At 35.2% G+C, this 57,671-nt stretch carries 54 protein-coding genes, 8 tRNA genes, 3 riboswitches and 1 other annotated feature (2 of these 66 cut by a window edge); of the genes, 52 read left to right on the top strand and 10 right to left on the bottom strand.

Features of this window, described 5'->3' with window-relative positions; genetic code table 11:
- Positions 1-609: the 5' portion of a Cof-type HAD-IIB family hydrolase gene (locus tag T513_RS0100570; protein ID WP_031588507.1), read on the bottom strand. 186 nt of this gene lie to the left of the window's left edge; the window shows 609 of its 795 coding nt (coding positions 1-609); it begins with the start codon at positions 607-609; its stop codon lies off the left edge, out of view.
- A 196-nt stretch (positions 610-805) separates the two neighbouring features.
- Here T513_RS0100570 and T513_RS0100565 point away from each other — a divergent pair, with 196 nt between their 5' ends.
- On the top strand, positions 806-1,288 hold the full coding sequence (locus tag T513_RS0100565; RefSeq protein ID WP_031588506.1) for a pyridoxamine 5'-phosphate oxidase family protein: 483 nt from the start codon (positions 806-808) through the stop codon (positions 1,286-1,288).
- On the opposite strand, the gene T513_RS0100560 is transcribed toward T513_RS0100565, so the two are convergent.
- The 3 genes from T513_RS0100560 to rpsD all read right to left on the bottom strand — a co-directional run bounded on the left by T513_RS0100560 (position 1,285) and on the right by rpsD (position 3,608).
- Positions 1,285-2,400 carry a CpXC domain-containing protein gene (locus tag T513_RS0100560; protein ID WP_031588505.1) on the bottom strand — a complete coding sequence of 372 codons (1,116 nt, stop codon included), beginning with the start codon at positions 2,398-2,400 and terminating at the stop codon, positions 1,285-1,287. The two genes, T513_RS0100565 and T513_RS0100560, sit on opposite strands and share 4 nt — an antisense overlap.
- A 44-nt stretch (positions 2,401-2,444) precedes the next feature.
- Entirely contained in the window at positions 2,445-2,921 is a 477-nt protein-coding gene (locus T513_RS0100555; RefSeq protein WP_029070164.1) for an Ig-like domain-containing protein, read from the bottom strand.
- Between the two features lie 81 nt (positions 2,922-3,002).
- A complete protein-coding gene (gene rpsD, locus T513_RS0100550) occupies positions 3,003-3,608 on the bottom strand; it encodes a 30S ribosomal protein S4 (protein WP_029070163.1) in 606 nt (201 codons plus the stop codon).
- Between the two features lie 315 nt (positions 3,609-3,923).
- Between rpsD and T513_RS0100545 the strand changes: the two genes are divergently transcribed.
- From T513_RS0100545 to hpf, 14 genes are all read left to right on the top strand, one after another.
- A complete protein-coding gene (locus T513_RS0100545) occupies positions 3,924-5,681 on the top strand; it encodes a septation ring formation regulator EzrA (protein ID WP_031588504.1) in 1,758 nt (585 codons plus the stop codon).
- An 82-nt stretch (positions 5,682-5,763) separates the two neighbouring features.
- Positions 5,764-6,900: a cysteine desulfurase family protein gene (locus tag T513_RS0100540; RefSeq protein WP_031588503.1), complete on the top strand. Its 1,137-nt coding sequence runs from the start codon at positions 5,764-5,766 to the stop codon at positions 6,898-6,900.
- Between the two features lie 2 nt (positions 6,901-6,902).
- Entirely contained in the window at positions 6,903-8,108 is a 1,206-nt protein-coding gene (gene thiI, locus T513_RS0100535; protein ID WP_029072478.1) for a tRNA uracil 4-sulfurtransferase ThiI, read from the top strand.
- A gap of 119 nt (positions 8,109-8,227) precedes the next feature.
- Positions 8,228-8,303: transfer RNA gene (locus T513_RS0100530), tRNA-Val, on the top strand.
- A gap of 7 nt (positions 8,304-8,310) precedes the next feature.
- Positions 8,311-8,386 (top strand) — tRNA-Thr (locus T513_RS0100525).
- Between the two features lie 16 nt (positions 8,387-8,402).
- Positions 8,403-8,486, top strand: a tRNA-Tyr gene (locus T513_RS0100520).
- Positions 8,487-8,494: 8 nt separating this feature from the next.
- Positions 8,495-8,570: transfer RNA gene (locus T513_RS0100515), tRNA-Gln, on the top strand.
- Between the two features lie 33 nt (positions 8,571-8,603).
- A tRNA-Lys gene (locus T513_RS0100510) sits at positions 8,604-8,679 on the top strand.
- A gap of 8 nt (positions 8,680-8,687) precedes the next feature.
- A tRNA-Gly gene (locus T513_RS0100505) sits at positions 8,688-8,761 on the top strand.
- Between the two features lie 33 nt (positions 8,762-8,794).
- Positions 8,795-8,870: transfer RNA gene (locus T513_RS0100500), tRNA-Lys, on the top strand.
- 7 nt (positions 8,871-8,877) lie between these two features.
- Positions 8,878-8,951, top strand: a tRNA-Gly gene (locus T513_RS0100495).
- Positions 8,952-9,082: 131 nt separating this feature from the next.
- Entirely contained in the window at positions 9,083-9,310 is a 228-nt protein-coding gene (locus tag T513_RS0100490; RefSeq protein ID WP_029070159.1) for a NifU family protein, read from the top strand.
- Between the two features lie 57 nt (positions 9,311-9,367).
- Positions 9,368-9,467, top strand: a riboswitch (SAM riboswitch).
- 55 nt (positions 9,468-9,522) lie between these two features.
- Positions 9,523-10,662 carry a methionine adenosyltransferase gene (gene metK / locus T513_RS0100485; protein ID WP_029070158.1) on the top strand — a complete coding sequence of 380 codons (1,140 nt, stop codon included), beginning with the start codon at positions 9,523-9,525 and terminating at the stop codon, positions 10,660-10,662.
- 224 nt (positions 10,663-10,886) lie between these two features.
- The gene (gene hpf / locus T513_RS0100480; RefSeq protein ID WP_029070157.1) at positions 10,887-11,420 is read left to right on the top strand and encodes a ribosome hibernation-promoting factor, HPF/YfiA family; all 534 of its coding nucleotides are present in this window, start codon (positions 10,887-10,889) and stop codon (positions 11,418-11,420) included.
- A gap of 49 nt (positions 11,421-11,469) precedes the next feature.
- Here hpf and mnmL read toward each other — a convergent pair whose 3' ends face one another.
- Entirely contained in the window at positions 11,470-12,405 is a 936-nt protein-coding gene (gene mnmL, locus T513_RS0100475) for a tRNA modification radical SAM protein MnmL/YtqA (RefSeq protein ID WP_029070156.1), read from the bottom strand.
- A gap of 58 nt (positions 12,406-12,463) precedes the next feature.
- On the opposite strand from mnmL, the gene T513_RS0100470 reads away from it, so the two are divergent.
- The 13 genes from T513_RS0100470 to argF all read left to right on the top strand — a co-directional run bounded on the left by T513_RS0100470 (position 12,464) and on the right by argF (position 29,142).
- The gene (locus T513_RS0100470) at positions 12,464-14,065 is read left to right on the top strand and encodes an ATP-binding cassette domain-containing protein (RefSeq protein WP_155266044.1); all 1,602 of its coding nucleotides are present in this window, start codon (positions 12,464-12,466) and stop codon (positions 14,063-14,065) included.
- The gene (locus T513_RS0100465; RefSeq protein ID WP_031588501.1) at positions 14,065-15,834 is read left to right on the top strand and encodes an ABC transporter ATP-binding protein; all 1,770 of its coding nucleotides are present in this window, start codon (positions 14,065-14,067) and stop codon (positions 15,832-15,834) included. The genes T513_RS0100470 and T513_RS0100465 overlap by 1 nt, the downstream gene beginning before the upstream one ends.
- A gap of 44 nt (positions 15,835-15,878) precedes the next feature.
- Positions 15,879-16,075, top strand: a binding site (T-box leader).
- A gap of 33 nt (positions 16,076-16,108) precedes the next feature.
- On the top strand, positions 16,109-18,508 hold the full coding sequence (leuS, locus tag T513_RS0100455; protein ID WP_029070153.1) for a leucine--tRNA ligase: 2,400 nt from the start codon (positions 16,109-16,111) through the stop codon (positions 18,506-18,508).
- A 397-nt stretch (positions 18,509-18,905) separates the two neighbouring features.
- Positions 18,906-20,435, top strand: coding sequence for a fibronectin type III domain-containing protein (locus T513_RS0100445; protein WP_031588499.1), 1,530 nt, complete (start codon positions 18,906-18,908; stop codon positions 20,433-20,435).
- A 221-nt stretch (positions 20,436-20,656) separates the two neighbouring features.
- Positions 20,657-21,151 carry an SseB family protein gene (locus tag T513_RS11595; RefSeq protein WP_031588498.1) on the top strand — a complete coding sequence of 165 codons (495 nt, stop codon included), beginning with the start codon at positions 20,657-20,659 and terminating at the stop codon, positions 21,149-21,151.
- On the top strand, positions 21,144-21,707 hold the full coding sequence (locus T513_RS0100435; RefSeq protein WP_051654335.1) for an RNA 2'-phosphotransferase: 564 nt from the start codon (positions 21,144-21,146) through the stop codon (positions 21,705-21,707). The genes T513_RS11595 and T513_RS0100435 overlap by 8 nt, the downstream gene beginning before the upstream one ends.
- A complete protein-coding gene (locus T513_RS0100430; RefSeq protein WP_031588496.1) occupies positions 21,689-22,477 on the top strand; it encodes a tyrosine-protein phosphatase in 789 nt (262 codons plus the stop codon). The genes T513_RS0100435 and T513_RS0100430 overlap by 19 nt, the downstream gene beginning before the upstream one ends.
- Positions 22,478-22,918: 441 nt before the next feature.
- Complete coding sequence (locus tag T513_RS0100425; protein WP_031588495.1) at positions 22,919-24,397, top strand: L,D-transpeptidase; 1,479 nt, start codon at positions 22,919-22,921, stop codon at positions 24,395-24,397.
- A gap of 154 nt (positions 24,398-24,551) precedes the next feature.
- Positions 24,552-25,370 carry a putative manganese transporter gene (locus T513_RS0100420; RefSeq protein WP_031588494.1) on the top strand — a complete coding sequence of 273 codons (819 nt, stop codon included), beginning with the start codon at positions 24,552-24,554 and terminating at the stop codon, positions 25,368-25,370.
- Positions 25,371-25,442: 72 nt separating this feature from the next.
- A riboswitch (FMN riboswitch) is annotated at positions 25,443-25,555 on the top strand.
- Between the two features lie 68 nt (positions 25,556-25,623).
- Entirely contained in the window at positions 25,624-26,229 is a 606-nt protein-coding gene (locus tag T513_RS0100415) for an ECF transporter S component (protein ID WP_031588493.1), read from the top strand.
- 143 nt (positions 26,230-26,372) lie between these two features.
- Positions 26,373-27,701, top strand: a complete 1,329-nt coding sequence (locus tag T513_RS0100410) for an aspartate kinase (RefSeq protein WP_031588492.1) — start codon at positions 26,373-26,375, stop codon at positions 27,699-27,701.
- A 106-nt stretch (positions 27,702-27,807) separates the two neighbouring features.
- Positions 27,808-28,113 carry a hypothetical protein gene (locus T513_RS0100405; RefSeq protein ID WP_029070145.1) on the top strand — a complete coding sequence of 102 codons (306 nt, stop codon included), beginning with the start codon at positions 27,808-27,810 and terminating at the stop codon, positions 28,111-28,113.
- Positions 28,114-28,158: 45 nt separating this feature from the next.
- Complete coding sequence (gene argF, locus T513_RS0100400; RefSeq protein WP_035876410.1) at positions 28,159-29,142, top strand: ornithine carbamoyltransferase; 984 nt, start codon at positions 28,159-28,161, stop codon at positions 29,140-29,142.
- A 21-nt stretch (positions 29,143-29,163) separates the two neighbouring features.
- Here argF and yaaA read toward each other — a convergent pair whose 3' ends face one another.
- Positions 29,164-29,904 (bottom strand): peroxide stress protein YaaA, encoded by a 741-nt coding sequence (gene yaaA / locus T513_RS0100395; protein ID WP_031588490.1) that lies wholly within the window; start codon positions 29,902-29,904, stop codon positions 29,164-29,166.
- The gene (gene bcp, locus T513_RS0100390; RefSeq protein WP_029070142.1) at positions 29,901-30,356 is read right to left on the bottom strand and encodes a thioredoxin-dependent thiol peroxidase; all 456 of its coding nucleotides are present in this window, start codon (positions 30,354-30,356) and stop codon (positions 29,901-29,903) included. The genes yaaA and bcp overlap by 4 nt, the downstream gene beginning before the upstream one ends.
- 91 nt (positions 30,357-30,447) lie before the next feature.
- Between bcp and T513_RS11590 the strand changes: the two genes are divergently transcribed.
- Complete coding sequence (locus T513_RS11590; RefSeq protein ID WP_051654334.1) at positions 30,448-31,647, top strand: gamma-glutamylcyclotransferase family protein; 1,200 nt, start codon at positions 30,448-30,450, stop codon at positions 31,645-31,647.
- A 151-nt stretch (positions 31,648-31,798) separates the two neighbouring features.
- On the opposite strand, the gene T513_RS0100380 is transcribed toward T513_RS11590, so the two are convergent.
- The gene (locus T513_RS0100380) at positions 31,799-32,101 is read right to left on the bottom strand and encodes a hypothetical protein (RefSeq protein WP_029070141.1); all 303 of its coding nucleotides are present in this window, start codon (positions 32,099-32,101) and stop codon (positions 31,799-31,801) included.
- Between the two features lie 122 nt (positions 32,102-32,223).
- Here T513_RS0100380 and T513_RS0100375 point away from each other — a divergent pair, with 122 nt between their 5' ends.
- Both T513_RS0100375 and mnmM read left to right on the top strand, forming a co-directional pair.
- Positions 32,224-33,477, top strand: a complete 1,254-nt coding sequence (locus T513_RS0100375) for a M15 family metallopeptidase (RefSeq protein ID WP_031588487.1) — start codon at positions 32,224-32,226, stop codon at positions 33,475-33,477.
- Positions 33,478-33,516: 39 nt separating this feature from the next.
- Positions 33,517-34,035 carry a tRNA 5-(aminomethyl)-2-thiouridylate-methyltransferase MnmM gene (gene mnmM, locus T513_RS0100370; RefSeq protein ID WP_031588485.1) on the top strand — a complete coding sequence of 173 codons (519 nt, stop codon included), beginning with the start codon at positions 33,517-33,519 and terminating at the stop codon, positions 34,033-34,035.
- 26 nt (positions 34,036-34,061) lie between these two features.
- Here mnmM and brxF read toward each other — a convergent pair whose 3' ends face one another.
- Positions 34,062-34,481: a BREX-3 system P-loop-containing protein BrxF gene (gene brxF, locus T513_RS0100365; protein ID WP_031588483.1), complete on the bottom strand. Its 420-nt coding sequence runs from the start codon at positions 34,479-34,481 to the stop codon at positions 34,062-34,064.
- Between the two features lie 131 nt (positions 34,482-34,612).
- Here brxF and T513_RS0100360 point away from each other — a divergent pair, with 131 nt between their 5' ends.
- Positions 34,613-35,632 carry a M42 family metallopeptidase gene (locus tag T513_RS0100360; RefSeq protein WP_029070137.1) on the top strand — a complete coding sequence of 340 codons (1,020 nt, stop codon included), beginning with the start codon at positions 34,613-34,615 and terminating at the stop codon, positions 35,630-35,632.
- 32 nt (positions 35,633-35,664) lie between these two features.
- On the opposite strand, the gene T513_RS0100355 is transcribed toward T513_RS0100360, so the two are convergent.
- On the bottom strand, positions 35,665-35,874 hold the full coding sequence (locus tag T513_RS0100355; RefSeq protein WP_029070136.1) for a cold-shock protein: 210 nt from the start codon (positions 35,872-35,874) through the stop codon (positions 35,665-35,667).
- A gap of 317 nt (positions 35,875-36,191) precedes the next feature.
- Between T513_RS0100355 and T513_RS0100350 the strand changes: the two genes are divergently transcribed.
- The 20 genes from T513_RS0100350 to T513_RS0100255 all read left to right on the top strand — a co-directional run.
- Positions 36,192-37,409 carry an aminopeptidase gene (locus T513_RS0100350; RefSeq protein ID WP_029070135.1) on the top strand — a complete coding sequence of 406 codons (1,218 nt, stop codon included), beginning with the start codon at positions 36,192-36,194 and terminating at the stop codon, positions 37,407-37,409.
- A gap of 120 nt (positions 37,410-37,529) precedes the next feature.
- Positions 37,530-39,119, top strand: a complete 1,590-nt coding sequence (locus T513_RS0100345) for a peptide chain release factor 3 (protein WP_031588482.1) — start codon at positions 37,530-37,532, stop codon at positions 39,117-39,119.
- Positions 39,120-39,173: 54 nt separating this feature from the next.
- Positions 39,174-40,253, top strand: coding sequence for a glycerate kinase family protein (locus T513_RS0100340; RefSeq protein ID WP_031588481.1), 1,080 nt, complete (start codon positions 39,174-39,176; stop codon positions 40,251-40,253).
- Entirely contained in the window at positions 40,243-41,085 is an 843-nt protein-coding gene (locus T513_RS0100335; RefSeq protein ID WP_031588480.1) for an RluA family pseudouridine synthase, read from the top strand. Before T513_RS0100340 ends, T513_RS0100335 begins: the two co-directional genes overlap by 11 nt.
- Positions 41,086-41,256: 171 nt before the next feature.
- Entirely contained in the window at positions 41,257-41,814 is a 558-nt protein-coding gene (gene infC / locus T513_RS0100330) for a translation initiation factor IF-3 (protein ID WP_029070131.1), read from the top strand.
- 15 nt (positions 41,815-41,829) lie between these two features.
- Positions 41,830-42,018, top strand: coding sequence for a 50S ribosomal protein L35 (rpmI, locus tag T513_RS0100325; RefSeq protein WP_029070130.1), 189 nt, complete (start codon positions 41,830-41,832; stop codon positions 42,016-42,018).
- A gap of 19 nt (positions 42,019-42,037) precedes the next feature.
- Positions 42,038-42,397 (top strand): 50S ribosomal protein L20, encoded by a 360-nt coding sequence (rplT, locus tag T513_RS0100320; RefSeq protein WP_029070129.1) that lies wholly within the window; start codon positions 42,038-42,040, stop codon positions 42,395-42,397.
- 132 nt (positions 42,398-42,529) lie between these two features.
- The gene (locus T513_RS0100315) at positions 42,530-43,207 is read left to right on the top strand and encodes a LytTR family transcriptional regulator DNA-binding domain-containing protein (RefSeq protein ID WP_029070128.1); all 678 of its coding nucleotides are present in this window, start codon (positions 42,530-42,532) and stop codon (positions 43,205-43,207) included.
- A 42-nt stretch (positions 43,208-43,249) separates the two neighbouring features.
- Positions 43,250-43,330: riboswitch (ZMP/ZTP riboswitch) on the top strand.
- A 76-nt stretch (positions 43,331-43,406) separates the two neighbouring features.
- On the top strand, positions 43,407-45,077 hold the full coding sequence (locus tag T513_RS0100310) for a formate--tetrahydrofolate ligase (protein WP_029072433.1): 1,671 nt from the start codon (positions 43,407-43,409) through the stop codon (positions 45,075-45,077).
- A gap of 9 nt (positions 45,078-45,086) precedes the next feature.
- A complete protein-coding gene (purE, locus tag T513_RS0100305) occupies positions 45,087-45,572 on the top strand; it encodes a 5-(carboxyamino)imidazole ribonucleotide mutase (RefSeq protein WP_031588479.1) in 486 nt (161 codons plus the stop codon).
- Positions 45,573-45,587: 15 nt separating this feature from the next.
- Positions 45,588-46,298: a phosphoribosylaminoimidazolesuccinocarboxamide synthase gene (purC, locus tag T513_RS0100300; protein WP_029070125.1), complete on the top strand. Its 711-nt coding sequence runs from the start codon at positions 45,588-45,590 to the stop codon at positions 46,296-46,298.
- A gap of 12 nt (positions 46,299-46,310) precedes the next feature.
- Positions 46,311-47,336 (top strand): phosphoribosylformylglycinamidine cyclo-ligase, encoded by a 1,026-nt coding sequence (gene purM / locus T513_RS0100295; RefSeq protein WP_029070124.1) that lies wholly within the window; start codon positions 46,311-46,313, stop codon positions 47,334-47,336.
- Complete coding sequence (gene purN, locus T513_RS0100290; protein WP_029070123.1) at positions 47,330-47,920, top strand: phosphoribosylglycinamide formyltransferase; 591 nt, start codon at positions 47,330-47,332, stop codon at positions 47,918-47,920. Before purM ends, purN begins: the two co-directional genes overlap by 7 nt.
- The gene (locus T513_RS0100285) at positions 47,920-48,501 is read left to right on the top strand and encodes an IMP cyclohydrolase (RefSeq protein WP_029070122.1); all 582 of its coding nucleotides are present in this window, start codon (positions 47,920-47,922) and stop codon (positions 48,499-48,501) included. Before purN ends, T513_RS0100285 begins: the two co-directional genes overlap by 1 nt.
- A 9-nt stretch (positions 48,502-48,510) precedes the next feature.
- Positions 48,511-49,764: a phosphoribosylamine--glycine ligase gene (purD, locus tag T513_RS0100280; protein ID WP_029070121.1), complete on the top strand. Its 1,254-nt coding sequence runs from the start codon at positions 48,511-48,513 to the stop codon at positions 49,762-49,764.
- Between the two features lie 9 nt (positions 49,765-49,773).
- The gene (locus T513_RS0100275) at positions 49,774-53,505 is read left to right on the top strand and encodes a phosphoribosylformylglycinamidine synthase (RefSeq protein WP_031588478.1); all 3,732 of its coding nucleotides are present in this window, start codon (positions 49,774-49,776) and stop codon (positions 53,503-53,505) included.
- Positions 53,506-53,520: 15 nt separating this feature from the next.
- Positions 53,521-54,900: an adenylosuccinate lyase gene (purB, locus tag T513_RS0100270; RefSeq protein ID WP_031588477.1), complete on the top strand. Its 1,380-nt coding sequence runs from the start codon at positions 53,521-53,523 to the stop codon at positions 54,898-54,900.
- Between the two features lie 49 nt (positions 54,901-54,949).
- Positions 54,950-55,819, top strand: coding sequence for an NAD(P)-dependent oxidoreductase (locus T513_RS0100265; protein ID WP_031588476.1), 870 nt, complete (start codon positions 54,950-54,952; stop codon positions 55,817-55,819).
- Positions 55,806-56,063 (top strand): DUF1653 domain-containing protein, encoded by a 258-nt coding sequence (locus T513_RS0100260; RefSeq protein WP_031588474.1) that lies wholly within the window; start codon positions 55,806-55,808, stop codon positions 56,061-56,063. Before T513_RS0100265 ends, T513_RS0100260 begins: the two co-directional genes overlap by 14 nt.
- Positions 56,064-56,142: 79 nt before the next feature.
- Positions 56,143-57,671 carry the 5' portion of an ABC transporter ATP-binding protein gene (locus T513_RS0100255; RefSeq protein ID WP_031588472.1) on the top strand. 253 nt of this gene lie beyond the right edge of the window, so only the first 1,529 of its 1,782 coding nucleotides appear in the window; it begins with the start codon at positions 56,143-56,145; the stop codon falls past the right edge of the window.

The following is a 57,671-nucleotide window of genomic DNA, read 5'->3' as shown; positions in this document are numbered from 1 at the left end:
AACGCCAAGCTTCTCCTGTAGAAGCTTGATGCCATTTCCTTTATTTACACCAACTGGCTGAACATCTAGCCATTCATTACCAGCAGTTGTGGCAGTGACACCTTCATCTAGAAGGGAACGTATTTCATCTTCAAAGAGATGAATATCATTTTCTGGATCAAATAAAGTGATTTTCATGATCTTATCTTTGACTTCATCAAAGCTATCATAATATTGAAGATTGCGATAATAGTTCTTCGCAACATGTTCATATTTTTTGTCTTTCTTTAAAAGATGTGTACCATTAAGACCGGACATCATGACAACAAGATGTTCGTATCTTTCAAGTGCCTTTAAAGTATGACGTACTTGTACATCTGTTAATGTGTGATAAGCAAGAACTTTTGGGCCATGTGCAATATAGGCACCATTGTCAGCTACAAAGTAAATGTTTTCACTCATTGGAATAAATTGATGATAGATTCTTAAATATTGATTTCCACTTGCTAAAACAAAATAAATACCTTTATCTTGCATCTTGTAGAATTGACTTAAGAATTCATAATCAAACATTTTATTGTGATCAAGGAATGTTCCATCCATATCCGTTGCAATTAGTTTAATAGACATTTTACTCTCCTTAACAGCCTGTATTTAAGAGAAATATCTCTTAGTGCATATACAAGATAGTATGCTTATTTTTCAAATTATGCAAGGAAAACAGTTTGTGAATTTATGTTTTTGTCGAAAGGAAAACCCGAAAGTCTTGTAAGCGCTTTAAAAACAATATAGAATAGAAATAGATGAATTAAAGGGGATGGGAATTATGATAAGAAAAGATAGAAAAATGGAAGATATTGGAGAGATTCTTGCGACTTTGCAGGTATGTGATTCCTTGCATGTCGCTTTTTCTGATGGAGAATATCCCTATGTTCTTCCATTTTCCTATGGCGTAGATTATGAAGATGGTCATTTCGTATTCTATATTCATACTGATCAAAAAGGAAAGAAGATTGATCTAATTGAAAAGAATCCACATGTCAGCATTGAAGCTGATATTGTCTATGACTATTATCAAGTAGGAGGAAAGTATATTTCCTGTTCATACGCTTCAGTGCTTGGCAAGGGGACCATTGAGACAATAGAAAAGGATGAATATGAACATGCGATGGATCTCATTGTACTTCATTATGGCTATGAAGGATTTGGTTATGATAAGGAACTGATCAAAACTTTTACGATCTATAAGATCACCTTGGATAGCTATAGTGGAAGATGTCATTATAAAATAGATGAACAATCATTCTAGGATAATGATGTATTGAGATGATCTTTTAAGACATCCAAGAAAGAATGATTGGCAAAGAAGATTGAATCCATCTGTGGATTAAATAAGAAACCATCACATTTAAAGATAGTAAGATAAAGCAAAGTAATAAGTTTTGTCTTAATAATTCTAGAAGCTAATGGAAAGCATTCATGAATGCTTTCTTTTTTTGTGAAAACAGGAAGACAGGTTTCTGGACTGATAGTCATATAGTAAGGCTTATTGTTTTCAAAGGGAATGTAAACATACAGATCACACATTAGTGAAATCAGTTCATCGAAGTTCTCTTGATAATCATGGACATGTTTTAATGATCTGAGGAACTCTTCATCATAATCATCAGTCAATATTTGCTTGATCTTTATTGAAGAAGAGATATTGAAGACATCTTCTTCTTTAAAAGAAAGAATAATCCCTGAATGAAGAGAGCCGTTCTTTTCAAATAAGGCAATATCACCTACTGAAGCATCAAGAAAACAAGGAAGAATAGCACTGATTATCTGACTGTTAAAACTGATATTGGCTGTTGTAATTCTTCTTGTAGAGAGTTTTTCAATATAATGTTTATCAACTGCAAGTGGTGTATCGTACTTGATCAGCTTATGAATGAGGGGGTTATTGACCATCTTTTCATAATGAGTTTTACTTAACAAGTAAGATTCAACTGGGTCTACACTCATGTTTATAAGGGTGTCAACGGGTTCATCATTGTAGAAGAGAACAGGGTTTTTATGCATCATGAAGCGAAGTGAATGCTTATAGGCTTCTATGGCGATATCATTGTAATTGTTTTTTAGGATTAATTGTTTTTCTACAAAAGAAGAAAGAGTGGCTGTTAAGCGAACACTTGAGATGTCTTCTTGATTGAGGTAATCAATGATAAATGAAAGATGATAGCCTTCCGGATCAAAGGCAATCAGATGTTTTTTATAATAGATGATCGTAGGTGTTTCAATGATTCTTTTATGTTTACACATAGGACATGTGTAGGTGAAATGCTCTTCATTGATAAGTAGTTCATGATAGAGAAGAGGGCGAGTTAATTCTTCTTTATGTCCACATATTGGACAGGTGATAAACGTATGTGTTTTCATATTATCTACCTCCTATCCACATTCTAGCATAAAAAAACTGCTGGCTATTTTAAAACCAGCAGGGTTATTTTTTTTGTACGTTGTGTATAGTGGTTATCTTGAACAGTAATCGTAATTGTTGTTTTACCAGGAGAAATAGAAGTGATATTTCCTTTCTTGTCAACAGTTGCGATTGAACGGTTAGAAGAAGTGTATTTGACTTCATCAATTTTCAAGTTAGAGGATTGAGGCTTAACATCATAAGAAATCTGATGGGAAGTTCCTACCTTCATGCTGATGGTAGAAACAGGAACAGAAATGCTTTTGATGACTGGGCCTTGCTTGATGCAGGCAAACTGATAAACGCCGCATAGAACGATGAACCAGATGACGATTAAGGCACCTCTTACATACTTGTTTATTTTTTTATTCAAATAGATTAATGCAAACGGAACAAGAGGGAATAACAGGATACCAGTGATGACCCACCATTTTGAAATGCCACTCTTGTATTCTTCAATTGCTTCGTTTTTATCAGACATTAAATCACCTCATTAAACATATTATATATAAAAACAGTTTTGTTGAAAAGAAAAAGTGCATCTAAGATGCACTTTAAAGAATTATCCAAGTCTGTTGTAGTATTCTACGATTAGCTGTTCGTTGATTTCCTGATTTAATTCAGATCTTTCAGGTAATCTAGTGAACTTACCAGTTTTGTTTTCTTTATCTACTTCTACGAAACCAGGTGCAGTGATCTGAGCTTCTAAAGCATTTTTGATGATATCTAAGTTAAGAGATTTTTCTCTAACTGCTACAACATCACCAGGTTTAACTTCACATGAAGGGATATCAGTCTTTTTACCATTTAATGTGATATGACCATGGTTAACTAACTGTCTAGCCTGTCTTCTTGTTGAAGCATAACCCATTCTGTATACAACGTTATCTAATCTTGATTCAAGTAAGCATAAGAAGTTTACACCAGTTACGCCTTCCATCTTGTTAGCTCTGTTGTAAGTGTTGTGGAACTGTTTTTCGTTCACACCATACATATGTCTTACTTTCTGCTTTTCAGCTAACTGTAAGCCATATTCAGTAGACTTATGTCTCTTCTGACCATGCTGTCCTGGAGCATAAGGTCTCTTGTTTAATTCTTTTCCATTTTCAAGTATAGAGAAACCAAGTCTTCTAGATTTCTTCCATACAGGTCCTGTATAACGTGCCATTGACGTTACCTCCTTATTGTTTTATTCGCATAAAACAATAGAGATCATAGTTTATTATACGTATGTTTCCATTAAGCATTTCTTTGCGGGAATACTTTGCAACCTTACGGTGAAAACGTAGCTGTATAACTTCTATGTACCGCTATCATTTATTGCAATAAGTATTATACATGTAAAAATGGGAAAGTCAATGAATAATAGAGAAAAAATTGCGTGTGATGTGACTTGAATAATAGAAAAACTTAAAGAGAAATGGATGAAAACACTTTTATAATATGATAGAATAGAAAAGAAATAGAAAAGGAGCATTAAACTATGGAACAATTGACTTCTTATTTAAATAAAATAATAGCGCTAATTGGCATTAGAAATCTTATTATTATCGGAGTGATTCTATTGCTCTTGATTATTGCGCTTCTTATATATAGATCATTAAAACTAAAAGTATATAGACAAGAAATTGTCGAAATTGAAAATCAGATGAACGGCATTAAGACATTGCCAATCCAATATCGTCTTGGACGAGTACAAAGTATTGCGAAGAACATGAAAGAAGTTGCTGAGCAATATGAAGAATTTGCAAAAGAACATAATAGAATTGTAGATTTTCAGCAAAATGAATTAGGTGTACTTGTCAATGAAGTAGACGAACAGCTTTTCTATGGCAAGCTAAGAGGAGCTAAGAAGAAATTAGCAAAGCTTCGCCAGATGAATGCGACTTATGAAAAAGATTCAAAAGAGCTTCTTAAGAAGATTGAAAAAGTGACTGAAATCGAAAATATTCAAAGAATTGAAATTATTCGTGTCAAAGAGAAATACAGAGAAGTGACTAATCAATATGATGAATCACGTTCTAAAATTGAATCATTTGTACCTAAAGTTAATGTTATCTTCAATAGTATTGATGAAGATTTCGTTAAGCTAGAAGGAATGATGAACAATCAGTTATTTGAAGATGCAAAAGCTTTCACTAAACAGATTGAAGGACGTATTGAAGCCTTATCGGCTGATTTAAAAGACCTTCCTTCCTATGTTTCAGTTGTCAGCAAGCTTCTTCCAGGAAAAGTAGAAAAGGTTGCTCATTTAATTGAAGATCTTCAAGAAGACGTCTTTGCATTAGAACAGCTTAACGCTGAAGATCGCTATGATGAGATTGAAGAAGAACTAGAAGAATCCGTTGATCTTGTTAAAGCAGTTGAAATCAAGGAAGCAGGAGAAAAGCTTGAAGTCTTGACTGATCATATTGAATCATTGGTTATTGATTTAAGTAAAGAGAAGACTTCTTATAAGACATTTAAGGAAAGATGGTCAATTCTTTCTAAAGAGATTGAACGTATCGATCAGGATTATGAAACAAGCATGCGTGCTTATCGTGAAATGGAAAAGAAGTATGTGATTGATTTAGAGGCTATGCCAATTGCGAGCACATATGAAGAATTTACAGGCATGCTTAAGGAATATAAGCAGCTTAATGATAAATTAGGTTCTGGTGATTTTGCTTATTCTGATACATTGGAAGCAGTAGAAAACATGATTGCTTCTATGGCTGCTCATGATGCACAGATCAAGTCTTTCAACTCACAAAAAGAAAAGCTTGAGATTGTTGAAAAGAAAGCAGAAGATGAATTAGAGAATATCAATATTGTATTATTGGAAATCAAGTCTGAAATCAAGAATAATCATTTGCCAATGATCAATGATTCTTATAAGGACTATATTCAGGATTCCTATAGAAAAGCTGAAGAAATCAAGGAATTTAAAGAGAGCAAGCCAGTTAAGCTTGAAGAGCTTTCTAAGAAAGTAGATGGGGCAAGAGATGTCATCTATAAACTTTATGACAATGTTCATAATCTTATCATTACTGCTGAAATGGTTGAAGAAGCCATTGTCTTTGGTAACAGATTCCGTTCAACTTATATGGAAGTCAACACTGAACTAACTAAAGCAGAAGTGCTATTTAGAAATGGTGAATATACGAAAGCATTAGCGACTGCGGTTGATATCATTGAAAAGATTGAACCGGGAAGCTATGAAAAAATGATAAAAAAACAAGAAGAAGTTGCGGCTAATTAAGAACCCTACACTGTTAGGGTTCTTTTTCTTGTAAGAAAGAAAAAATAGTGTAAAATAGGTGTGATTGGAAAGAGGGAAAGATATGATTTATTTAGATTATGTAGCAACAACACCATTGAATGATGAAATCTATAAGACGTATCAAAAACTTCTAGGGAAGTATTTTGCCAATTCGGACAGTGCGTATTCTTTAGGTTATGAAGTCAATGGGCTATTAGAAAAATCAAGAGAACATATCGCTAAGATGCTTCATGTCAAAAATGATGAAATCATTTTTACTTCATGTGCATCTGAAGCGAACAATACAGCCATTAAGGGTGTATGTTTTCAATATGCCAACAGAGGTAAACATATTATTACAACAAGTTTTGAACATTCCAGTGTAGCAAATACATTCAAGCAGCTAGAGGAAGTGTTTGGCTTTGAAGTAGATTATATTCCAGTAGATCAAGAGGGACATCTCGATATCTCTCAAATAGAAGATATGATCAGGGAAGATACAATTCTTGTATCAACAATGTATGTCAATAATGAAGTAGGTACAATCAATCCTATTAAAGACATTTCACGTATAATAAGAAAAAAGAATCCCAAGACAAAGTATCATGTAGATATGGTTCAGGCATTAGGAAAGCTGCCAATTGATCTTTCAGTATGTGATCTTGCATCATTTTCAGCACATAAGATCTATGGATTAAAGGGAAGCGGTCTTCTCTATAAGAAAGACAATACAGCCATCGTTCCACTTATTTCTGCCGGACAGCAGGAATTTGGATTAAGAGGCGGGACATCGAATGCGTGTACTTATATCGTACTAGCAAAAACGATGAGACTTGCACTTGAGAAACAGGAAGAACATCTTGCTTATGTAAAAGAATTAAATCATTATTTAAGAGAACAGCTTAGCAAAAGAGAAGCTGTTGTGATCAATTCGCCAGAAGATGCTTCGCCATTTATATTGAATATATCTGTTCCTCATTACAAGCCTGAAGTTCTTGTGCATGATCTAGAAACAAGTGATATCTATATTTCAACCAAGAGTGCCTGTGCATCAAGAAAGACAGAAGTAGCTCACACTTTAGCAGCTATGCATGTGGATCATGACATTGCGATTAGTGCATTGCGTATCTCTTTATCGCATTTAACGACAAAAGAAGAATTAAATACATTTATTGAAGCTCTTGATCTTTCGCTATCAAGAGTAAAGAAACAGAGGTAATTATGGAAGCAAATCATATTATTGTCCGTTTTGGAGAATTAACAACAAAAGGAAAAAACAGAAAACTATTTACAAGAAAGCTTTTAAAGAACACGAAAGAAATCTTGCATGATTTTACATCGTTATCATATGAGTTGACATATGACCATATCTTTATCCTATTAAATGGAGAAGATCCAGAAAAAGTCAGTGCAAAATTAAAGACAGTCTTTGGGATCCATTCGTTTAGTTTATGTTATAAGGTAGAACATGACTTGCAGAAAGTAAAAGAAGCAGCCTGCAAGATTGTCGATGAAGCAGAAGGGACTACTTTTAAGATCAATACAAAAAGAAGCGATAAAGAGTTCCCGATGACATCTCCTGAAATGAATAGAGCTATTGCTGGGTATATCTTTAACATGACAAAAAAAGAAAACCTAAAAGTAGATGTTCATAATCCAGATATTCTTGTAAAAGTAGAATTTAGAAAAGATGCTGCTTACGTTATGGATAATGTCGTAATGGGAGCGGGAGGATATCCTGTAGGAATCGGTGGAAAAGCATTATTGATGCTTTCAGGTGGTATTGACTCACCAGTTGCAGGTTATTTAATGATGAAGAGAGGAATCGATATTGAATGTATCCACTATGCCTCTCCACCTTATACAAATGATTTGGCAAGAGAGAAAGTATTAGATCTACTTAATGTCTTAAAAGAATCAGCTCATGGTAAGATTACAGTACATATTATCCCATTTACAAAATTACAGCTTTCTGTCTATGATCATTGTGAAGAATCTTATGCGATGACAGTCATGAGACGTATGATGTATCGTATTGCGGAAGGTGTTGCAAGAAAACGCCATTGTAAAGCTATTGTCAATGGTGAAAGCGTAGGACAGGTAGCAAGCCAGACTTTAGATTCTATGCTAACAATCAACAGTGTTATCACTACACCGGTTATTAGACCAGTAGCCTGCATGGATAAATTAGAAATTATCGATGTTGCAGAAAGAATTGGCACATATGATATTTCTATTCGTCCACATGAAGATTGTTGTACAATCTTTACACCTAAAAAACCAGCTACAAAACCTAAGACATACAAGTGTGAAGAGTTCGAATCACAGTGGGATTATGCAACTCAGGTACAGGAATGTATCGATCAGATGGAAACAATTGTAGTGGATGCGAATTATAAAAATGATGATGAAATGGACTTATTTTAAATCACCGCAAAAAGCGGTGATTTTCTTTTATAGAAGGGGAAAAAGAAAATAAAAGTTTTTTTAAAAATTATGTTGACTTCATATAAGTGAAATGCTATTATGTATGAGCATTCGACAGCGGGGGCTTAGCTCAGTTGGGAGAGCATCTGCCTTACAAGCAGAGGGTCAGCGGTTCGAGCCCGTTAGCCCCCACCATTTATAAGCCGGCTTAGCTCAATTGGTAGAGCAACTGACTTGTAATCAGTAGGTTGTGGGTTCAAGTCCTATAGCCGGCACCATTTTAATAGAATTTCTGGGGAGGTAGCGAAGTGGCTAAACGCGGCTGACTGTAACTCAGTTCCTTTTGGTTCGATGGTTCGAATCCGTCCCTCCCCACCATTCTCTATTGGGCTATAGCCAAGCGGTAAGGCAACAGACTTTGACTCTGTCATTTCGCTGGTTCGAATCCAGCTAGCCCAGCCATCTCTATAAGGTTTTATTAGTTTTATGTTTTTTGACTCGCTAGCTCAGTTGGTAGAGCATCTGACTTTTAATCAGAGGGTCAGGAGTTCGAATCTCCTGCGAGTCACCATCTATAATGCGGGTGTAGTTCAATGGTAGAACTTCAGCCTTCCAAGCTGACTACGTGGGTTCGATTCCCATCACCCGCTCCATTTAAATGATCCAATGAAGCTAAAAATATATTTGACTCGCTAGCTCAGTTGGTAGAGCATCTGACTTTTAATCAGAGGGTCAGGAGTTCGAATCTCCTGCGAGTCACCATCTCTATGCGGGTGTAGTTCAATGGTAGAACTTCAGCCTTCCAAGCTGACTACGTGGGTTCGATTCCCATCACCCGCTCCATTTAATAAGTGACGATACTGAGGTATCGTTTTTTATTTGTCATTTTTTCTTCTCTTCTTTTTCAAGCATATTGCTTTTAAAAAAGAAGAGGTTGCGTTATAATGCATTAAGGATGAATCGAGGTGTGAAATATGGATCAGATTGAACAGGATATTAAGAATGTTATTAATAAGTTAAGACCTTATCTTCAAAGAGATGGCGGAGATATTGAATATGTGCGCTTTGAAGAAGGAGTCGTTTACGTTCGAGTACTAGGTGCCTGTCAGGGATGCGCTTATATTGATGATGATATCAAAGAAGGCGTTGAAATGATTCTTATGGAAGAAGTACCAGGAGTCACAGAAGTTGTTGCAGTTTAATGTTGCAATTATTGCTGACATATATTATAATGTCAAAGAAAATTTGATATAAAAAAGCTCTTATTAAGAACCACATAGATGAGGATCGTTTTAAAGTGGTGGCAACCCTTTATGAAGAAGGTGCCTTTACCTAGCAAGGAAACTTGAACAATAAGAGGATAGCAAAAGCTTTCCTCTTGAAAGCTTTTTTATTTTTACAGGAGGAATAGAAAGTGAAAGAAAAGATTTTATTTACATCTGAATCTGTCTCGGAAGGTCATCCAGACAAAGTCTGCGACCAGATCAGTGATGCTATTTTAGATGCCTGCTTAGCAGAAGATCCAGATAGCCGTGTTGCCTGTGAAGTATTTGCAACTACTAACTTTGTAGTTATCGGTGGAGAAATTACAACTGCTGCCAAGGTAGATTATGAAAAAGTAGCCCGTGATGTCATTAGACGTATTGGCTATACAAGCGATGAAATCGGTATTGATGCTGATCATTGTGAAATCAAGGTGGTCATGGATACACAGTCTAAAGATATCGCTTTAGGTACAAACAATGAAGTAGGTGGCGCTGGTGACCAGGGAATCATGTTTGGCTATGCTACAAATGAAACAGAAGGGTATATGCCACTTCCTGTCTCTATTGCTCATCATCTAGTAAGATATGCTAGTGAATTACGTCATGATGGAACATTCAAGTGGGCTAGACCGGATATGAAGTCTCAGGTTACAGTTGATTATACTGATGAAAAACATCCAAGAATTGATACTATTCTTATGTCCGTTCAACATGATGAAGACTTTGATGAAGATGCATTTAAGACATTCATCAAGAACGATATCATGGACAAGGTTGTCGACAAATATGGCTTAAATCATGACTATAAGGTCTATATCAATCCAACAGGAAGATTCGTAATCGGTGGACCACATGGTGATACTGGACTTACAGGAAGAAAGATCATTGTAGATACATACGGTGGAATGGCAAGACATGGCGGAGGAGCGTTCTCTGGCAAGGATCCAACTAAGGTAGACCGTTCTGCTGCTTATATGGCAAGATATATCGCTAAGAACATTGTCGCTGCAGGTGCCTGCGACAGATGCGAAATTCAGCTTTCTTATGCGATTGGTATCAAGGAACCAACAAGTATTTTCGTAGAAACATACGGTACTGAAAAGACTTCTATTGATAATATTTTACACGCTATCAAGAATGAATTTGATTTAACACCAAAAGGCATTATTGATACATTGGATCTACAAAGACCAATTTACTCATCTACAGCAGCTTATGGACATTTCGGAAGAAAAGAATATCCATGGGAAGCACTTGATCGTGTAGATGCCATAAAAAAATATTTATAAAATTTTAAAAGAAAGGCAGAAATGCCTTTCTTTTGATTATAAGCGGATAATTTAAATTTTATAAGATAGTATGCTGTTCTACATTTTTATAAAATGAATATTTTAAGTAGCATTTTTTAATATGTATAGTATAATGTAATTAAACAAGGAGGTAAACGCTTACAACTAAATAGAAAATGGAAACCTAAAAAAGGTTAAAATATTAATATTAGGAGGTATTCATTATGAAAGTGAGTATTAGAGGAAAAAATATTACTGTTACTAAAGGAATCCAGGATAAAGTTGAAAAACAGTTATCTAAATTAGATAAATACTTTATCATGAGTGATAATATCGAGGCTAAGGTATTAGTAAGAACTTATACTTTTGGTCAGAAGATCGAGGTAACAATTCCGACAGAATACGTCTTATTAAGAGCAGAAGAAGTAAGTGATGATTTATACAATGCCATTGATTTAGTCATCGATAAATTAGAAGGTCAGATTAGAAAGTATAAGACAAGATTAAGTAGAAAATCTAAAAACAATAAGTTAGCTTTCAATATTCAGACACTTGATGATATTGCTGGTGATGATGAAGAAGATGTCATTGTTAAGACAAAATCAATTAATCCTAAACCAATGGATATGGAAGAAGCAATCATGCAGATGGAATTGATTGGACATTCTTTCTTTGTTTATCTAGATACAGAATCAAATGCTGTTAGCGTCATTTATAAACGTAATGACGGAGGCTATGGTCTACTAGAAACAGAATAAAAAAGTTCCGGGAGAAATCCCGGAATTTTTTATGTATAGATATATAGAGCTAAACAAGATCACCCTGATAGATATCATTCTTAGCCATAAGCTTATCAATATCATTTAAGATGGTTGTCTTTCTAATTGACCACTGTGGTTCAAAAAGCTGTCCGATCATTGCATCACCAGTAAGACGTTCCACAACGACATGACTAGGAATATGGCGCAATTGTTCTACAACTAATGAAATATAGTCATCTCTTGATAAGAGTGGAAAAGGCTTATTCATATACTGAAGATAAAGGGCAGTGTTCTTCATGATATAAAGACTATGAATCTTGATAGCCTGAATATCTAGCTTACCAACTTCAATAGCTGTCTCTAGCATCATCTCATGTGTTTCATAAGGAAGACCGTTAATAATATGGACACATACTTCCAGTCCATATTTTCTAAGTAAAGACAGACCTTTCTTGAAGGTTTCAAAATCTTCACAGCGATTGATGATCTTAGAAGTTTCATCATGAATACTTTGAAGACCTAGTTCAATATAGATATCAGTTTCCTTGTTTAATGTTCCAAGATATTGAGCAATCTCTTCAGTGATGCAGTCTGCTCTTGTGGCTATGGCAAGACCAACACAGTCTTCAAGATGAAGAAATGGCTCAAAACGCTGCTTTAATGTTTCTATTGGAGCATAAGTATTAGTAAAAGCCTGAAAATAAGGAATGAACTGACAATGAGGCCATTTTCTTCTCATGATTTCTTTTTGATCATTAAATTGTTTCATCAGATCATCATTGACATTGCCAGCGTATTCTCCTGCTCCCATGCTTGAACAGAAGCTGCATCCTCCGACACCTTTGCTGCCATCTCTATTAGGGCAGGTAAAATCAGCGTTCAATGCGACTTTAGCGACTTTAGTATGATATTTCTTTTTAAGAAAGTAATTGTATGTATGATATCTCTTATTGTCTAATGTATAAGGAAAATTATTCTTCATAATGCGACTCCTTTGTAAGATGAAAAGATTATAACATGGATGTGATAATGTGTTAAAGATGGATAACGTAAAACTTTCTTTTGATCATTTAGTCATCGATTCAATCACCATGACATTTCCAGATCATGGCTTGATTGGCATATATGGAAAAAGCGGATGTGGGAAAACCACATTGCTTTATGTTCTTTCAGGAATGCTTCCATGTGAGGGAGAAGTTATAAGAGAAGGTGACTACAGCTTCATTAGACAAAATAACGATCTATTAAGTTATCTTAATGTAAAAGATAATCTATTATCAGAATGCTGCTTAATGAATAAACACTATGATCCACATTATTTTAATAGACTGCTAGAAAAACTTGAACTGTCCCATCTATTAAAAAAATATCCTCATGAACTATCAGTAGGACAAGCAAAAAGAGTAGCGATTGCTCGTTCACTGTTAAGACAGGTTCCTATTCTTTTTTGTGATGAACCTACGGGAGCCTTGCATCAGGCACAGTCTCATGAAGTTATGACATTATTAAAAGAAGCTTCCAGGTATGCACTTGTCATTGTGGTCTCACATGATGTCTCACTATTAAGGCAATATGTAGATGAATTGTATCAGCTTGATAAGAAACTAAGATGCATAAGTCATAAGGATGTTTTAGATCAGAAAAAATGGGGAAAAGCAACGAGGAAAGCACATGTTCATTTTGTTTATTCTTCACTTAAATATCATAAAAGAAGATATACAAGACTTATTATCTTTCAATGTTTTATGATGCTTTTATTCTTAATAATGAGTACAGGACTATATAGTCTCAATAAAACATGGCAGCTGATTCTTGATGGTCATCCTTTAAAATATATGAATATTGTAGAAGAACCATGTCCGAAAGGATTATTTCTATTTGAATGTGGAGATTTTCCTGGTGAAATAGATTGGCATGTCATGCCAGAAAGGACAGATCATATTCATCTTGTAGATGGACGTCTTCCTATAGAAAAAGATGAAGTGCTGGTTAGTGATACAGTTGATAAGAAGAAAATCAATTATGAATTAGAAGGAAAACACTGTTTTCATGTAGTAGGACACTATCATGAAATACTGGGCATGAAACGTGCTTTTGTATCACAGAGTTTTTATCAGAGGTATCATTATTATTCTGCTTCGCAATATGTCGTTGAAGGGGATTATGAAGCAATCAGGAAAAAGTATTCCCATGTAGAAAATGAATGGGTTCTCTTACAAAAAAGCTTTGAAACATTGTGGAAATTAGCATCATTTGTGTTTATTGTATTCTTTTTAATAGCAATCATTATTTCTTGTTTGTATGTTTTTATTATTAAAAGAAGCATCCATGAAGAAAGAAAAAGAGAAAGTGCCATTCTTTTAAGTGTAGGTGTTTCTATTAATAAAGTTACAAGAATCTATAAGAAAGAAGCGCTGTTAGTAACGCTATGTACTTCATTATTGACATTTGCGATCTATATTGACTTGTTTTGTGTTAACTATCTTTTTCATATAAGTGAAAGCTGTTTTCACTTTTCTCTTTATGTATTGCCGATTAGCTATTATGTTATCATCACAGTCATTTATATGATGATTTCTTTAACAGGAAAAGAATCGCTTTCTAATGAAAAGATTGTGTCATTGTTAAGGGAGGATAATTAATGATTGAATTAAGAGATATTTATAAGATCTACGGACAGGAACTTGTTCTAGAAAATATTTCAATCACCTTGCCTGAAACTGGCATGATTGGATTGCTTGGAAAAAGCGGCAGTGGAAAAAGTACGCTTTTGTATATTCTTGCAGGATTGGATCTTAAGCATGGCGGAAAGATCTTTGTGGATGGAGAATTAAGTCTAATTAAAGATAAAAAGCGTATTGCGATTATACTGCAAAGACATGAGCTTGTATCATGGCTATCGGTTCACCACAATATCAGACTTTATGATGATTTTCATTCCTCCATATTTCCTTCACTTTCTTTATTTCATATTTCTTCCTATATGCATAGTGCTATACCGCTTTTGTCGCTTGGGCAAAGACAGCGTATAGCTCTCAATAGGAGCTTTTACTATCAGCCTGATATCATACTTTGTGATGAACCGACAGCCTCCTTGGATCACCAATGTGCCCAGGAAGTCATGTGTACTTTAAAAGAATATGCCAAAGAACATCTGGTCCTTGTAGCATCGCATGATGAAGAACTCATACATGAGTACTGTACGGATGTTCTTACATTAGAAGATGGTCACCTTGAAGGCCATATTGAAAAAAGAAACAAGGGGAAAAGCACTGCTTTTCATCATGACTATAAGCGCTTTTTTGTCTTGTTTTTATCTCTAGTTAAAGGACATCTTTCATCTTATGTGCGATTATCCTTTGTATTTTTTGTGACGATGTGTATGTTAATGGCCTGTGTCAATATGACATGTTCATTTAGAAAAGAAGTGCAATCTTATCTTCATGAACTCCTGCCACATGATGCATTAAGTTTTAGATGTACATCTTGTCCATTGTCTTTAGATAAAGAAAAGTATGTTTCACAGGTCTTCATTTATCCAGAAGATTATGAATTATTAGGGATTTCTTTAAATCCCCAACGTTTCAATCAAAGAGAATGTATCGAAGTGATGGATGAATCACAGGGGGTAAAAAGGGTTTCTTTAGGAAGATATGCAAGAAACGATAATGAAATTATTGTTTCTAGAACTCTTTTTAATAGATTAGGAAGACAGCTTAATAGAAGCTGTTATCTTTATTATCATCATGGAAGAAAGGCGAAAGGTGTTAAGGTAAAGGTGGTAGGGGTGTCTTTTGAAAATAAGAAGATTGAAATCTACTATAGAAGAAGAGGGAATCTTACTTTGATTGAGCAGTGTTTTCATCATAAAGTAAACTATCGATATGGGATTCTTTATTATACAAGAGGATTATCTTTATCTTATTTAATAAGAAAGTATCCTGAACTTCATTTTAAGAAAGTAGGTAAAAAGAGCGAAGATCAGGTTTCACAGTTTTTTAATAAAATAGAAGCAGTCCTTTTTCTTTTTGCAACACTGGCGATCGTGTCTACTATCTTTTTTATGTGTGCTAATATTGATGAACTCATTTACAAGATGAGAAAGGACATTGCCTTATTTTATTGTCTGTATGCGAAAAAGGGACAGTTGTTTGTTTTGTATTATATGTTTGTATTAAGCTGTTTTCTTTTTTCTTCACTGTTAAGTTTTCTTTGTATTAATTATCTGATGATCTTTATTAATAAAGAAGTTATTCCTACTTTTATTAATGCACGTTTTCTTTTAAGGTGGCCTTATCTTTCAATAATAAAGATGATGATTTCTTCATTATTGGTGGTTATATTCATAACGGGATATACATTAAGAAAACAATTGAATATAGATATTGTTAATGTCCTAAAAGAGAACTAAAAGTTATTGATGAGGAAGAAAAAGTATGATATATTAGGTTCATATTGAAATCGATGAACAGGATTAGTAGATAGAAACTGCTTTCTAGAGAGCTTATGGCTGGTGGAAATAAGCAAGCAAGGCTATTGAACTCACCTGGGAGAGGTATCTGTGAAAGCAGATAACGTTACACCGCGTTAAGGTGATAAGTGCATGAATGTCTTCATGAACTCAGGTGGTACCGCGATGAATCGTCCTGAGACTGAAGACTTTTTTTATTATAGGAGGATAAAAAATGAGTTTTGATCACAAATCTGTAGAGAAAAAGTGGCAGAATTACTGGGATGAACATAAAACATTCAAGACTGATGCAGCTGATTTCTCTAAACCTAAATACTATACTTTGGATATGTTCCCATATCCATCAGGACAGGGTCTTCATGTAGGACATCCTGAAGGCTATACTGCAACTGATATTGTCAGTCGTATGAAGAGAATGCAGGGCTACAATGTGCTTCATCCAATGGGATTTGATGCTTTCGGATTACCTGCTGAACAGTTCGCTATTAAGACAGGACATCATCCTGCAGAATTTACTTATAAGAATATTGATAACTTCCGTCGTCAGATCAAGTCACTAGGTTTCTCTTATGATTGGGATCGTGAAATTGCGACAAGTGATCCAGAATATTATAAGTGGACACAGTGGATCTTTACTAAACTTTATGAAGCAGGATTGGCTTATGTAGCAGAAATGCCAGTAAACTGGTGTCCTGAACTTGGTACAGTTCTTGCCAATGAAGAAGTTATTGATGGTAAGAGTGAACGTGGGGGATTCCCAGTTATTCGTAAACCAATGAGACAGTGGGTCTTAAAGATTACTGAATACGCTGAAAAATTATTAAAAGATCTTGATTTAGTTGATTGGCCTCAGTCTACTAAAGAAATGCAGAGAAACTGGATTGGTAAATCTACTGGTGCAGATGTTGTTTTCAAGATTAAAGATACAGATAAAGAATTTACTGTCTTTACTACAAGATGTGATACATTATTCGGGGCAACTTATTGTGTAATGTCACCTGAACATCCATTTGTAAATGAAATTACTACTAAAGAACATGAAGAAGAAATCAAGGCATATCAGGAAGCAGCAGCTAGAAAATCTGATCTTGAAAGAACAGATTTAAATAAAGATAAGACTGGTGCATTCACTGGAGCTTATGCGATTAACCCAGTAAATGGAAAAGAAATGCCAATCTGGATTTCTGATTACGTATTAGCTGGATATGGAACAGGTGCAATCATGGCTGTACCAGCTCATGATGATCGTGACTTTGAATTTGCGAAGAAATTTAATTTACCAATTATTCCAGTACTTGAAGGTGGCAATGTAGAAGAAGCAGCTTTCACTGGAGATGGTGTACATATCAACTCTGGATTCCTTGATGGTTTAAATAAAAAAGATGCCATTGAAGCAATGTTAAAATGGTTAAAAGACAATAACTGTGGGGAAAAGAAAACAACTTATAAATTAAGAGACTGGCTATTCTCTAGACAGAGATATTGGGGTGAACCAATTCCTATCATACATATGGAAGATGGTACAACTCGTACAGTTGCATTAGATGACTTGCCATTGGAATTACCAGCTACTGATAATTATCTTCCTAACTCAGAAGGGGAATCACCATTATCACATGCGACAGATTGGTTAAATGTAGAAATCGATGGTGTCAAAGGGGTACGTGAAACAAACACAATGCCTCAGTGGGCAGGTTCATGCTGGTATTATATCCGCTATATTGATCCACATAACAATGATGCAATCGGAGATAAAGCATTATTAGATCACTGGTTACCGGTTGACCTTTATATCGGTGGTGCTGAACATGCGGTATTACACCTTCTTTATGCAAGATTCTGGCATAAGTTCCTTTATGATATTAACGTTATCTCATCACCAGAACCATTCCAGAAATTATTCCATCAGGGTATGATTCTTGGTCCAAATGGTGTCAAGATGTCTAAATCTAGAGGAAACGTTATCAACCCAGATGAAATCGTAGACGCTTATGGTGCAGATACACTCAGATTATATGAAATGTTCATGGGTCCACTTGATGCCGCTAAACCTTGGTCAGATACAGGGGTAGAAGGTTCAAGAAGATGGCTTGATCGTGTTTATAGATTATTCATTGAAACAGATAAGATTACAGATGAAAACGATGGCTCATTAGACTTCGTTTACAATGCGACAGTGAAAAAAGTAACAGAAGACTTTGAAAACTTAGCATTCAATACAGCTATTTCTCAGATGATGATCTTCATCAATGATGCCTATAAAGCAAAATCTATCTATAAGCCATACGCTGAAGGTATTGTAAAGATGCTTTCATGTATCGCTCCACATGTCTGTGAAGAAATGTGGTCACTATTAGGACATGAAGATACAATCTCATATGAAGCATGGCCAACATATGATGAATCTAAGATGGTTGTCTCTGAAGTCGTTATGCCAGTTCAGGTTAACGGTAAAGTCAGAGCAAAGATCACTATCGCCAAAGATGCTGATCAGGAAACTGTCAAAGAAGCAGCTTTATCTCAGGACAATGTTAAAGTTTATACTGAAGGTAAAGAAATCAAGAAAGTTATCGTTGTTCCAAACAAGATTGTAAATATCGTTGTTGCAAAATAATAAATGAGACGCTAGTCAGTGACTAGCGTCTTTTCTTTAGGCTTATTTAGAAAAATCGGAAATAAAGCCATCTTCAGAACCCTATTGAAGAAAAGAGAAAGATGATATCTTGTGATTTGAAAATATATCCAATGATAATACATAGTTTATATGCATATATAGCTCAAAAAATGAAAGAGCAATAATTCACATGCTACCATTTGGGTTTTTTAAAAAAATAATGAAAGCCCTTGCATTCCACCTTTTTCTTGTTATAATGGACTTAGATGTTCTAGAAATGACAAAAATTTGACTATTTTTTGACAATTAAAATCAAAAAAAGTGTGGTGAAGAAAATTTATTTGATTTTATTTGATAAGAACGCGCAAAAATTATGGGAATAAGAAGGAGTACAGTTATGAAAATGAACAAAAAGCTAGGTGCGGCATTAGCACTATCAATGGTTGTAGGAGCTACTACAACAGTGCCAGCTATGGCAGAAACTACAAATAATCTTGAAAAGACTACAAAGGATACTACTAAGAGTGCAACTGATTTACGTAATGAAGCGAATGCTGCTAAGAAAGAATATGAAGAAGCTGCAGCAGCAAGTAAGACAGCTGATCAGGAATTAGCAGCTGCACAAAAGAATGTAGAGACTGCTACAGATAAATTAAATAAAGCTGAAGGAGAATTAGATGCTGCAAAAACAGCTGTTACTGAAGCTACACAATCAAAAAATAAGACAAAGAGTACTCGTGACAGTAAGGAAGAAATTGCTAATCAAAAAGAATTAGAACGTAATCACGCACAGGATGCTGTGGAAGATTTCAATCTTGAAGAAGAAACTCAAAAATTGATTAAAGAAAATCAAGAAGAATACGATAAAGCAGTAGCTAAAGTTAATCGTGAACAAACATATCTAAATAATGCAAATTCTAATCTAACAGAAATTAAAGGATTAATTAAAGCACGTGATGATGCTGAGACTGCTCATAATGATAAAATGGCTGAAGTAGATAAGTTTATGAGTGATCATGATATGGCTAACGTGTACGATTATGATCATTTATCAAACGAGGACTTTGATACTTATTTTCAATTGTCGCTAGAAGAATATGATCTTGATGATGCTTATAAGGAAGCTGCAAAGAAAGTTAATGATTTTATTGAAGAAAAAGGTAATTTAGAAGAAATTGAAAGTACAGTTAAAGTTCTTGAAAAACAATTAAAAGAAGCTGAAGATGCACGTGATGATATTGCTTTAAATAAAGCTAAAGCAAAACTTGAGTATTTAAAAAGAAAATTTTTATATGCTAAAGAAGCAGAAGAAAATGCTAATGATGAATTAGAAACTGCACAAAAAGCATATGAAACTGCTTCACATGCACTTGAAGATGCTATTGATACAGAAAATAGTAAAGATAATAAAGTTGAATCTCTTACAAAAGCTTTAGATAAAGCAAATACTCAATTAAATACAGCGAAAAAAGAAGCTGATGCTGCTAAAGCAAATGTTGAAGCTAAAAAGGCTGCTTATGAAAAAGCTGAACATAATGCTGTAGTTGCTGAAAAAGTTGAAGAGGCTCTTAGATTAGCTGAAGAAAATAGAAAGGCTGAAGAAGCTAAAAAGGCAGAAGAAGCTAAAAAGGCTGAAGAAGCTAAACCAGATAAGGTAACTCTTAAAAAAGTAAAATCTAAAAAGAGAAAAACTGTAAAAGTTACATGGAAGAAAGCTAAAGCTGCTAAGAAATATCAAGTAGCTTATCGTTATCGTAGAAAGAAATCTGCTAAGAAATGGACTAAATGGGTTTATAAAGTAGTTAAGGGTACTTCATATACTAATAAGAAATTAAGATCTAGAAGAACTTACCAGTTCAAGGTAAGAGGACTTAATGGAAAGATTAAAGGTGCATTCTCTAAAAAGAAAAAAGTTAGAGTTAAATAGTATTTGATAATTTGGACTGATATCAGTGTTGATATCAGTCCTTTATTTTTTTGTTTATTTTCTACTTGTTGGAATAATGTTGACTCTGTATCCTTTAAGTTTGGTGATTATTGCCTTCTACATATTTTATTTTTGAAAACCAATTTAGAGCATCTATCTGGGATCGCTTCTTTCTTATATAATAAAGCTATGATAAAATGTGAGATATAAAGGAGTAAATAATGATGACACCAAATTTAGATAATCGTGTGCTTGTAACAATATTGGGCTACTTAAAAGAAAAGAATGATGAAGAACTCGCTGAAGAATTATTTCGTATAATTGCGGAAGAAAGCTATTTTCTTTCACCAGTAAGTTTTTCTAAGAAACCTATTATTCAGCGTGATGGCTCATTACGTCTTGAAAATGATACCAAACTACGTTTTCCTACAGTAAGAAATGAAGAAGGAAAAGCGTATTATCCTGCTTTTACTGAACGCAGTGAACTTGAAAAATGGGATATTGATTTCAATATTCACACAGTACTTACATTATGTATTGATGATTATGTTGATATGCTTACATTAGATAATGAAAATGCTGGTATTGTACTTAATCCATTCAATCAGAGTTTTATTATTGATAAAGATTTTCTTATTCATCTTTTACAGGTAAGAAAAGAAAACAAGCCAGAAGATGTAAGAAAAACCATCCTGGATGGATTAAAGCATGTCTAAATACTCGCGTCTTTTATCGCTTGTATTACGTCATAAGCCAGAATATCTTGATCTTCATCTTGATTATAATGGCTATGCTTTCATTGATGATGTAATAAGAGGATTTAAAGAAAAGGGTTATCATCTTTCAAGAGAGGAACTTGAAAGAATTGTAAAAGAGAATGATAAACAACGCTTTTCTTTTGATAAGTCGCATACCAAAATACGTGCTAATCAAGGACACAGCATTGATGTCAATCTTTCACTAGATGCCATTACACCACCAGATGTGCTTTATCATGGCTCTTATCTTGATGTAGAAGAGAAGATTAAAGTAGAAGGCATCAAGCGAATGACACGCAATTATGTGCAGCTATCGATTAATATCGATGAGGCACTTATTGTAGGCTCGCGTCACGGAGAGCCGATTGTCTATTGGGTTGATGCCAAAAGAATGATGGAAGATGGATACCATTTCTATCTTTCAAAAAATGGCATCTACATGACACGCTATATTCCAGTAGGTTATTTTCACCTCATAGAAAAGAAGGATCACTTATGTCAAACATCACATTAAATTATATGTTTCGTAAAAAACTGAATTTTAGAGAACTAGGTGGCTATCGTACACAGGATGGCAGACATGTTAAAGAAAATGTCTTCTTTCGTTCAGCAAGATTGGATCATTTGAATACCAATGAGCTAAGAGCTATCAAGAAATTAGGTATTAAAACCATTGTGGATTTAAGAAGTGAAGAAGAAATTAATAAGCATCCTGATCCTATCATGAGTGGCATCTCTTATTATAAGATGAGTGCCTTAAAGGATGAAAAAGGAGAAGATATCGACTATTCCCCATCTTCAATATTAAAGAAAGCATTAAGACAAAGAGATAAGAACATCGCTCAAGCGACACTGGAACATTTTTATGCCTTAATGATATTTAACAATGGGACATTCACTAAGTTAATGAACATGTTAAAAGAAGAACACACACCTATATTGTTTCACTGTACGGCAGGAAAAGATCGCACAGGTATTGCATCTATATTGATATTATTGTTGCTTGGAGTAAGTGAAGAATCTATTCGTAAAGATTATCTTCTTACCAATAAGTATCGCAAGAAGGCACTTAACAGGCAGCACCGCCGCTTTAAGCTATTGACACATTTTTCAAACAATGTCAGCGATATTGTGACTCTTTCAGAAGGTGTACTTCCTGAAGGCTGTGATTATATTTTTAATCTTATTCATCAAAGATATTCAAGCTATGAAGAGTATTTTGAACAAGAGATGCATATCAGTAAAGAGGAACAAAAAAGAATTAGAGAAAAATATTTAAAATAGCTATTGCAAGCGCTTACATGTCATGCTATAATGTAGTCAAGAAGAAGGAGAAATCCTTTGGATAAAGACTCTTAATATTATAATCATCACAGGCATAACAAATGTGAAAACAGGAAAAGCCAAAATTAAAGCAATATAGAAATTTCGTTTAATCTTATCATAATATTGTTTCTCGATAGAGATAATCTCAAAAGAAAAAATGAAGTGAGATTCTTCGATGATGGTTATTAATAGGTAAGAGTCTTTTTTTTGCTTTGTATTGGATGACATCTTGATTTGGGTAAAGCAAGTGGATCACTTGTTTTACCTCTTTTTAGTAAGTTTCTTTTTTCATTGTAATAATTTTATTTTTTAGAGAAAAACATTAGGCAAATAGCTTTTCTTTTTTCTAAAGCTTGCTATAATAATGGAGATTAAGATACATTCCTCGGAGGTATGAAAATGAAGAAAAAAATTGGTCTTGCAGTCGTGTTGGCCTTGATTGTAGCTGGCATTGGTCTGTTCCTTGCCTATTACAATACAAGTAATCGTAATGTATGGTTTGATAACACAGTAATTAATGGTGTTGATGTATCAGGTCAGACGCTTGAACAGTCTAAAGAAACATTAACTAAGGCATTAAATGATTATACATTAAATGTAAAAGGACGTAATAACGGAAAGTTCAGTCTTAAAGGTGAAGATATTCAGTTTAAATTAACATTATCTGATAAGATTAATCAGCTATTTAAGAATGTCCACAATAAAATCGCATTCCCTTATGCACATTCTAAGTATAAGGTAGATTACTCTGTTTCTTATGATAAGAGTGCTGTTGCACAGGCTATCGATGAATCAGAAATCGTTAATGGTAGTGATAACTATGAAATCGTAAATCCTCGTTCTGCTTTCATCATGTATGATGAAAAGAAGCATGATCTTGTTGTATCAAGTGGTATCGATGGAAATAAGATTGTTAAGAAAGAATTTAAGGCAGCTGTAAACAGTGCAATCGGTAGAGCTGTTAAGACACTTTCTATTGACGATAATACAAAGTATTCAAATATCTATAAGAATGCTAAAGCAACTGTTAGTAAAGAAGATCTTAAGAAAGTTCTTCCTGAATACAGAGAATTAGCTATGAAGTTTATCAAGTGGGATATGGGAGACAATATCACTGAAGAATTAAATCCTCAGGAAATTGCCGATATGCTTTCCTATAAAGATGGTAAAGTTTCATGGAATGATGAAAAGATCACTGAATGGACTGAAGCTTTTGCACAGAAATATAAGACAGTAGGAACAAAGAGAACTTACAAGTCTCATACTGGTGCAATGCTTTCTACTGCTGAAGGTGATTATGGTTTCAGACTTGAATGGGATAAGACATTAGCTCAGGTCAAGAAAGCTTTAAAGAAAAAGATGGATCAGTCAGATGTAGATGCTTATGCTAAAAAAGCAGATGATGATACTAAGAAAGGTATCACAGTTTCATTAAAGCCAATCTGGTATTCAAAAGGTTATAAGCTTAACCTTGAAAATAAAGCAGAAGATTGGAACTCTACTCGTTACTTCGAAGTAGATATGAAAGAACAGAAAGCATACTTTATCCAGAATGGTAAAGTCGTATATTCTACAAACTGTATTACAGGTAAACCAGAAGGTAAGAGAAAAACAACTACTGGTGCTTATTGGATCAAGCAAAGACAGCTTCACCGAGTTCTAAAAGGTGATGGTTATTCAACACCAGTTACTTATTGGGTACGTATTACTTGGACAGGTACAGGTTTCCATGCTGCACCATGGCAGTCATGGGGTAGCTGGAGTCCTTCTTACTACTTATCAAGAGGATCACATGGATGTGTCAACTTACCAGGAGATGCAGCAGTTAAGATCTACAATTTAGCTCAATATGGTGACATGGTATTTATGCATTATTAATATGAAATGTACAGATCAATAATCTGTACATTTTCTTTTTTTGATGGGTTAAAAACATGAACAATTCAACAATTCTTTAATTGTATTTTTCACAATCTAATTGCTTGCATTATATCAAACTTGTGATATAATCCTTAACTATTGGAGGAGAAATATGGATATTTTGTTAGACCCTATTATGGATTCAGTAAAAGCATTCCCAGTGCTTTTTATTGCATTTCTTGTTGTTGAAATTCTAAAGAATAAAAATATAGCCAACAGAGTATTGGCACATACGCGATTAGGTCCACCTGTCGGTGCGCTTCTAGGTACTATTCCACAGTGTGGTTTTAGTGTTGTGGCTGCTCAGCTTTATGGCATGAGAGTAGTGACAATGGGAACATTGATAGCTATTTTCATGGCTACAAGTGATGAGGCGATTCCTATTCTTCTTGTGCATCCTCACCTTTTTGGCATGATGTTACTCCTTATTGCTGCAAAATTTATTGTTGGAGCAGTGACTGGTGTCATTGTTGATGCTATTCATCATGAAGAAGATGATTCATATGAATATATTGAAATAGAAAGCTGTAGCTGTGGTACAGGTGTTAATTTATGGATTAATGTATTATCCCAGACATTAAAGATTTTCTTCTTTATCTTATTAACTAACATTGTTATGACATTGCTTATTGCCTGGGTAGGAGAAGAAACTTTATCTACAGTCCTTAAACAGAACATTTTCCTACAGCCCCTAGTAGCTGGACTTGTTGGATTTATTCCCAACTGTGCTGGAAGTGTAATCTTAACGCAGCTTTATGTCACAAATGCTTTATCATTTGGTGCACTATTTACAGGATTAACAACATCTGCTGGTGTTGGAACAATCGCATTGTTCGCTTACCATAAGAATGTAAAAAAGAATATTGCCATTTTATGTATTTCTTACATTGTTTCTACACTTGTAGGATACATCTTGATTATTGCATTATAAAGTCGGGTCTTCCGACTTTTTTCTTTACAATAAAGACAGCTGTAGTATAATGAGCGTGTAGCGAAGCTACACATAAATCTTTGGGGCAGGTGAAATTCCTGATCGGCGGTGATAGTCCGCGAGCGCAAGCATGAATCGGTGTAATTCCGATACCGACGGTATAGTCCGGATGGAAAAAGATGGTGGTATTATATTTACTTTTTCAATCTCCCAAAGTCTTGGGAGATTTTTTTCACCATAGAAAGAAGGAAAAATGAAAAATAAGAAATTAAATACGAAAGCGATGATTATGATTTCAATGTTAGGGGCAATCGCTGCACTATTGATGTTTTTTGAATTAAGTGTACCCTTCATCCTACCGTTTATTAAGCTTGATATCTCTGAACTTCCAGTTATGCTTAGCGGTTTTCTATTCGGACCATTGCTTGGGGCACTGAGTACGGTTATCAAGATTGCGATTAAGCTTATTATCAAACCTACAAGTACAATGTATGTAGGAGAGTTATCTAATCTTATTTTAAGTATTGTCTACCAGGGGGTTGCTGCCGCAATCTATCGTCACTTTAAGACAAAGAAAGGGGCAATGCTTGGGCTAGCTGTTTCAACTTTAACGACAAGTGTATTATCCATTGTATCCAATGTGTTATTTATTTTCCCATTTTATGTAAATGTGATGAAATTGCCAATGGCTGCCATTGTAGGTATGGCACATAAGGCTGCACCTTGGGTTAATGATGCGACAACTATGTTTTTAACAACCATCTTCCCATTCAATATCTTAAAATTTGGGATCGTATCAATTTTAACATTGCTTATTTATAAGCCATTAAGTAGAGTTATTAAGAAAAATATGCAGTAAAAGGGTATCCTCATATTTATGAGGATGTCTTTTTTATAAATATTAATTATTATTTTAGATATTTCATAATTTATAAAAAATTGTTATTGATTATTGTGAGAATAAATTGTATTCTAAAGAATATAAAATGGGGGAAAACTATCGTGGTAAAAGTAGTAAAATTTGGTGGCTCATCTTTAGCCGATGCCAATCAGTTTAAAAAAGTAAAAAGAATTATTAAGTCAGATAAAGATAGACGCTATGTTATTCCTAGTGCTCCTGGGAAGAGAAATAAGGATGATACTAAAGTTACAGATTTATTGATTCTTTCTTATTCTCACAGAAACGAAGAAGATTTTGAACAGATTTTTGATGAAATTAAAGGACGCTATGATGAAATTATTGCTGGTTTAAAACTTGATTATTCTTTAGATGAAGAATTTATCAAGATTAAAGAAGCAATTAAAAATAAAGCAAGCTTTGATTATGTAGTCAGCAGAGGAGAATATCTAAATGGATTATTATTATCAAAGTATCTTGATATTGATTTTGTAGATGCTGCTGACGTTATTCGTATTGATAGTAAAGGAAACTATGATGCAGAGCAGACTGATGATCTATTAAGAGATGCGCTTGCTAAACATGAATACGCAGTTATTCCTGGATTCTATGGAAGAAAGAATGATCATAGTGGAGAAATTCAGGCTTTCTCTAGAGGTGGTTCTGATGTTACAGGATCAATTGTCGCAAAGTGTGCGAATGCAAACTTATATGAGAACTGGACTGATGTTTCAGGTTTCTTGATTGCAGATCCACGTATTGTTAAAGATCCATTGCCAATTGATTCAATCACATATGGAGAATTAAGAGAACTTTCTTATATGGGTGCTAGTGTTCTTCATGAAAATTCTATTTTCCCTGTTAGAAAAGCAGGTATTCCTATTAATATCAAAAATACCAATGCCCCTGAAGATCCAGGTACATTGATTGTAGAAAGTACAGTACATAGACCAACTCACATTATTACTGGTTTAGCTGGTAAGAAAGGTTTTGCGACTGTCACTATTGAAAAAGATATGATGAACTCAGAAGTTGGCTTTGGCAGAAAAGTACTTCAGGTTTTTGAAGAATATGGTCTTTCATTTGAACATATGCCTTCAGGTATTGATACAATGACAATTGTTGTGAATACAAAAGAATTTGTACCTCATGAACAGGAAATCCTTGCTGGCATCCACCGTGCTGTTAATCCTGATCGCATTGACCTTGAATCTGATTTAGCCCTAATCGCAATCGTAGGTCGTGGTATGAAGGCAAGCCGTGGTACTGCCGCAAAAGTATTTAATGCATTAGCTAAAAAGAAAATTAATATTAAGATGATTGATCAGGGATCATCTGAACAAAATATCATTGTTGGAGTAAGAAATGTCTACTTCAATGAAGCAATCAAAGCTATCTATGATGCCTTTGTAGAAAGAGAAGATCTTGCATAGATCTTCTTTTTTCATCTTGAAAAAATATCATATCTTTTGTATTTCAAAACACACAAAGATATGATACTATTTATATATTGAAATTCAAAATAAAGGAGATGGTCCCATGGGATATGTATTGCTTTTTATTGCATTATTATTTTTCGCATTGCTTTTTGGATATAAGCTATTTTATTATCGTAGAAGAAATATCAATCGTGCGAGTTATTATCTATCAGGGCTGATCTTGATTTTGTTATTTACTATTCTTTATATATTAAATTTTATCGTCGATCTGTCAGGATTTGATACAAGTCTTGTCTATATACTCTTATGTATGTTTTATGTGGTTGCAGTTGTTGCAGTGGTCTTTGTAGTTAGATATGTTGCTTTTTATCTCTTGAACTTTATGAGAGAAATTAATAGAAAATAGTGTGTATTTCTTATATAATGATGTTTATATTAGGGGGATATTACTATGAATTTAAGAGGTAAACATTTTTTAACGCTAAAAGATTACTCTAAAGAAGAAATTCTTTATTTAGTTGATTTAGCCGCGAAACTTAAAGAAAAGAAGAAAGCCGGCCAGATTGGTCATGAATTAGAAGGAAAGAATATTGTATTATTATTTGAGAAGACATCTACTAGAACAAGATGTTCATTTGAAGTGGCTGCCAATGATGAAGGGGCACATGTAACATACCTTTCCAATTCACAGATGGGAACTAAGGAATCTATTGAAGATACTGCTAAAGTACTTGGCAGAATGTATGATGGTATTGAATTTAGAGGCTCTAGTCAGAAGACAGTAGAAGATCTAGCTAAATATTCTGGTGCGGTTGTATGGAATGGATTGACTGATGTTGATCATCCTACTCAGACATTGGCAGATTTCTTGACAATCAAGGAACATTTAAATAAGCCATTAAATGAAGTGAAATTTGTATTTACTGGAGATATCAGAAACAATGTTGCTTATGGACTTGCTTATGGAGCATGTAAAGTCGGTATGGATTTCGTGTTGCTTGGTCCTGATTCTCTTCATGTAGATGAGGAAGTAAAAGCATATTGTGAACAGGCTGCTAAAGACTCTGGTGGTAAGTTTACAATTACTAGCGATGTAGAAGCTGTAAAAGATGCTGATGTCATCTACACTGATATCTGGGTATCAATGGGTGAAGATGAATCACTTTATAAGCCAAGAGTAGAAATGCTTTCTCCATATAAGGTTACAAAAGAACTTATGGCACGTACTGGCAAGAAGGAAACATTGTTTATGCACTGCCTTCCATCATTCCATGATTTCAATACCGCTTTAGCTAAGAGAAAACATGAAGAAGGACTTGATATTAGAGAAGTAGAAGACGAAGTCTTCAGAAGCAGTCAGTCCGTTGTCTTTGATGAAGCAGAAAACAGAATGCATACAATTAAAGCAGTGATGGTTGCTACATTAGGCAAATAAAAAGGATCTTTCGATCCTTTTTTATTTTATGAATACATATTGATGATCATTAGAATGCTCTTCACTATAACGATACTCTAATTCATTGAAGGCTTTGATATCTTCTTTATTCTGAATATTATTTTCTGCAAGATATCTTACCATTTCACCTCGCGCCATCTTTGCGAAAGTACCTTTCTGTTTAATCTTCCCATCAATCTCTTCTCCAAAGATTAAGGTGATCATTTGATCTTCATCATGAAGATAAGGTGTAATGGTCTGTGCATATTCTTTTGATGCAAGATTGATAATCAGATGATCATCTTCAATGATTTCATCATAGATCATCTTTCCCCAGAAATCATAGAGACTATTGTTTTCATTGATATCCAATGCTGCTTTCATTTCTAAGCGATAAGGAACAATGCCATCAAAAGGAGCAAGTGTTCCATAGAATCCAGAAATAATACGCAAATGTTTTTGGATATAATCCAAGGCATCCTTACTAAAGACATGAGGCGCCATTGTGGTATACTGTAAGCCAGTATAAGCGAGAATGGCAGGAGTAAGGTGCTCAGTCAATGAGACTGTCTTTAAGTTTTCATGGCTCATAAAAGCAATCTTGTCACTACATTTCCATATGTCCTTGAGTTGTCGCAGATTCTTCTTTTTTAAGAAAGAAAGCAGCTCTTCGCTTTTTTTAAGGAATACGGGAAGCCGACTGATCGGGAAGTCTTCTTCATTGACCTTCATCCTTTTAGAAGGCGAAATAATAATTCTCATAAAAGTTCACCAAGCATATCTTCAGCATTTGATTTTGCTTTAACTTTCTCAAATGCCTTTGCAATCATGCCTTTCTCATCAATAAGGTAGGTACTTCTTACAATACCCATATAAGTACGTCCATACATCTTTTTTTCTTTCCAGACATCATAGGCTTGAATAACTTCACATTCTGGATCAGAAAGAAGAGTAAAAGGAAGCTGATGCTTTTCCTGGAAGTTTTTATGCGAACGTACACTATCTTTGGAAATGCCGATCACAATAGCATCTTTTTCGACAAATTGTGGGTAAAGGTCTCTAAATGAACATGCCTGAGTTGTGCATCCAGCTGTATTATCTTTAGGATAAAAATAGAGAATAATTTTCTTGCCAAGATAATCTTCTAGACTGTGCATTTGTCCATCTTGATCAGGAAGTGTAAAAGATGGTGCTTTTGTACCGATTTTTAACATAATCATCACCTCTTATTACATTTTACCACAATTTCATGCTTTTTCTTTCGAATATGCTTATGTATAATAAATAAAAAAAGGGGGTGAATACATGGTACATGTGGATGAAATAATGTCTTGTCATACAATAGATGAATCGATGATATTAAGAATGTATGAATATCGTCAAGGTGGTTATTACATCATTGATGGTGAAAAAGAAATGGTGACAAGAAAGATGGCTCATCTTCTTTTGATGTTCAGTCAAAAGGATCATCGTTATTTAAAAGAGACATTGCTGACACTTAAAGAGGTTATACATGATCATGTTCCACCTGAAGATCTTCTTTTATTCTTTGAAGAAGGTATTGAGAAAATCTGGGATTTCTCATTAAAGGCGATTGTTAATGAAGAAATAAAAAGAATGAGGAGAGTTTTTGCACAGACGTTCTATAGAGAAGATCGTTCTATTTTAATAGAAGAACTGTTAAAAAGAAGAGATACACAGTATCTCTTTGCTTATGGAACATTGATGAAAGGGGAAAGACATCATGTCTACATGAACGATTATGCTTTTATGGGAGAAGCATTTCTTTCTGGATATCAGCTGTATGAATTAGGAAAGTTCCCGGGACTAGTTAAAGAGGATGGATGTCTATTAGGAGAAATCTACCGTGTTGATGATCAGGAAAGAAAGATGATTGATCAATTGGAAGGATCAAGATATAAGATAGCTCATGATTTCGTATTAACTGATAACGAAGCTTACTATGTCTATTTTTATATTTATGAACCACCAGCTTATCGTCATTATCCAAAAAGCTATACGGTCAATGGCAAGTGGACTTATTTTACAAACTACCGTTATGTCTGGCTGATGTGCTATGATGTGAATTTGTCTCCAGAACATTTTATGACGCAATTGGATAATCAATTGATTATTCCTGTTCAAGAAAAGAAAAAAGAGCTTCCTTATGAGCTCTATTTTGCAAAAAAGAATGAGAAGTGGGATAGCGCTGCTGCTTATCTTGATATGAACAAGTTTGATTCAAGCTATGCTATGGGGTATCTGATCACAAGAAGTCAATATGAAGCTATTAAAAGAGAATACGGCGACTCTTATGAAGAACAGGTCCTAGGGTATGATTCCTTTGGTATTGCGGAAGTGGTGCTAACGGGACGCTACCGCTATGATGAAGAAAAGCCATCCATGCATTATATTGCAGAAATGGCTGATGGTTTAAGGTTAGGTTTTCAATTAGATGAAGATCAGCTTCATGATTATCTCTACTATTACAAAAAAATCAAATGATATTAGTTTTTGATGATTTTATGACATTTTTAATGATATAATATCATTAGATAGAAGAGATTGGTGGCGTATTCAATAAATTCCATACTTCATTTAAACAAACCTATAACCTAAATCATTCACTGATACTCTTCTAGAAGAAAAAAGATGCCTAGGCATCTTTTTCTGTTTCTTGAGATAATTTATCTCTTCTTCTTTTTAATAAGATTGTACAAATAATAATAATGATTAGTACACAAACTGATGCAGTAATGAATGTTGGAAGAAGTGCAGGTGTCTTAAACCATTTAGTAACCTTTGCAAGTCTTCTTAGCCCATAGAATACTGCCATTCCAGTTGTGGCAGAACCACCAATCGCAAATAATGCTTTAACCCACTTAGGTAGGATTTCCGCAAATAAAATAATGATAGATAAGAAAGCGATTGATACAAACACACTGATGACAAAATGCATAGTGTAACCTCCTTTATAAACATAAATAAAATACCATAAATGGTCGCTATTTGCAATAATTGATTTATGTGGAAAAAAGATTGATAATGTTTTATAATATCACACATAAGGGAGGATGCAGTATGGCACGCAGAAAAAATACATACGCATATAGTCGATTAAATCCGAATGGTCGTTCTAGTTATAGAAGAAGAGGAATAAGATGGAATCGCATTATTCCTGTAGGAGGGGCTATTCTTTTTGTACTTATATTAGTTGTCGCTTTTAATTTTTCTCGTATGAGATTAATTGTAAAAGGATATTCATTCTCAGAACAGAATGAGATTCTAGAATTAACAAGTGATAAGATCAATACTATTCTTGAACAGGATAAAATGGATCATATTTCAACTTGGATTGAGAAATCAAAGAAAGTTAATTACTATGATGAATATGAAAAATATTATTCATATCATCAGAATATGAAATCAAAAGATGTTATCGCGACAGTGGATGAAATCTTTGATAACTATGTTAAAAAGATGCATGGTTACACTGATGATCAGCTATGGAAAATCTTAAAGAATGCAAGTATCGCTGACATGAAATATCTTTCTTCACATCATTATAGTTATAAGGATATGTCTCCTTACATGAAAGTGAAGGGATTTGTTTATCAGGATATGGATAGATATGTGGAACTTTATAATAAAGTAAAGAACTATAATTATGCGGTATTATATACTTCATATCCATTTATTGATTCTTCTAACAAGACTGATAAGCATTATAATATTAAGAATCCATCTTCATTGACATTGCTTGTTAAAAAGGGATTCTATTTCTCAAGCAGCTATAGACCAAAAGATCTTGTTAAGCCTGATGCAAAGTATCTTCCATCAAATAAGCGAAACAATGATAATCCTTATTTAAGAAAAGCTGCTTATGAGGCATTCAAGAATATGTATAATGATGCTAAGAAGGAAAATCTTACTTTATTGCTTAACTCTTGTTATCGTGGATACAATGAACAGAAGGGAATCTATGAAGATATGCAGAAGAAGTATGGTGCACTTTATGCATCTACTAATGTGGCAATTCCTGGAAGTTCAGAACATCAGACTGGTTTAGGTATGGATATTACTTCTAAGAGTGTCGATGATGGGAAATCATTGGTATTTGGCAATACGCAAGAATATAAGTGGCTAAAGGCTAACTGTTATAAATATGGTTTTGTCATTAGATATCAGGGTGATAAGACAAAGATGACAGGTATTACAAATGAACCATGGCATATTCGCTACGTTGGTAAAGAGACAGCTAAACAGATGACCGACAACAATTGGTGTCTAGAAGAATATGTACTTTATACTGGTAACTTGCCAGAAATCAAATAAGCATCTGAGATTCTCAGATGCTTTTTTAAGGAGATATTTATGTTAAGTATGGTTGAATATGTTCATGAACGCATGAGCACATATAAAAAAAGAGAAATCGGTGCAGATTTCACAATGGGAAAAGGCAATGATACGGTGTTTTTATCTGAACTGTGTGATCAGGTCTACAGCTTTGATATTCAGGATGAAGCCCTAGAGACTACGAGAAAGAAGCTTGTACATGATAATGTGAAGCTGATCAAAGATAGTCATGAACACCTTGATGATTATCTTTCTTCATTTGATATAGGTGTCTTTAATCTAGGATACCTGCCATCTTTCTCTCATGAAATTACAACAGTGCTCGCAAGTACCGAAGTTGCCTTAAAAAAAGCAATAGATGCCATGACGCAAGTATTATTTGTAGTTTGTTATATTGGACATGAAGAAGGGAAGAAGGAAGCCGCGTGGATTGATGAGTATGTTTCAGCACTAGATCATAAGCAATATAATGTTTCTACTTATAGAATGATGAATAAGCCTCTTTCTCCTTATGTAATAGAAATCCAGAAAAGATAAATACGACTGCTTAGGCAGTCGTATTTTTAGGAAACTAGGACATATTTAAAAGATCCATCTATTGGATAGCTGATTTCTTTATTATTGACGATATGAGTAAGCTGTCCATTTTCTATAAATCCATTCCAAGTAGAAACAACGACAACTTTCTTTGAAATTTCATCTAGAATATCTTTGAGATCTTCTTCGCTTCTGGCATAAAGCGCTGTTTTATTATCAATCAATAGGACATCAAAACGATAATTCTTTAAGAACTCGTCCATTGTATTCATTGTATCTTTAGTATTATTAGCGAATACTTTTGAAAAATCGACGATTGGGATACCAGTGTTTTTACTGTATTCGTGAATGATTTTTGATTTTCCGCTACCTGGTTTTCCAACGATCAATACGAGTTTAGAATCATTGTTTTGAACTTCACTTATGCTTTCGATTAATGTGTCCATGGGATCAATCCTCCTTATGTATTTCTTAAGTTACCTTTATTATACTAGAAAGCGTTTTCATAAAAAAGAATATTTGCTTTTTATTAAAAATAATATCTTTGTGTTATAATGGGCAACTAGGAGGCATGGAAATGAATGGTCAAATGATATTAGAGTTTGCCAAGACTATTCTAGAAATTCCTTCACCTACTGGCTATACACGTGATGTAATTGCTTTTATGGAGAAGAAGGTAAAGGAGCTTGGCTATAAGACATCTTTAACAAATAAAGGAAATCTTGAAATCTATGTAGAAGGGAAAAGTGAACATACTAAAGGATTATGTGCTCATGTGGATACTTTAGGATTGATGGTCCGCAGTATTCGAGATGATGGAACATTGAACTTTACTTTAGTAGGAAGTCCGCTATCACCCACTTTAGATGGAGAATACTGTCTTATTAAGACAAGAGGAAATAAGACATACACAGGAACAATTCTTTCTGATAGCAGTTCTAAGCATGTCTATAAAGATTCAACTTCACTTGAAAGAACTGAGGAACATATGCATATTGTTCTTGATGAAAAGGTATCAAGTAAAAAAGAAGCGGAAGCTCTTGGCATTATGACAGGGGATTATATCTGCTTTGATCCTAAGACAACGATTACTGAAAATGGATTTATTAAATCTCGTTTCTTGGATGATAAGCTTTCAGTGGCAATCTTATATAATCTTCTAAAGGATTTTAAAGAAGAAGGTATTGTACCGAAGGATAATTGGATTATCACTATTTCTACTTATGAAGAAGTAGGGCATGGTTCAAGCTATATTAATCCAGCTATCGAAGAGTTGATTGCGGTTGATATGGGATGTATTGGTAAAGATCTAAACTGCAGTGAATATGATGTATCCATCTGTGCAAAGGATTCAAGTGGTCCTTATGACTATGCACTAATAAGTGATTTTGTGGATATATGCAAAAAAGAAAATATCAATTTTGCGATTGATATTTATCCATATTATGGTTCAGATGTCAGTGCGGCACTTAGAGCAGGTGCGAACATCAGAGGCGGATTGATTGGTCCTGGTGTTGCCAACAGCCACGGTATGGAAAGAAGTCACATGGATGCAGTAATGAATACTTTCTCATTATTAAAACATTATATGGCATAAAAAAAGGCTTGCCTGGAAGGGCAGCCTCCTTTTTAGTTTTCTACAACAGTGACGTTTGAAGCCTGAGGTCCACGATCGCCTTCGACGATGTCGAATTCAACAGTCTGACCTTCTTCTAAAGTCTTGAATCCATCAATATTGATTGCGCTGTAATGTACGAAGATGTCTTTGTCATTACCTTCAGCTGTGATAAACCCATAACCTTTGTCAGCTTTAAACCACTTTACTTTACCTGTAGTCATTGCTATACTTCCTCCTCATAAACTTGCATAACGAGCCATACTTCATTCATATGTAAGCATTTAGTATGCGAAATTGAATAAACGTATATTCTGTAAATGCTATCATTATTCTATCATAGTGAAACTTTAAAGGCAAATTTTTTGTTAATTTTAGACCATAAGTGAGATAAAATCGGCTATTTTTAGAGAAAACATAAACATATATTCAAATTGACAAGTTATTGACTCTTCTTTGTTTAAAGTGTGACAAAATGAAGTGCAACTCAGTTGCATTTCCTCTTTTTTTTAGTACAATTGAATAAGAAAGAGGGGTTAATATGCTAAAGAAATATGCTCAGCTAATAGTTAGACAAGGTGTCAATCTTCAGAAAGGTCAAGATCTAGTGATCTCAGCTGATGTAGAGTGCGCACCTTTAGTAAAAGAAATCGCCAAGGAAGCCTACAAGGCAGGCGCAAGAGATGTTATTCCTGATTACAGTGATGAAACATTAACAAGATTAAGATATGAAAATAATGAAGTAGATTATTTTAAAGAAGTACCAGATTATATTAAACATCTTCGCAATGACTACGCATTAAAGCATGCAGCCATTGTGACTATTACTTCTGCCAATCCAGAACTTTTAAAAGGCATTGATCCTCAGAAAGTCATGGCAAGAAGTGTGGCCATGCATACAGAGTGCAATGTATTTTATGATCACTTAGATCGTATGATTGATCGCTGGTGCATTGTTGGAGCACCATCATTAAAATGGGCCAATAAAGTATTCCCTGATATGAGTGATGAAGAAGCGATGGAAGCATTATGGAATGCTATTTATCATGTCACTTATGTTGATACAGAAGATCCAATTGCAACATGGGATAAACACCGTCAGTCATTTGAAGAACGTGTAAAGATCTTAAATGAAATGAAAATCAAGACTTTACATTATACTAATGACTTAGGGACAGATCTTTATGTTTCAATGAATAAAGGTTACCTGTTTGCTGGAGGAGGAAGCTATACCACTGATGGTGTCTATTCTTTCCCAAATATGCCAACAGAAGAAATCTTTAGTTCTCCAGATTATCTTAAGACTGAAGGCATTGTCTACGCTTCAATGCCACTTAACTACAATGGATCATTAGTAGAAGATTTCTATATTCGCTTTAAAGATGGACGTGCAGTAGAGTATGATGCAAAATCAGGAAGAGATACATTAGCTTCAATCATTGAAAGTGACGAAGGCGCTCATTACTTAGGTGAAGTTGCCCTTGTGCCATATGATTCACCAATTAGAGAAACTGGCATTTTATTCTATAATACATTATTTGATGAAAATGCTGCTTGCCATTTAGCACTTGGTAAAGGTTTTTCTGAATGTATTGAAGGTGGCTATGATATGAACTTTGATCAATTAAAAGAAAAAGGTGTCAACAACTCAGTAACACATGTTGATTTCATGATCGGTACAAAAGATCTTTCTATCACAGCTATTACTGAAGATGGAGAAGAAAAGCCAATCTTTATTAATGGATGCTTCGCGTTCTAGATGCAGCAGGTGCTGCATCTTTTCTTTTTTATGATTCTTTGATAGTTTTTTGTGATTTTCCTTTGACAAATAACTAGTCTTGAAATATCATGTTTAAGCATGAGTTAAGGGAGGATGAATATGTCAGCATTTACAGATAAAGTAAGCAAAAGAAGAACATTCGCAATAATTTCCCATCCGGATGCCGGTAAAACCACACTTACTGAAAAGTTCCTTTTATATGGAGGAGCCATTCAGGAAGCCGGAATGGTAAAGGGAAAACAAAATATGAGACATGCAGTATCTGACTGGATGGAAATTGAAAAACAGCGTGGTATCTCTGTTACAAGTTCAGTTTTACAGTTCAATTACGATGGCTACTGCATCAACATTTTGGATACACCGGGACATCAGGATTTCTCGGAAGATACTTATCGTACACTTATGGCTGCTGATAGTGCAGTCATGGTCATCGATGGATCAAAGGGTGTCGAAGACCAGACAAGAAAATTATTTAAGGTTTGTGCAATGCGACATATTCCAATCTTTACATTTATTAACAAGATGGATAGAGAAGCCAAGGATCCATATGAATTATTAGAAGAAATTGAACAGGAATTAGGTGTAGAAACATATCCTATCAACTGGCCAATTGGCTGTGGTAAAGAATTCAAGGGTGTCTATGAACGTGAAAAAAGAGAAGTCATTCGTTTTGAATCCATTGCCGGAGGAAGAAAAGAAGTAAAGGAAGTTGTTACTTCTGTTGATGATCCTGAATTAAAAGAAGCAATCGGTGAAGATTACTTCCAGATTCTTCAGGATGACGTAGAACTTCTAGATGGTGCTGGTGCTGACTTTGATTTAGATAAAGTTCATCATGGACAATTATCACCAGTATGCTTTGGTTCCGCTTTAACTAACTTTGGGGTAGAACCATTCCTTGAACATTTCTTGAATTTCTCTGAAGCACCTGCACCTCGTAAGAGTGATATTGGAGAAATTGATCCAATGTCAGAAGAATTCAGTGCCTTTGTGTTTAAGATTCAGGCAAACATGAATTCTCGTCATAGAGATAGAATGGCCTTCATGAGAATCACTTCAGGTACTTTTACAAAAGGTATGGAAGTTTATCATATGCAAGGTAAAAAGAAGATTAAGCTTAATCAGTCTAAGAGCTTGATGGCTGATGAACGTGAAGAAATCCAGGAAGCTTACTCTGGAGATATCATCGGGGTCTTTGATCCAGGAATCTTCTCTATTGGTGATACAATTCTAACTGGTAAAAAGAAATTCCAGTTTGAAGGTATTCCAACATTCGCACCAGAACACTTCGCTCGTATCAGAAACACTGATACGATGAAACGTAAACAGTTCGTAAAAGGTATCACTCAGATTGCTCAGGAAGGAGCTATTCAGATCTTTACTGAACTTGGTGGCGGTATGGAAGAAATTATCATCGGTGTTGTTGGTGTTCTTCAGTTTGAAGTATTAGCCTACAGACTTAAGAATGAATATAATGTAGAAATCGTCAATACACCATTGCCATATCAGTTTATCAGATGGATTGATAATACAGATATTGATGTGAAGACATTGAACCTTTCATCTGATACAAAATATGTACAGGATTTAAAAGGAAAGACATTATTGTTATTCTCTAATACTTGGGGAATTAATTGGGCTACAGATCGTAATCCAGGTCTTGAGCTTTCTGAATTCTCACAGAACTAAACACAGGCTATGCCTGTGTTTTTATGATATACTCTTTTAAAGGAGGCAAGGATAATGAAAATTGTGGCAGCATTTGATTCGTTTAAAGAAAGCATGAGTGCCTATGAAGCAGGGTTGGCCGTTCAAAGAGCGACTGATCATGAAGTGATTATTAAGCCGATGGCTGATGGCGGAGAAGGAACACTTGAGGCTATCAAGTCATTCTTGAAAGGAGATATTCATAACCTAGAGGTTCATGGCCCTTTTAATAAAACAAAAGCATCGCTTCTTATTGCAGATAAGATTGCGATTATTGAATGTGCCCAGGCCTGTGGACTTGATCTTGTTGCTGAGGATAAGAGAAATGGCAGCAAGACAACGACAAGAGGGATAGGTGATATGGTGCGTTATGCATATGATCATGGAGCAAGAGAGTTTATTATTACCTTGGGTGGATCTTCTACCAATGATGGAGGAGCAGGTTTTCTTTCTTCATTGGGTGTGGAGTTCTATAATAAAGACGGACAATTTATTCCTACTGGAGAAACATTGTCGTCGATTGAAGATATCCGTGTACCACAATTTAAATACATGTCCTTCAAGGGCATCTGTGATGTTAATAATCCCTTACTTGGAAAACAAGGTGCAACAATGGTCTTTGGTGCACAAAAGGGTGTAAAGGATCTAGAGCTTCAAGAAAAAGCGATGACACATTATGCCAATAAAAGTGCTGAAGTTCTCCATAAGGATGAACGCAATTATCCTGGTGCGGGTGCCGCTGGCGGATTAGGATTTGCGATTGTGGCCTATTTAAATGGAGAACTGGTAGGTGGATTTGATGAGGTGGCAAGATTATCTCATCTAGAAGAAGCAATCAAGGAAGCTGATCTTGTATTCACCGGAGAAGGCAGCATGGATCATCAGACACTGATGGGCAAGACCCCTCAGGGTGTATTGGAGCTAGCTAAAAAGTATAATAAGAAAGTCGTAGGGTTTGCTGGTAAAGTAGAAGATAAAGAGGCTTTACTAGAAGCTGGCTTTTATGATATAAGATGTATCAATCATCAAGAAGCACCGCTTCATGAATTATTAAAGAAAGGTGCAAGCAATCTAGAACAGGAAGTAAGAGAGTATCTTAAGCATTATGAAATATAAAGTTACACAGGAAACAGAATTGTTAAATTTTCTTTTAGAAGCAACATCAAAGAAAAGAAATGATTTAAAGAAAGCGTTAAAGTTTAATCAGGTACTTGTCAATGGGAAAAGCGAAAGCTATCATGCTTTTCTTCTGCATGCTGGTGATGAAGTAGAACTAGGAAAAAAATCAAGACAGGATCTTCCTTTCCCTATTCTTTATGAAGATAAAGAGATTATTGTGATCAATAAGCCAAGTGGCTTGGTTTCTGAACAGACCATGCATAATAAAAGTGAGACTGCTTTTATGATTGTTAATGGCTACTTGAAGAAAAAGAAAGAAAAAGCGTATCTTGTTCATCGTTTAGATCAGGATACATCAGGTGTTATGATGTTTGTGAAAAACAAGAAGCTCTATGAAGAGCTTACTCATAACTGGAATGATTATGTATTAGAAAGAAGTTATCAGGCGATTGTAGAAGGGACTATCAAGAAAGATGGTCGTATTGAGAATTATCTTTCTGAAAACAAGATGCAAAAAGTCTATGTTTCTAATAAGAAAGGGAAGAAGGCTATCACAAATTATCATGTCTTAAAGAATGTCAAAGGTTATACTTTACTTGATGTCTTTATTGAAACAGGAAGAAAGAATCAGATTCGTGTTCATATGTCCTCATTAGGACATCCAATTGCAGGAGATCGAAAATATGGCGCACAGACGAATCCGATTAGAAGACTTGCGCTTCATGCGAATATCTTTGCATTTGAACATCCGTTTACGCATAAGACAATGACATTTAAGGCAGAGATGCCAGAGACTTTTTATAAAGTGACAGGAAAATTAAAAAAATAGTTGACAGTCTTAAAAGAATTGATTATTATGTACAAGTAAATAAAAAGTGGAAAGAAGAAGTACCTACTTCTCGCCCGATTGACTCAGTTGGTGGGCAAATGTCACAAAGATTATTCTTTAAGGACAAGTGGGTGCGCATGCGCTCACTTTTTATTTGAAAAAAAGCAATAAATGGAGGTGGCTTTTATCAGAAGGTATGACAGAACAAAACCAAAGAAAAATGAAGATTTGGTTAATGAAAGAATCCGATTTAAGGAAGTGCTTGTGATTGACAGCACAGGGGAACAGCTTGGAACAATGAGCTCGAGAGATGCTCAGCAGAAAGCATACGATGCAGAACTTGATTTAGTATGCGTTGCACCTAAAGCAAAACCACCAGTATGCAGAATCATGGATTATGGAAAATATCGTTTCGAACAGCAGAAGAAAGCTAGAGAAATGAGAAAGAACTCTAAACAGGTATCTGTAAAAGAAACACAGTTATCACCTACGATCGATGTTCATGATAAGAACGTTAAATTAAAACGTACTTTGAAATGGCTTGAAGCAGGTGATAAAGTCAAGATTGCGGTCAGATTTAGAGGTAGACAGATGGCACACATCGACATCGGACAGAAAATACTTGATGATTTTGTGGCAGAATGTGAAGAGTTCTGTACAATTGAAAAGCCAGCAAAAATGGAGGGGCGAACATTGACTGCGGTGCTCGCACCTAAGAAAAGCAAATAGTAGGAGGATATAATTATGCCAAAAATGAAAACTCATAGCGGTCTTAAAAAACGTTTAAAGAAGACTGGAAGCGGAAAATTAAAGAGAAGCCATGCTTACGTTTCACACTTAGCTGCTAACAAGACTCATAAACAGAAAAAACACTTAGCAAAATCTGGTACAGTACATCCATCAGATTACAAGAGAATCAAATCTAGAATCTAAGAAGTAGGAGGAAACAGGAATGGCAAGAGTTAAAGGAAACTATACAACTAGACGTAGAAGAAAGAAAACCATTAAATTAGCTAAAGGTTACTTTGGAGCTAAACATAAATTATATAAGACTGCTCATGAGCAGGTTATGCATTCAATGAAGTATGCATACAGAGATAGAAGAACTCTTAAGAGAGAAATGAGAAAATTATGGATTGCACGTATCAACGCTGCAGCTAGAATGAACGAAATCTCTTACTCTCAGTTAATGCACGGTTTAAAATTAGCTAACATCGAAATCAACAGAAAAATGTTATCAGAAATCGCAATCTGTGATCCTGAAACATTCACTACATTAGTTAATACTGCTAAAGAAGCTTTAGCAAAATAATTATTGAATAGAGGCTGTAATGAAATGATATTTCATTACAGCTTTTTTTTGCTACTATTTGGTGTACAGAAATGTTTTGCCTGGTATTTCATTTAATTCAAAAAGATATTAAAATGATATTAGGTGGTTGGAATGAGTGAAAAAGTGTTTTGTTATATAAAAGATAATTTACTGCATGATAAGCTGATGAGAATTTATCAGAATGTCAATTTTATCCTCTGTTCAAGCAAAGAAAGACTATTAAATTTCTGTAGACGCAATGAAAGCAGTATTGTTCTAGTAGAAGATGAACTTGATTTATTAAGTCAAGTAAAATATTATTCAAATATTTATGCTATATATTTTACACAAAATAATGATCATTATCTGGAAGCTATCAAATTAAGAGCAGATGATGTTATCCATGATTACAGTGAAGAAAGTCTAGAGGCCATAAGACTGCGCTTTTACTATTGTTGTCCCTATAATCACACGGTAGTGGATATTAATGTTGATGGGAATCCTTTGATCTTTAGTACACAGGAAATTTATGTGGTAGAGATGAGAAATCGCAAGGTGACTTTGTATACTTATTATGGAACCTATTCTTTGGGGCTTCATGCATTTAGAAAAGATAAGAAATTTTTGTATAATCACCATTTTAGACAGGTGAGAAAAGGGATTTATGTGAACCTTATGCAAATTAGAAGTTTTGAAAATAATACTGTATTGATGGGAAATAATTCATCCTATCATTTAACGAGAACTTACAAGTGTGATTTTGAAAGGGATTACGAAGAAGTGAGGGCAGGACTGATGGTAAAAAAATAGATAAAAGTGTGTTGTCAACTGTAGGAATTAATGCTATTATTTACTCAGTTATACGACTGACGGAAAGTGGAAAGAACCACATGGAAGTATAATGTTAAGGAGTCGACCGTCTGGGCTAGCACCTGGATGAGTAGGCTCTTTTTTTGGTTTTAGGAGCTCTCATCGGGATGTGATAGAATAGTGACAGGGAGGATTAATCATGTTAACTGATGTAGAAATTGCACAGCAGACAAAAATGGAACCAATTGCTGAAGTAGCAGCAAAACTAGGTCTAAGCGATGATGATCTAGAACTTTATGGAAAATATAAAGCAAAGGTTTCGCTTGATACGCTCAAGAAGGTAGAAAACAATGAAAATGGAAAGCTTGTTCTGGTAACAGCAATCAACCCAACACCAGCTGGTGAAGGGAAGACAACAACAATGATTGGGTTATCTCAGGCACTTAACTTAATGGGAAAGAAATCCGTTGTAGCTATGCGTGAACCAAGTCTTGGTCCATGTTTTGGAATCAAGGGTGGTGCAGCTGGTGGAGGATATGCACAGGTTGTACCAATGGAAGATATCAACCTTCATTTCACTGGTGATATTCATGCTATTACAACTGCTAATAATCTTATTGCCGCAATGCTAGATAACTCTATTCAGCAGGGCAATCCATTAGATATTGATGTAAGACGTATTGTATGGAAAAGATGCGTCGATCTAAATGATCGTGCCTTAAGAAAAATTGTCATCGGTATGGGTGGCAAAATGAATGGTGTACCAAGAGAAGATGGTTTTGATATCTCGGTAGCGAGTGAAGTCATGGCTATTCTTTGTTTAGCAACTTCTCTTGAAGATCTAAAAGAAAGAGCAGGACGTATGATTGTTGCTTACAGCAGAAGCGGTAATCCAGTTACAGTGAATGATATTCATGCAACAGGGGCTGTCACTCTATTATTAAAAGATGCCATTAAGCCAAATCTTGTTCAGACACTTGATCATACTCCAGTATTTGTACATGGTGGTCCATTTGCGAATATCGCTCATGGATGTAACTCAGTCATGGCAACTAGACTTGCTATGAAACTTGGTGATTATGCCATTACTGAAGCTGGTTTCGGTGCTGATCTTGGCGCTGAAAAGTTCCTTGACATTAAATGCCGTCAGGCCGGACTTAAGCCTGATGCCGTTGTAATCGTAGCCACAATTCGTGCCTTGAAGATGCATGGTGGTGTAGATAAAAAAGATCTTTCAGAAGAAAATCTTGAAGCATTAAAGAACGGTATTGAAAATTTAAGAAAACATATTGAAAATATTAATAAGTATGGATTACCATCAGTAGTAGCTATTAATGCATTCCCAACAGATACACAAGCTGAATTAGAGCTATTAAAAGAAATCTGTGAAAAAGATGGCGCTAAAGTCGCAATCTCAGAAGTATGGGCTAAAGGTGGAGAAGGTGGTCTTGAATTAGCTGAGACATTATTAGATGTACTTGAAAATGAAGAATCACATTACCATCCAATTTATGATCTAGATCTTTCTATTGAAGAAAAGATCAAGACAATTGCAAGTGAAATCTACGGGGCTAAAGATGTTGCTTTTACTAAGAAAGCAAAGACAGCTTTAAGAACATTAACTAAACAGGGATTGGATCATTTGCCAATCTGTGTTGCTAAGACACAGTACTCATTATCAGATGATGCATCTCTACTTGGAAGACCTGAAGGATTCACAGTTACAATCAATGATCTTATTCCAAATACAGGTGCAGGATTTATCGTCGCAATCTCAGGTTCAATCATGAGAATGCCAGGTCTGCCAAAAGATCCAGCTGCTAATCACATGGATATAAATGAAGATGGCACAATTGTAGGATTGTTCTAGGAGGATACAATGAAAGTTGCAATTATTATGGGTTCTGCCTCAGATGCAGATAAGATGGAAGCTTGCATTCACATCTTAAAAGACTTTGGTGCAGAAGTTACAGTAAGAGCTTTATCCGCACATCGTGCGCATAAGGCATTAGAAGAATGTGTAAACGAATGTAATGAAAACGGGACAGATGTAATTATCACTGCAGCAGGTATGGCTGCTGCATTACCTGGCGTAGTCGCATCTATGACTGTATTGCCAGTCATCGGTGTGCCACTAAAAGCGGTAGCTTTTGATGGCTTGGATGCGTTAATGAGCATCGTTCAGATGCCAAGTGGCGTACCAGTTGCGACAGTCGCAATTAACGGGGGAAAGAATGCTGCTTATCTTGCATTGCAGATCATGGGTATTAAATATCCAAAATTAAGCGAGAAGCTAAAAGCATTCAGAAAAGAACAGGAAGACGCATGTCTTAAGACAGATCAGGATATTAGAGAAAGATATTAAGGAGAGAATAGGACAATGGAATTAGGCAAATTATTGTACGATGGAAAGGCTAAACAAATTTACGAAACTGAAAATGAAAATGAAATTATCATGCATTACAAAGATGATGCTACTGCTGGTAATGGTGTAAAACATGATCAGTTTGCTGGAAAGGGTATCTTGAACCATACAATTTCAGGTATTATCTTCGATATGCTTGAAGAAGCTGGAATCAAGACTCATCTTATCAAGAAATTATCTGATACAGATGATTTAGTAAAGAAAGTAGAAATCTTCCCATTGGAAGTGATTGTCAGAAATATTACAACAGGTTCATTCTGTCGTCGTACTGGATGTCAGGAAGGACTTGTATTAGAAGAACCAATCTTCGAAATCAGCTATAAGAATGATGAATACGGTGATCCTTTAATTAATGAAGATCATGCAGTAGCAATGTCATTATGTACTAGAGAAGAATATGCTAAAATCAAAGCTTCTACATTAAAGATTAATGAATTATTAAAAGAATTCTTCTTGTCTTTAAATTTAAAGCTTGTAGATTTCAAGATTGAATTTGGTAAGACTGCTGATGGCGAAATTCTATTGGCTGATGAAATCTCACCAGACTCATGCCGTTTATGGGATGTTAACACTAATAAGAAATACGACAAAGATGTATTTAGACAGGATATTGGTGATTTAATTGAAACATATAAGGCTGTCTTAGCAAGAATGGAAAATAAATAGAAGGAGAACTCTATGGACTACAAGAAAGCAGGCGTGGATATCGAAGCAGGATATCGTTCAGTTGAATTAATGAAAGGTTATGTTAAAGAAACTATGAGACCAGAAGTTTTAGGGGGACTTGGTGGTTTCGCAGGTGCTTTTGATCTTTCTAAAATTAAGGAATATGACGAACCTGTATTGCTGTCAGGAACAGATGGCTGTGGTACAAAAGTCAAATTGGCCATGATTATGGATAAGCACGATACAATCGGTATTGATGCTGTCGCAATGTGCGTAAATGATATAGCATGTTCGGGGGGAGAACCATTATTTTTCTTAGACTACATTGCATGTGGAAAGAACTATCCAGAAAAGATTGCGACTATCGTTAAAGGTGTTGCAGAAGGGTGCAAACAGAGTGAAGCAGCTTTAATCGGGGGAGAAACTGCTGAACATCCAGGTTTGATGCCTGAAGAAGATTATGACTTAGCTGGATTTGCAGTAGGTGTCGTTGAGAAGAAAGAAATCATTGATGGAAAGACAATGAAAGATGGAGATATCCTTGTTGGTATCGCTTCTAGCGGCGTACATTCAAATGGTTTTTCTCTTGTAAGAAAAGTCTTTGACATGACTGAAGAATCATTAAACACATATTATGATGAGTTGGGTAAAACACTTGGGGAAGCGTTAATTGAACCAACTAGAATCTATGTTAAGGCACTTAAGAATGTAAAAAATGCTGGCGTAAAGGTAAAAGGATGCTCACATATCACTGGTGGAGGATTCTATGAAAACGTACCAAGAATGTTGCCAGAAGGTATTCATGCTACTATCAAGAAAGATAGTTATCCTGTTTTGCCAATCTTTGATTTGATTGCTAAAAATGGTCATGTAGAAGAAAAGATGATGTATAACACATTCAACATGGGGTTAGGAATGGTTATTGCATTAGATCCTAGTGATGTAGATACAGCTATGAAGGCTATCAAAGAAGCAGGAGAAGAATGCTATATTGTAGGTTCATTATCAAACGGTGAAAAGGGAGTTACACTATGCTAAATATTGCAGTTTGTATTTCAGGAGGAGGTACGGATCTGCAGTCAGTCATCGATGCATGTGAAGCAGGCTCAATCAATGGTGAGATTAAGCTTGTTATTTCCAATAGAAAAAAGGCTTATGGTCTAGAGAGAGCAAGAAAACATAATATTAAGGCAGAAGTGATCAGAGATGAAGATGAAATTCTCGCTCGTTTTGAGGAAGAGAAGATTGATCTTATTGTCCTTGCTGGATATCTTGCAATTGTAGGGGAGAAGACAATTGCTAAGTATGAAAATAAAATCATCAATATTCATCCTTCCTTGATTCCTGCCTTCTGTGGACCAGGCTATTATGGAATGCATGTCCATGAAGCTGTCTATAAGCGTGGTGTCAGATATTCTGGATGTACGGTTCATTTCGTCAGCAATGAAGTTGACGGTGGACCAATCATCCTACAGAAAGCTGTAGATATCAGCGATGTAAAATCTCCTGAAGAAATCCAGGAACGAGTATTAAGGGAAGAACATATATTATTGCCAGAAGCAGTAAGATTATTCTGCAATGGTCAATTACAGGTCATAAATGAAAGAGTGGAGATCAAATAATGAAAAGAGCACTAATGTCAGTAACTGATAAAACGGGAATTGTAGAATTCGCAAAAGGTCTTGAAAAAGAAGGTTTTGAAATTGTTTCTACAGGAGGAACATTCAAAGCGTTAGTTGAAGGTGGCGTAAAGGCTATCTCAATTGAAGATGTAACAGGTTTTCCTGAAATCTTAGATGGTAGAGTAAAGACTCTTCATCCAAAAGTACATGGTGGACTTCTTTATAGAAGAGATGATCCTAAACATGTAGAAACAATCAAAGAAATGAATATTACACCAATTGATTTGGTTTGCTGTAACTTATATGCTTTCGATAAAGCATTAGAAAAAGGTGCAGATTTACCAGAAATGGTTGAAAATATTGATATCGGTGGTCCTTCAATGATCAGAAGTGCTGCTAAGAACTTCAAGGATGTATTCATTGTCAGTGATCCAGCTGATTATTCAGATGTATTGGATGCTATCCATAATAATACAGCTGACTTAAAATTCCGTATGAATCTTGCTTATAAGGCATATTCAAAAACAGCTGCCTACGATACAATGATCTCTCATTATTTTGAAGAACAGCTTAAAAAATAGGAGGCACACATGAACGTATTGGTAATTGGAAGCGGTGGGCGTGAACACGCCATCGCTTATGCACTTGCAAAAAGTGAACATGTCGATAAGCTTTTTGCATTACCAGGAAATCCTGGGATTGCAGAAATTGGGACATGTATTCCTGGAAGCGTAGAGGATCTTGAGGGGATTCTTAAGGTTGTAGAAGACTACAATATCGAATTAACAGTAATTGGTCCTGAAGTACCATTATGCTTAGGATTAGCTGATTTATTAGAAGATCATGGACATAAGGTATTTGGCCCAAGAAAAGCTGCTGCTAATCTTGAAGGATCAAAAGCATTCTCTAAGAAATTTATGGAAAAGCATCATATTCCTACAGCTAAGTATGTAGAAGTAACTGAATTAGATGCTGCTTATAAGGCATTAAATGATTTTAGTTATCCTGTAGTCATCAAGGCCGATGGCTTAGCTGCTGGTAAAGGTGTTGTGATCTGTGAAGAAGAAGAGATGGCTAAAGAGACTCTTAAGAGCATGTTAAGTGGAGATATTCTTGCTGGGGCAGGCCGTAAGGTTGTCATTGAAGAATTCTTGACTGGATTTGAATGTTCATTGCTTTGTTTTACTGATGGTAAAACAATTGTTCCAATGGTTTCCGCAAAAGATCATAAACAGATCTATGATAATAATAAGGGACCAAATACCGGAGGAATGGGAACTGTTTCACCAAACCCATTTATGCCAAATGGCATGGATGAAAAGTTAAGAGAAACTGTTCTTGAACCTTTTGTTAAAGGTTTACAGGAAGATGGTCTTGACTTTAGAGGTGTTATCTTCATCGGATTGATGATTGAAAACAATGAAGCTAAAGTTCTAGAATTCAATGTAAGATTTGGTGATCCAGAAACTCAGTCTATCTTATTGAGATTAGATAGTGATCTTTATGAGATCATGAATGCTGTAGCATTATCTAAGCTTGATGAAGTGGAAGTTAAATGGAAAGATGAACAGGTTACATGTGTTGTTCTTTCTAGTGGAGGATATCCAGGAAGTTATGAAAAATCACTTCCGATTACTGGATTGGATCAGCTTCCAGATGATATAATTGTATTCCATGCTGGTACTGCCATGAAAGATGGTGTGCTTGTCACAAACGGTGGTCGTGTACTTAATGTTTGTGCAGTTGGAAAACATTTAGATGAAACAAGAGAAAAAGTTTATCAGGCTATTGAAAAGATTCATTTTGATGGTATGTATTGCAGAAAAGATATAGGTTTACATTAGGAGGATTCCATGAGTCAAGTTTGTCGCGTTTATGTCGCAAAAAGAGAAGAGAATGCTGTTGAAGCCAAGAGTGTAAGACACCAGCTTCGTCATCAGCTTGATATGAAACAAGTAGAGAAAGTTACAATTATTAATCGTTATGATCTACAGGGACTTTCAGAAGAAGTACTTCAGAAGGGTATTAACACAATTCTTTCTGAACCAATGGTGGATAATGTTTATCTTGAAGATTATCCTCATCAGGAAGGTGAAGTTATCGCAATCGAATATCTTCCTGGACAGTATGATGTTAGAGCTGACTTTGCTGCTCAGTGTTTTCAGCTATTAACTGAAGAAAAAGGCGTAAAAGTTAAATGTGCTCGCCTTTATATTATTGAAGGTATTACAAAAGAAGACGTACCTGCTATTGAAAATTTCTTAATTAACCCAGTAGATTCACGTCTCGCTTCATTAGAAAAGCCAGAAACTTTGGAAGATAAAGCTATTGAAATCAAGGATGTTCCTGTTATTGAAGGCTTTAGATCTTTCAATAAAGAAGAACTTTCTCAATATATTGAAGATAATGGCATGGCCATGAACTATGATGACCTTAAGGTTACACAGGATTACTTTGTAGAAGAACAGCGTGATCCAACTGAAACTGAATTAAAGGTTCTTGATACATACTGGTCAGATCATTGTCGTCATACTACATTTGGTACAGTATTAACTGATATTCATATTGAAGATGGCGCATTCAAGACAATTCTTGAAAAAGATATTGATAACTATAAAGCAAGTCGTCATCTTGTTTATGGTGTAAATACTACAAGACCATTAACATTAATGGATCTTGGTACAATCGGTATGAAAGAACTTCGTAAACGTGGATACCTTGACGATATGGAAGTCTCAGAAGAAATCAATGCCTGCTCAGTTGAATTAAAAGTTCATACTGATCAGGGTGATGAAGATTGGTTATTGATGTTCAAGAATGAAACGCATAACCATCCTACTGAAATTGAACCATTTGGTGGAGCTGCTACTTGTTTAGGTGGATGTATCCGTGACCCACTTTCTGGTCGTGCTTATGTTTACCAGTCAATGCGTATTACTGGTGCTGGTGATCCTCGTCAGTCATTGAAGGATACAATGAAAGGTAAGCTTCCACAAAGAAAGATCTGTCGTGAAGCAGCTCAGGGATTCTCAAGCTATGGTAACCAGATTGGTTTAACAACTGGTTATGTGCATGAAATCTATGATCAGGGTTATGTTGCTAAGAGAATGGAACTTGGTGCCGTTGTCGCTGCAGCGCCTAAGAGACAGGTTAAGAGATTAGAACCAGAAAATGGTCAGATTGTATTGCTTATCGGTGGAAGAACTGGTCGTGATGGTATCGGTGGTGCCACTGGTTCAAGTAAGAAACATGAATTAAAAACAACTGAAACTGCAGGTGCAGAAGTACAGAAAGGTAACCCGGTTGAAGAACGTAAGATTCAGAGATTATTTAGAAATGGTGAATTCTCTGAAAAGATCGTTCGATGTAATGACTTTGGTGCCGGTGGGGTATCTGTCGCAATTGGTGAATTAGCTGATGGATTAGATATCAACTTGGATGCTGTACCTAAGAAATATGAAGGATTAAATGGTACAGAGCTTGCTATTTCTGAATCTCAGGAACGTATGGCTATTGTCATCAATAAAGAAGATTTAGACTTTATGTTAGCATGCTGTGCTGATGAAAACCTTGAAGCAACATATGTTGCTGATGTAACAGATAAAGGTAGATTAACAATGCGTTATCAGGGTAAAGTCATTGTTGATCTTTCAAGAGAATTCTTAAATAAGAATGGTGCAAAACGTTATCAGGATGTCAATGTACCATTACCAGATTTCTCTAAGAACCCATTAAAAGTAAAAGCTCAGAATACTTTTAAAGCAACTAGTAAAGAAGTTATGACTCGTCTTTCTGTCGCAAGTCAGAAGGGCTTGGTTGAACGTTTTGACTCTTCTATCGGAAATGGTACTGTTCTTTCTCCATATGGAGGAAAGACATTCCGTACTGAAACTGAAGCTATGGCTGCTTTAATTCCAGTATTAGGTAAAGAAACAACAACATGTTCATTAATGTCATATGGCTATAATCCAAAAATCACAGAATGGTCTCCATATCATGGTGCCATTAGTGCAGTGGTAGAATCTGTTGCGAAGATTGTCGCAATGGGCGGTGATTATCATAAGATCCGTTTCTCATTCCAGGAATTCTTCCAGCGTCTAATGGATAATCCAACTCGTTGGGGTCAGCCATTTGCTGCATTACTTGGTGCCTATAGAGCACAGAAGGAATTATTATTGCCTTCAATCGGTGGTAAGGATTCTATGTCAGGTACATTTGAAAATATTGATGTACCACCAACATTCGTGTCATTTGCGGTTACTGGTGAAGATGTAAAACACATCATCTCTCCAGAATGGAAAGAAGCAGGACACACTATTGTTGAAGTGATGATTCCAAAAGATGAATTTGGTATCTTTGATTTTGATGCACTTAAGAAACAGTACGATGCTGTTCTTGAATTAATGAGAAAAGGTATCGTCAAGAGTGCTTATACTATTAAAGATGGTGGTCTACTTGAAGCTATCTATAAGAGTGCATTTGGTAATAAGATTGGTCTTAAGATCAATGAAGAATTAACTTTAGAAGACTTAATTGAAAAGAACTACGGTCATATGATTCTTGAAGTTGAAGGTGAAGTAACACTTGAACATTCAAGAGTTGTTGGTCAGACTATTGCTAGCGATAAAGTCATCTACAAGGATGAAGAAGTCATGCTTGATGATATCTATGCTGAACATACAGCCGTACTTGAAGATGTTTATCCTACAGTCGCAAAAGCACCAACTGATGAGATTAAAGTGAATGATACATTCGAAAGAGGAAAAGCACATGCTTCTAAGACTTACGATGAAGTTAAAGTTGTTATTCCTGCTTTCCCAGGTACAAACTGTGAATATGATTCTGCTAGAGCATTCAAGAAAGCCGGAGGGACTCCTGAAATTGTATTGATTAAAAATACAAGTGATGATGATATCAAGAACTCTATCAATGCGCTTGCTAAAGCTATCGATGGTGCTCAGATTATGATGATTCCAGGTGGATTCTCTGCTTCTGATGAACCAGAAGGATCAGGTAAATTCATTGCGACAGTATTGCGTAATCCTAAGATCAAAGAAGCAATTGAAAAGCTTCTTGATAGAGAAGGATTGATCATTGGTATCTGTAATGGATTCCAGGCACTTGTCAAAGTGGGATTATTGCCAGATGGTGTCATTAGAGATATGACTAAAGATGATGCAACATTAACATTCAATACAATTGGACGTCATGTATCACAGATGGTTAAAACACGTATTGCATCTGTTAAGTCTCCATGGTTAGCTAATGTCAATGTTGGAGATACACATATTATTCCTGTTTCACATGGTGAAGGACGCTTTGTCGCAAACAAGGAAGTCTTAGATCGTTTAATCGCCAATGGTCAGGTATTTAGTCAGTATGTTGATGAAAATGATGAAGTCACTATGAAATCTCCATTCAATCCAAATGGTTCTATGTATGGTATTGAAGGTATTCTTTCTGAAGATGGTAGAGTCATCGGTAAGATGGGACATAGTGAACGTCAGGGAGACAACAGAAACATCAATATTTATGGTGACATGGATCAGAAATTATTTGAATCCGGTGTTGCTTACTTTAAATAAATGAGGAGAATGTGAATGGATAAATTACAGTTTGAATGTACAACTTTATCACCTTTAGATGGAAGATATGGTGTAATCAAGGATATGCTTGGAGAATATTTCTCTGAGTATGCCCTTGTAAAATATAGAGTCTTTGTAGAAATTCAGTGGTTAAAATATTTAATTGATCATATTGATACGCCAGTATTAAATGAAGCAAAAAAGAAAGATCTTTCTGGTGTAATGAATATTGCATCTTCATTCAACTTTGATGCTTATAAGCGTATTAAGGAAATTGAAAAGACTACAAGACATGATGTTAAGGCTGTTGAATATTATATTGATGAACAGCTTGCTGAATTAGGATTCCATAAGCTAGAAAGCTTTGTGCATATTGGATGTACTTCAGAAGATATCAACAATACTTCATATGGCTGCATGATCAGAGATGGTCTTAAGAACGTATGGCTTAAGAAAGCAAAAGAATTTGCAAAAACAATTGATGGTCTTGCTTTACAGTATGCTGATATTCCGATGTTAGCTCATACTCATGGACAGCCAGCTACACCTACTACAATTGGTAAGGAATTCAAGGTGTACGCTTATCGTTTCCTTTCTAGCATCGAAAATGTAGAAGCAGTTAAGATTAAAGCTAAATTCAATGGTGCAACAGGTAACTATTCTGCTATCGGTGTACCTTTCCCTGATATGGATTGGGAAAAAGCAAACAAGGAATTTGTGGAAGATTATCTTGGTTTAACATTTAACCCATTCACAACTCAGATTGAATCACATGACTATACTTGTCATATTCTAGATGGTATTCGTCATTTCAATAATGTCTTAATGGATCTTGATGTAGATATGTGGCTATATATCTCAATGGAATACTTCAAGCAGATTCCAGTTAAAGGTGAAGTAGGGTCTTCTACTATGCCACATAAAGTCAATCCAATCAGATTTGAAAACTCTGAAGCCAATGCTGATTTCTCAAATAATATTTGTGTATCATTAAGCAATAAACTTCCTAAATCAAGAATGCAGAGAGATTTATCTGATTCTTCATCACAGCGTAACTTAGGTTTGGCATTCGGTTATTCTTTACAGGCAATCAATGAAACAACTGGTGGTCTTGCTAAATGTGTAATCAATGAAGAAAAGCTAGCTGCTGACTTAAATGAAAAATGGGAAGTATTAGCTGAACCAATTCAGACTATGCTTAGAAAATATGGTATTGCAGATGCATATGATCAGTTAAAGGCATTGACAAGAGGAAAGAATATTTCTAAGGATGCTATTCTTGAATTTGCCAAGGGATTAGAAGTTCTTTCTGATCAGGATAGAGAAACATTAGTTAATATGACTCCAGCTGGATATATTGGCTATGCTGCTCGTATCGCAAAAAAAGAATTATAAGAAGATGATTTGATTCATCTTCTTTTTCTTTTATAATAATAATGAGGTGATGGAATTGAAAATTGGATTTATTGGATTAGGTGTCATGGGAAAACCTATGGCTGAACATATAAAGAATGCTGGGCATGAATTGTATGTTTATACCCGTACAAAAGAAAAATGTCTTGATCTATTAGAAAAAGGGGCTATCTGGTGCAATGATGTTGCTGAATGTGCAAGATGCTCTGATGTCATGGTGACCATGATTGGTTTTCCAAAAGATGTTGAAGAAGTATACTTTGGCAAAGATGGTGTTATTGAAAATATGAAAGAAGGCTCTATCATGATTGATATGACCACAACTTCACCAAAATTGTCACAGCGCATCTATGAAGAAGCACAAAAAAGAGGACTCCACTCACTAGACGCTCCTGTATCTGGAGGAGATAAAGGGGCAAAAGAAGCCACACTTGCGATTATGGTAGGTGGAGATCAGGAGATCTTTGAAAAAATGAAACCATTACTATCAGTAATGGGAACAAATGTGATCTATGAAGGAGAAGCCGGTGCAGGCCAGCACACTAAGATGGCTAATCAGATTGCGATTGCCGGTACGCTTGCAGGTACCGTTGAAGCAATCGCTTATGGCAAGAAAGCTGGACTAGATGTGCAGAAGATGCTTGATACTATTGCGAATGGCGCTGCCGGAAGCTGGCAGCTTTCAAATCTTGGTCAGAAGATTATTGATGGAGATTTTAATCCAGGATTTTTTATTAAGCATTTTGTAAAAGATATGCGTATTGCGGATGAAGAAGCGTTAAGTCGTGACTTGACTTTAGAAGTTCTTGAGAAAGTCTTGTCCATGGAGACTAAGATGCAAGAAGAAGGCTACGGCGAAGAAGGAACACAGGGGTTGGCACATTATTATGAGAATATTTAATAAGGGTGATGTTGTCAGACATTTTAAAAGAGAAACTGTGGATGCTTCTTCAATGACTTATCTCTATGAAATTGTTGGTGTTGCAACACACAGTGAAACTGATGAGGATATGATGGTCTATCGCGCACTTTATGGGGCTAAAAAAATGTATGTACGTCCATTAAAGATGTTTTTAGAAGAAGTGGATCATGAAAAGTATCCTTCTATTAAACAAAAATACAGGTTTGAAAAAGATCATATGTAGATATGATCTTTTTTCATCATATTGCTTTTTATTTTTTCATCTATCTTATACAATAAATGGTTGGTTAAGGAGGTTTTGTATGAACCAGAAATTTTCTTCAAACAGCAGACTGGTATTCTATTTTTTACGTTCAAGCAAACGTTATTTTGGAATAGGAATCCTTTTTGCAATACTGGCGTCGTTTATTGATCTGATTAATCCGAAGATTGTGGGATTTACTGTTGATTCCATCATTGGCTATAAAGCCTCTTCGCTTTCATTTATAGATACTGGATTTCTTCGTGAACATCTTTATCTGGTAGGTGCTCTGGTTATTGGCATTGCCTTGCTTGGAGCAGTATGCAGATATATCTATAATCTCATGAATGCTGCAGGATCAGAGACGCTGGTTCAGACAATGAGAAACAGTCTGTTCTCACATATTCAGAAATTGCCTTTCTCTTGGTATATTGATAATTCTACGGGAGATATTATTCAAAGATGTACAAGTGATGTTGAACAGATCAAGAACTTTCTTTCTGAACAGCTGACTAGTTTCTTTAGAATTATTATTCTCTTGGCTTTATCATTGTTCTTTATGTCACAGATTTCTGTGTTTCTTACTATTGTAGCAGCGAATTTTATCCCTATTATCGTGGGATATTCCTTGTTCTTTAGAAAAAAGATCAGCCAGTCTTTTCTGGTAGCTGATGAAGAAGAAGGAAATCTTTCTTCTATTGCGCAAGAAAACTTAACAGGAGTAAGAGTTGTTCGTGCATTTGGAAGAGAGAAAGAAGAACGTGATCGATTTGAGAAGCAGAATAATATCTATACATCCGCTTATATGAAATTCTCAGTCTATATTTCAATGTTCTGGTCAGCCGGTGATGGCATTTCTGGCTTACAGGTAATGATGATTGTTGTACTGGGAGCTCTTCTTTGTGTAAAAGGGGAAATGACAGCGGGTGATTATATCGCCTTTATTTCTTATAATGCCATGCTGGTATGGCCAATTCGTCAGCTTGGAAGAGTCATTTCTGATATGAGCAAGGCGGGTGTCTCAATTGATCGTATTCGCTATATTATGAATTCTCAAGAAGAAAGAGATCATGAACATCCTTTAACTGTTGATATGCATCAGGATATCGTATTTGATCATGTATCATTTAGATATAAAGAGGAGGCTCCTTATATTCTTGATGATGTTTCTTTTACAATCAAGAAGGGAGAAACATTGGGAATATTAGGAAGTACGGGATCTGGTAAATCTACATTGATGTACTTGCTAGATCGTCTTTATGAACCTACCAAAGGGAAAATCACCATTGGGGGAGTAGATATAGCGACAATCAAGAAAGATCACTTAAGAGAAAATATTGGATTTGTATTACAGGAACCATTTCTTTTCTCTAGAAGCTTGTCTGAAAATATTGCGATTGCGAAAAAGGAAGCAACTCATCAGGATGTGATTGAGGCTAGTCGTATTGCTTCATTGGATGATGCAGTATCACACTTTACTAAAGGGTATGATACCTTTGTGGGAGAAAGAGGAGTCACTTTATCTGGGGGACAAAAACAAAGAACTGCGATTGCCCAGATGATTATTTCTAAGACACCTATCATGATTTT

It is taken from the genome of Kandleria vitulina DSM 20405, from assembly GCF_000702065.1.
In the GTDB taxonomy this organism is placed as follows: domain Bacteria; phylum Bacillota_I; class Bacilli_A; order Erysipelotrichales; family Coprobacillaceae; genus Kandleria; species Kandleria vitulina.
Note: the sequence above shows the minus strand (reverse complement) of the source record. Positions and strands in the feature narration are given on the sequence as shown.

Excerpts from the sequence above, each read along its gene's own strand:
- bcp (WP_029070142.1), bottom strand. The coding sequence starts at position 30,356 with ATGTTAAAAATCGGTACAAAAGCACCATCTTTTACACTTCCTGATCAA.
- T513_RS0100260 (WP_031588474.1), top strand. The coding sequence starts at position 55,806 with ATGAGAATATTTAATAAGGGTGATGTTGTCAGACATTTTAAAAGAGAA.
- T513_RS0100445 (WP_031588499.1), top strand. The coding sequence starts at position 18,906 with ATGAAAATGAACAAAAAGCTAGGTGCGGCATTAGCACTATCAATGGTT.
- T513_RS0100560 (WP_031588505.1), bottom strand. The coding sequence starts at position 2,400 with ATGAAAACACATACGTTTATCACCTGTCCAATATGTGGACATAAAGAA.
- T513_RS0100545 (WP_031588504.1), top strand. The coding sequence starts at position 3,924 with ATGGAACAATTGACTTCTTATTTAAATAAAATAATAGCGCTAATTGGC.
- T513_RS0100470 (WP_155266044.1), top strand. The coding sequence starts at position 12,464 with ATGGATAACGTAAAACTTTCTTTTGATCATTTAGTCATCGATTCAATC.
- T513_RS0100285 (WP_029070122.1), top strand. The coding sequence starts at position 47,920 with ATGAAAAGAGCACTAATGTCAGTAACTGATAAAACGGGAATTGTAGAA.
- rpsD (WP_029070163.1), bottom strand. The coding sequence starts at position 3,608 with ATGGCACGTTATACAGGACCTGTATGGAAGAAATCTAGAAGACTTGGT.
- T513_RS0100335 (WP_031588480.1), top strand. The coding sequence starts at position 40,243 with ATGAAATATAAAGTTACACAGGAAACAGAATTGTTAAATTTTCTTTTA.
- T513_RS0100380 (WP_029070141.1), bottom strand. The coding sequence starts at position 32,101 with ATGCATTTTGTCATCAGTGTGTTTGTATCAATCGCTTTCTTATCTATC.
- T513_RS0100430 (WP_031588496.1), top strand. The coding sequence starts at position 21,689 with ATGTCAAACATCACATTAAATTATATGTTTCGTAAAAAACTGAATTTT.
- purE (WP_031588479.1), top strand. The coding sequence starts at position 45,087 with ATGAAAGTTGCAATTATTATGGGTTCTGCCTCAGATGCAGATAAGATG.
- T513_RS0100555 (WP_029070164.1), bottom strand. The coding sequence starts at position 2,921 with ATGTCTGATAAAAACGAAGCAATTGAAGAATACAAGAGTGGCATTTCA.
- T513_RS0100345 (WP_031588482.1), top strand. The coding sequence starts at position 37,530 with ATGTCAGCATTTACAGATAAAGTAAGCAAAAGAAGAACATTCGCAATA.
- rpmI (WP_029070130.1), top strand. The coding sequence starts at position 41,830 with ATGCCAAAAATGAAAACTCATAGCGGTCTTAAAAAACGTTTAAAGAAG.
- T513_RS0100465 (WP_031588501.1), top strand. The coding sequence starts at position 14,065 with ATGATTGAATTAAGAGATATTTATAAGATCTACGGACAGGAACTTGTT.
- T513_RS11590 (WP_051654334.1), top strand. The coding sequence starts at position 30,448 with ATGGTACATGTGGATGAAATAATGTCTTGTCATACAATAGATGAATCG.
- mnmL (WP_029070156.1), bottom strand. The coding sequence starts at position 12,405 with ATGAAGAATAATTTTCCTTATACATTAGACAATAAGAGATATCATACA.
- yaaA (WP_031588490.1), bottom strand. The coding sequence starts at position 29,904 with ATGAGAATTATTATTTCGCCTTCTAAAAGGATGAAGGTCAATGAAGAA.
- purN (WP_029070123.1), top strand. The coding sequence starts at position 47,330 with ATGCTAAATATTGCAGTTTGTATTTCAGGAGGAGGTACGGATCTGCAG.
- leuS (WP_029070153.1), top strand. The coding sequence starts at position 16,109 with ATGAGTTTTGATCACAAATCTGTAGAGAAAAAGTGGCAGAATTACTGG.
- purM (WP_029070124.1), top strand. The coding sequence starts at position 46,311 with ATGGACTACAAGAAAGCAGGCGTGGATATCGAAGCAGGATATCGTTCA.
- T513_RS0100490 (WP_029070159.1), top strand. The coding sequence starts at position 9,083 with ATGGATCAGATTGAACAGGATATTAAGAATGTTATTAATAAGTTAAGA.
- brxF (WP_031588483.1), bottom strand. The coding sequence starts at position 34,481 with ATGGACACATTAATCGAAAGCATAAGTGAAGTTCAAAACAATGATTCT.
- T513_RS0100375 (WP_031588487.1), top strand. The coding sequence starts at position 32,224 with ATGGCACGCAGAAAAAATACATACGCATATAGTCGATTAAATCCGAAT.
- hpf (WP_029070157.1), top strand. The coding sequence starts at position 10,887 with ATGAAAGTGAGTATTAGAGGAAAAAATATTACTGTTACTAAAGGAATC.
- T513_RS0100425 (WP_031588495.1), top strand. The coding sequence starts at position 22,919 with ATGAAGAAAAAAATTGGTCTTGCAGTCGTGTTGGCCTTGATTGTAGCT.
- T513_RS0100310 (WP_029072433.1), top strand. The coding sequence starts at position 43,407 with ATGTTAACTGATGTAGAAATTGCACAGCAGACAAAAATGGAACCAATT.
- T513_RS11595 (WP_031588498.1), top strand. The coding sequence starts at position 20,657 with ATGATGACACCAAATTTAGATAATCGTGTGCTTGTAACAATATTGGGC.
- mnmM (WP_031588485.1), top strand. The coding sequence starts at position 33,517 with ATGTTAAGTATGGTTGAATATGTTCATGAACGCATGAGCACATATAAA.
- T513_RS0100540 (WP_031588503.1), top strand. The coding sequence starts at position 5,764 with ATGATTTATTTAGATTATGTAGCAACAACACCATTGAATGATGAAATC.
- T513_RS0100415 (WP_031588493.1), top strand. The coding sequence starts at position 25,624 with ATGAAAAATAAGAAATTAAATACGAAAGCGATGATTATGATTTCAATG.
- T513_RS0100360 (WP_029070137.1), top strand. The coding sequence starts at position 34,613 with ATGAATGGTCAAATGATATTAGAGTTTGCCAAGACTATTCTAGAAATT.
- T513_RS0100315 (WP_029070128.1), top strand. The coding sequence starts at position 42,530 with ATGAGTGAAAAAGTGTTTTGTTATATAAAAGATAATTTACTGCATGAT.
- purC (WP_029070125.1), top strand. The coding sequence starts at position 45,588 with ATGGAATTAGGCAAATTATTGTACGATGGAAAGGCTAAACAAATTTAC.
- T513_RS0100405 (WP_029070145.1), top strand. The coding sequence starts at position 27,808 with ATGGGATATGTATTGCTTTTTATTGCATTATTATTTTTCGCATTGCTT.
- infC (WP_029070131.1), top strand. The coding sequence starts at position 41,257 with ATGGAGGTGGCTTTTATCAGAAGGTATGACAGAACAAAACCAAAGAAA.
- T513_RS0100355 (WP_029070136.1), bottom strand. The coding sequence starts at position 35,874 with ATGACTACAGGTAAAGTAAAGTGGTTTAAAGCTGACAAAGGTTATGGG.
- rplT (WP_029070129.1), top strand. The coding sequence starts at position 42,038 with ATGGCAAGAGTTAAAGGAAACTATACAACTAGACGTAGAAGAAAGAAA.
- T513_RS0100265 (WP_031588476.1), top strand. The coding sequence starts at position 54,950 with ATGGAATTGAAAATTGGATTTATTGGATTAGGTGTCATGGGAAAACCT.
- T513_RS0100275 (WP_031588478.1), top strand. The coding sequence starts at position 49,774 with ATGAGTCAAGTTTGTCGCGTTTATGTCGCAAAAAGAGAAGAGAATGCT.
- thiI (WP_029072478.1), top strand. The coding sequence starts at position 6,903 with ATGGAAGCAAATCATATTATTGTCCGTTTTGGAGAATTAACAACAAAA.
- T513_RS0100420 (WP_031588494.1), top strand. The coding sequence starts at position 24,552 with ATGGATATTTTGTTAGACCCTATTATGGATTCAGTAAAAGCATTCCCA.
- T513_RS0100350 (WP_029070135.1), top strand. The coding sequence starts at position 36,192 with ATGCTAAAGAAATATGCTCAGCTAATAGTTAGACAAGGTGTCAATCTT.
- purD (WP_029070121.1), top strand. The coding sequence starts at position 48,511 with ATGAACGTATTGGTAATTGGAAGCGGTGGGCGTGAACACGCCATCGCT.
- purB (WP_031588477.1), top strand. The coding sequence starts at position 53,521 with ATGGATAAATTACAGTTTGAATGTACAACTTTATCACCTTTAGATGGA.
- T513_RS0100565 (WP_031588506.1), top strand. The coding sequence starts at position 806 with ATGATAAGAAAAGATAGAAAAATGGAAGATATTGGAGAGATTCTTGCG.
- argF (WP_035876410.1), top strand. The coding sequence starts at position 28,159 with ATGAATTTAAGAGGTAAACATTTTTTAACGCTAAAAGATTACTCTAAA.
- T513_RS0100340 (WP_031588481.1), top strand. The coding sequence starts at position 39,174 with ATGAAAATTGTGGCAGCATTTGATTCGTTTAAAGAAAGCATGAGTGCC.
- T513_RS0100435 (WP_051654335.1), top strand. The coding sequence starts at position 21,144 with ATGTCTAAATACTCGCGTCTTTTATCGCTTGTATTACGTCATAAGCCA.